This is a genomic window from Streptomyces sp. NBC_01454 (genome assembly GCF_036227565.1).
In the GTDB taxonomy this organism is placed as follows: Bacteria; Actinomycetota; Actinomycetes; order Streptomycetales; family Streptomycetaceae; genus Streptomyces.
This window is the reverse complement of sequence record NZ_CP109460.1, coordinates 3533155-3588605: the sequence shown is the minus strand read 5'-3', so window position 1 is coordinate 3588605 and position 55451 is coordinate 3533155. Positions and strand designations below refer to the sequence as shown.

Here is a 55451-nt window from a genome sequence, read left to right as displayed (position 1 = left end):
ACGACTCATTGATCTTGCGCCAGGTTCCGCTCTGAGGCCAGCCCGACTGGCATCATGATCAGGAAGTGCGACAACAGGAAGGGGGGGCAGATGGGCTCACATGAGGACATGTGCGGAAAGGCGGGTCCAGTTCGCCTCTGCGAGCAAGGGCTGACGCAATACCGTGAAGCCCTTGAAGCCGGGGTCATGTCGGGGGATGTGGCCGATTGCCTGCTCGCCTGCGGACTGCTGCGTCCGCTGCCCGGATCGGTCGGCGTCTACATTCCTATTCCACCGGAAATCGCCGAGTCCGATCTGGCGCGGCCCGTCGAGCAGAAGATCCAGAATTCTCAGCAGGTCCTGACCGAGTTATACACCTCCTTTCTCGCCGCAAAGGGGGTCTACCGCAAAGTGCAACAGCAGGTGGCGATCCCCATCGACACGCTGATGGGCGAGGACGTGATCAGCGAGGCGCTCCAGATGGCCATCGACAAGTGCCAGGGGGAACTGCTCACGGCACAGCCGGGCGGCGGCCGGTCCACCCACCTGCTGGCCGAGGCACTGCCCCGCGACCTCGCGCTGCTCCGCCGGGGGGTCCAGCAGCGCACCCTCTACCAGCACACCGTGCGGTCCCACGCCCCGACGCTGGGCTACATCGAACGCATACTGGCCGAGGGCGGCCAGATCCAGACGCTGGACGAGATCTTCGAGCGCGTCATCATCTGCGACCGCTCGATCGCGTTCATCCCCGGCTCCCCGGACCGCAGGACCCACGCCGTGGCCATCCGGCACCCCGGCGTCGTGGGGTTCCTGTCCAAGGCGTTCGACCACATGTGGGAGCGGGCGACACCCATCACCGCCGTCATGGGCCAGTACCGCCCCGAACCCCTCACCGACGTCGTCCGGCGCAGCGTGCTGCGCATGGTGGTCAGCGGCTGCACGGACGAGGTCATCGCGGCCCGCCTCGGCATGAGTTCGCGCACCGTCTCCACCCACATCAGAAAGGTGTCGGAGATGCTCGGCAGCCGCAGCCGCGCCGAACTCGGCTATCTGGTCTCGGAGCAGGGCCTGCTCAAGGACGCACCCGCCGGCGCCACCTGAGGAGGACGGGCACCCGCGGGCCCCGCGGCGCGGCGGACGGCCCGCGGTCCCGCAATGCGGCGCGCCCGCCCCCTCCCCTCGACGCCCGTCCACAACTCGCCCGCGCCGTACGGGAATCTCCGGCGACATGGGTCTTGACCGTGCCCGCGGAGAGGAAGAGCTCGCGGGCGATATCGGCACGGGTCTTCCCCTCGGCGACCTGCCCGGCGATCTCGACCTCCCGCCCGGTCAGCAGCGGATCACGGCGGCGGGTGCGGGGCCCGGCCGCCGGCCCGGTGACATCCGTGGGGCCGGCCGGCAGGCGGGTCACTTTCAGGCCGTCCCTCCGCGGCATCCGGATGCCCATCAGCGCCACATCGGGTTCCCGGATGCGCCCGAGCTCCACGTCGTCCACGCCGTCGGCCGCCTCACCGGCCACTTCCATGTCGGGCCGGCTCTCCACGATGCGGCGCACTCCCCGGTCGGCCGTCTCCCGGTCGTCGGCGATCAATGGGCGAATCGCCACCGGCCGGAATGCCCCCGCACGGGGGGCGCGGCGGGCCTGGGATATCCCGGCCGGCGGCGGTGCGGGGCCGCGGCGCTCCGGCGGCGGTGCGCACGGACGGCGGCCTGTACCGGCGAGGGCCCGTACGGACGACGGCCCGTACGGATGAGGGCTCGTACGACGGCGGGCCGCCCGGATGGCGGGCCCGTACGAGACCTCGTCACCCGTCTGCCCGGCTCCCTCCCAACCCCACATTGACCTGGGGAAATGTTCCCCGAAGGGCGGACGGACCCCGGCGGCCGGGGGACGTGTTCGCGTGGCGGGTGCGGGGGGACACCGGCATGTTGAGGTGACAGCCGTGTCCTGGACCGGAGGAAGGGCGGGGTGTACCTGGCGCAGACGGGGCCGTCTGCGGATGAGTGGACCGGGAGGCTCCCGCATGCTTCGGAGATCGCTGCGGATACCCGCTGCCGGATTCGCCTTCCTGGTGACGGCCGCGGTCTCGTCGTCCGTGCTCTCCGCCGGACCGGGGGAGTACGCGGACGGCGCCGTGACCAGTGGCGCCCGGGCCGGTCCCGGCGCCGCGGCGGCCCGGGTCATCGCGCACCGCGGCGCCTCCCGTGACGCGCCGGAGAACACCCTCGCCGCCGTCGACGCCGCACACCGCCGCGGACTCATATGGGTGGAGAACGATGTGCAGCGCAGCAAGGACGGCCGGCTGGTGGTGCTGCACGACGCCACACTGGAGCGCACGACCGACGCCGCGAAGGTGTTCCCCGGGCGGGCGCCGTGGCGGGTGGGGGACTTCACCGCCGCCGAGATCGCGCGGCTGGACGCCGGGAGCTGGTTCGGCGGACGGTTCGCGGGGGAGCGGGTGCCGACGCTCGCCGCCTATCTGCGCCGTCTGGAGCGCAACGGGCAGCGGCTGCTGCTGGAGATCAAGGCCCCGGAGAAGTACCCCGGTATCGAGGCACAGGTCCTCCGCGAGCTACGGGTGGCGGGTTGGCTGGATCGTGCCCATGTCCGCAGCCGCCTGGTGGTCCAGAGCTTCTCCGTGCGGTGCGTCCGGACCGTGCACGAGCGGGCACCGCAGGTGCGTACCGGCATCCTGGGCGCGCCCGGGGTGGGCCTGCTGCCGCGCTACGCGCGGTTCGCCGACCAGATCAACCCCCCGGAATCCGCGCTCAGTTCACGCTGGCTGGCGGCCGTGCACCGGCTGCGCGGGCCGCACGGGCGCCCGTTGGAGGTCTACGCCTGGGACGTGGCGAAGAACACCACCGCGCGGTCCGTGCGCGCGCGGGGCGCCGACGGTGTTATTGAATAATGGGTAACGGACGGTGGTTCGAGGGGCATTGTCCAGATCACCCGCGGTGCCGGCCACGCCATGACGTCGCACCGCCCTCCGCGCTGCGTGAAGGAGCTGTGGAGGGCGGATGCTGCGTGTGTGGCAGCCGCAGCCGGGGATTTACGTGATTCCCGCCGCGAGGCTAAGGTGCCTGAGATGTTCGACGCCGCCACACTCCCCGTAAAAGAACTAAGACGCAGGATTTGGCTTTTGGGTTCCGATGTGCGGCCCGGTGCGGGCCAGCGTCCAGTTCCTCCCCTGGGATCCTTTCGGGAGGCTCCTTGACGAACGACTTTCCGGCGTACGGCGAACGGCGGGTTCCCCTGCCCCCGCCACGTCATATGCCACAGGAAACGCTGACGCGTACGGGTGCCGCGGCGTCGTCGCACGCCGCAGGTGCGACGGCGACCATGGCACCCGTCGCGACGAGTTCCGCCACGGCGACGGTGGACCGGCCGCTCGCCGATCCCCCTGCCGCGGGCGGCACTTCACCGGCCCGGCCCCAGCACCGTGCCGGGGGACGGGGCGGCAGCCGCGCCAAGAGCGCGGCCACGGGCGAGGCCAAGGCGAAGCCGCGGGACGCCTTTTTCGACAATGCGAAGTATCTGGCCATCGTGCTGGTGGCGATGGGGCACTCCTGGGAGCCGCTGCGTGACGGCAGCCGGTCCGCGGCGGCGCTCTACATCACCGTCTATGCCTTTCATATGCCGGCCTTCATCATCATCTCCGGCTATTTCTCGCGCAGTTTCGATATGCGCAAGGACCGCCTGCAGCGGCTGATTACCGGCGTCGCCGTTCCCTACATCCTCTTCGAAGTCGCCTACACGCTCTTCAAGAGGTGGGCGGATGACGACCCGGGTTATCCGATCAGTCTCACGGACCCCTGGTATTTGACCTGGTTCCTGCTCGCGCTGTTCATCTGGCGCCTGACCACCCCGCTGTGGAAGATCGTGCGCTGGCCGGTCCCGCTGGCGCTGGCCATCGCCGTGCTCGCGTCCGTCTCCCCGGACATCGGCGACGACCTGGACCTCCAGCGGGTGCTGCAGTTCCTGCCGTTCTTCGTGATCGGGCTGTCGCTGCGGCCGGAGCACTTCAAGCTGGTACGCCGCAAGAAGGCGCGAATTCTGGCCGTTCCGGTCTTCGCCACCGCGCTGGTCTTCGCCTACTGGGCGGCGCCGCGGATGAACGCCGCATGGTTCTACCACCGCGACGCCGCGCAGGAACTCGCCGCCCCGTGGTGGAGCGGCGCGGTGATGACGCTGGCGATGTTCGGCTGCTCGCTGGTGCTCGTGGCCTGCTTCTTCGCCTGGATCCCGGGCCGCACGATGTGGTGCACGGCGCTGGGCTCGGGCACCCTGTACGGCTACCTGCTGCACGGCTTCCTGGCCAAGGGGTCGCGCTTTTGGAACTGGTACGACACCCCGTGGGTGCACACGCCCTGGGGCGCCGTACTGCTGACGCTCATCGCGGGCAGCGTCATCACGGTGCTGTGCACACCACCCGTGCAGCGGATCTTCCGGTTCGCCATGGAGCCCAAGATGACCTGGGCGTTCACGAAGGACCCGGTGGGGATGGCCCGCAGCCGCAACTGAGCGGAGCGGACACGGCCCGCACACCTCAGGGCGCTCGTTCCACCGGAGGACCGGTGGGGCGGGCGCCTCTGGTGTGTGCGGGGCGGGGCGGGAGATGCGCCGCCGCTACCGGACGACGGCGATGCCCTCGATCTCGACCAGTGCCGCCTCGTCCCACAATCGGGTGGTCCCGATCACCGCCATCGCCGGATAGTCGCCGCCGACCAGCCGCTTCCACACCAGGCCGAGATCGCGGGCATGCCGGCGGTAGTCGGCGACATCGACGGCGAAGACGGTGAGTTTGGCGAGGTCGGACGGCCCGGCGCCGGCCGCCGCCGCGACGTCCAGGAGATTGGTCAGCGCCCGCTCGAACTGCTCGACGACGCCGTCTCCGACGATCCGGCCCGATCCGTCGAGCGCGGTCTGCCCGGCGAGGAAGACCATGGTGCCCGAGGCGGCGCGCACGCCATGGCTGAAGCCGGCCGGCGGCGCGAGATGCGGTGGATTGATGCGCTCCAGCCCGTCGCGCGGGGCGTCCGCGCCCCTGCCGTGTACGCCGTTCTCGCCTTGTGCGGCGTGCTCGCCGTTCTCGCCGTTCTCGCCGTTCTCGGTCGTCATCCCTGCTCCCGCGCTCGTCCCGGCCGTTCACGCATGCGGGGGGTTCGCTCCCCCCAGGGATTCAAGCGCCTCCAGCTCCTGGCCGTCCAGCGTTCCCCGCGCACCGTAGGGCCGGAAACGAAGGAACGCCGCCTCGTGGTGGAACGGATTCGCCCGGTGCTCCCCGACGACTTCCTTGTGCTCGGGCCGGGCGGCACCGTAGGCGTAGTGGCGCATCGCCGAGGCGCTCCGCCAGAGGGAGAAGGTGCCGACGAAGCGGGGCGGTCTGGCCACGGCGACCGAGGCGACCAGGGAGGGATCGGCCGCGGCCCGGCCGCCGGCCCGGGAGTTGGCGCGCAGGAACGGCAGCGCGCGACGCAGCCGCAACTGCCCCAGGGTGAGCACGGCGACCGGCCCGTCCTCCTCGCCCCGAGCGGCATCGGGGTCGATCTCCACCGGCAGCGGAGGCCAGGAACCGGAAATGCGGAGCGGCCGCAACCGCACCTGCCAGCCGCCGGCCAGCCGTCGCGCCGGCGGATCCTGGGCGAGGAAGCGGTCGAGCGCGGCGTCGTCCTCCCAGGAGGCGAGCAGGGTGGCCCGGCCGGGGCGCAGCCGGGGCGGGCCGGCGGCGATGAGGCCGGTGAGCGCGGTCTGGGCCCTGGCGACCCGAAACGCCAGCCGGAATGAGCCAGATCGCAGGGGCGGGAGCGTATGGGCGAGATCGACCGGAGCCGCGCCGCGCGCGCCGAGGCCAGGACGCGTATCGAGGACGCCGCGGCCCGGCTGTTCGCGGAGCGCGGCTTCGCGGGCACGACCATCGGGGAGATCGCGGCCGCGGCGGGCCTGAGCAAGCCGATGCTCTACCGCCACTTCGACTCCAAACAGGAGCTGCACCTCGCCCTGCTGGAGCGGCACCGCGACGAGCTGGCCGCCGCCCCGATCGGTGAACTCCTGCACGGCGAGGGCGAGCTGGACACCCGGCTGGTGGCGATGTACGACGCCTGGTTCGCGCATGTGCAGAGCCATCCGTACACCTGGCGCATGATGTTCCGGGACACCACCGGGGACGCCGAGGTGCAGGCCTTCCACCAGGAGCTGCAGCGCAGACAGCGGGAGACGGACATGGCGCTGCTGCGCGAGTTCGTACCCGGCATCCCCGAGGCCGAACTGGAGCCGCTCGGCGAGGCGATCCGCAGTTCGCTGTACGGCCTCGCCCTGTGGTGGCTGGAGCGCCCCGACCACCCGCGCGAGCCCCTGGTCGCCGCGATGGTGCGACTCACCCGTGGCCTGATCTCCACGGTCGGTCACCCGGGCGGCACGAGCCCGGGCGGCACGAGTCAGGGCGACCGGGCGCCTGACCAGGCGCCCTGACCGGACGCCCTGACCGGACGCCTGACCGGGCGTCTCAGTCCGCCGCCGGATACAACGCCGCCCGCAGATGCCCCGTCCAGTGGGCCGTCCTCTCCCGCGCGAGCCGCGTCCGTGGTGCGTACAGCTCGAAGCCGTGCCAGGCTCCGGGCACATTGCGGACCGTGACCTGCACCCCTGCGTCCATCAGGCGCCGGGCGTATGCCAGCCCCGCGTCCCGCAGCGGATCGAGATCGCAGACCAGGACATAGGCCGGCGGCAGCCCCGTGAGGTCCTCGGCGCGGGCCGCCGCTGCGTAGGAGTCCGCCGCCGTCCCCTCGGGCAGATAGTGCTGCCACGACAGACGGATCGTGCGGAGGCTGTTGACCCACGGGCTCGGCACGTTCTCGCCATCCGCCGGGAGTGGTTCCCCGGCGACGCGGTCATCGAGGTCCGGTACGCACATCGACTGGTAGGCGAGAGACGGTCCGCCGCCGTCGCGGGACATCAGGGCCACGGCGGCGCTCAGCCCGCCGCCCGCGGAGTTCCCGGTGAGGGCGATCCGCTCGGGGTCGATGCCGAGTCCGGCCGCCTGCCCCGCGGTCCACTCCAGCGCGCGATAGCAGTCCTCCACACCCGCCGGATAGCGGTGCTCGGGCGCGAGACGGTATTCGACGGAGACGACTACGGCGGGCAGCCCACGGCAGAGATCGATGGCCGTCTTGTCCTGTCCCGGCAAGGCACGGCCGATGGCGTACCCGCCGCCGTGGAAATGGAGCACGGCGGGCAGCGCGCCGCCGGCACCGGTGCCCTCGTTCTCCTCGGCACCCTCGGGACGGTAGACCTCGACGGTCAGGGTGCTGCCGTCCTCCCGCGGGATGTCGTACCGCCGGCTGCACACCCCGGTGCGGTCGGCCGGGGTCGCGGCCAGCAGCTCCCGGAACCGCGCACGGGTCGCCTTGATGTCCTGGTAGGGATCGGAGTACGGCGGCAAGCCCTCCAGATACGGGGCGAGTTCAGGATGGACGGCTCTTCCCGGCGGGAAGGGCACAGGGGCCTCCGGTGATCGCGTAGGGGCCCTGCATTCTGCTCGCACAGCACCCTTCTCACCACCACCGACACCCTCCCCGCCCTCACCGACTCCCTCCCCGCCGGCGCCCCCGGTCACTTCGCGTCGGCATAGCACTCCACCACCGCCGTGGTGAACGGAAAGCGGACGGGGGTGTCCCCGAAGGCGATCCGCCCCGCCGCCGCGGCCGCCGCGGCGATCGCCTCGGACACGGTCGCCGCCTCCTCGGCGGGGCAGTGCACGATCACCTCGTCGTGCTGGAAGAAGACCAGCTCGGCGCGGAGTCCGCCCTCCGCCAGCGCCCGGCGCAGCGCCGCCAGCATCAGCAACGCCCAGTCGGCGGCGCTGCCCTGGACGACGAAGTTACGGGTGAACCGGCCGCGGGCCCGCGCGGCGGCCGAGCCGCCGGCGTACCCCACCGCCTGGTCGTCCTCCTGGGGCAGCCCCGCCTCGTCCGGCGGCGTCACGGACACCGGCGGGCAGGTGCGTCCCATCCAGGTGCGCACCAGCCGGCCCTCCTCGCCCGCGCGTGCCGCCTCGTCCACATACGCCACCGCGGCCGGATAGCGGCGGCGCAGATCGGCCATGTGCTTGAGGGCATCGCCGGAGGTCTGGCCGTAAATGGCACCCAGCAGGGCGAGTTTGGCCCGGTCGCGGTCGCCGCCGAACGCCCGGGCCGCCAGATCCGCGTACAGATCCTCGCCGCTGCCGGCCACCTCCATCAGGCCCCGGTCGCGGGAGACGGCCGCCAGTACCCGGGGCTCCATCTGGTCGGCGTCGGCGACCACCAGACGCCACCCCGGATCGGCACGCACGGCCTGCCGGATCACCTTGGGGATCTGGAGCGCGCCGCCGCCATTGGTGGTCCACCGGCCGGAGACCGTGCCGCCGGGCAGATATTCGGGGCGGAAGCGGCCGTCGTGCACCCACTGCTGGAGCCACGCCCAGCCATGGGCGGTATGCAGACGGTAGAGCGTCTTGTACGCCAACAGCGGTGCCACCGCGGGGTGGTCGATCCGCTGGAGTTCCCATTTGCGGGTCGAGGTGAGGGCAATCCCGGCGCGGGCGAAGGCCCTGATGATCTCCTGGGGCAGATCCGGGCGCACCCGCGCGCCCGTGCCGAACGCTTGGGACACCTCTTCCGCCAGCTCCGCCATCCGCCGTGGCTCCAGCCCGCCCGGATAGCGCTCGCCCAGCAGCCGGGCGAGCAGGTCACGGTGCACATCCGCCCGCCAGGGCACCCCGAACCGCCCCATTTCCGAGGCCACCAGCATGCCCGCGGACTCGGAGGCGAGCAGCAGCCGCATCCGATCGGGATGCTTCGCCTTCTCCGTACGCGCCACCTGGCCGGCATAGACCTCCAGCAGCGCGGCGAGCTCGTCCGTGCCGGGCGGCAGCGGCACCGGACCCGGCTCGAACAGGGACGGCTGGGTCTGCGCCGTACGGGCGGGCCCGTCCTGCGGAACGGGCAGGCCGTGCAGCCGCGCCCAGGCAGCGGCCAGGGAACGCGGCTGCCCGTACTGCCCCTCCTCATGGCCGATCAGCAGCGCCTCCGCGGCCTCCACGTCGTAGCAGCGCTCGACCCGCACTCCCGCCGCCAGCAGCGGCCGGTAGATCTCCGCGGTGGACCGCCACACCCACCGCTCGACCTCGGGACGGCTGCGCACGGCCTCGGCGAGCGAGGGCTCCTCCAGCACCGGCCCCGCGGCCCGTCCGTCCTGGGCGAGCGGGCAGAGACGAGCACCCCCGTCGCCCGTCTCCACCACCGCCCATCTCATGCCCCTGAGTCTCGCACCGGGGTCTGACAACGGCCCTGGTGTCGGCCCTGACCAGCGCGGACGACAGGCGCCGGGAACGGGCCGGGGGCAGCCCCTGGCACAGCCGCCCGCGGCGGGCCCAGCACCTGCTCAGCAGCCACCGTCATGCGGCCGTGCGGCGATGCGGCCGTGCGGCGATGCGGCCGTGCGGCGATGCGGCCGTGCGGCGATACGGCCGTGCGGCGATACGGGCTTGCGACGATGAGGCCGCGACGCCACGAGGCCACGACGCCACGAGGGGCACGAATGCCCCCACAACTGCCGCATGGTGAACGGTGATTGGCGCAAGCTGCCATGACGAGGAAATCGATGGCACCGAATTCCTGCGGCTCAGGCTCACGTATTCACCCGAATGAAGCGCTACTTTCCCCCTGTTGATGCGTTGAGCAGCTTGTCGCTCAAAGCGGCGCATCATCGATATCTGCTTGCTGCTCAGTGAAGAGGTTCACCGTGAAGTTTGTCTCCAAGGCCGCTGTCCTGTCCGCCGCCGCGGGCATTGCCGTTGTGAGCGGGGCCGGTGTGGCCAGCGCCTACGGCGGCGCCGGCGCTGCGGGCGTCACCCAGAACTCGCCCGGCGTTATCTCCGGAAACCTCATTCAGGTCCCGGTCGACCTGCCGCTCAACGTCTGTGGCAACACCATCAACGTCGTCGCGCTGCTGAACCCGGCTTTCGGCAACACCTGCGTCAACCTCTGACCACCATACGGTGCTTGAGGCCCGGCCCTTGCCCGGGCGGGGCCTCTCGGCGGCAAAGGCCGGTACGCATTCCGTACCGGCCTTTCGTATGCCCAAAGGCCCCGGCAGCGCAACGTGGCTCAGCGTCAATGATATGTGTCTATTGGTTTCGTGGCATTCGGGTGAAACGGCGAAACCGCTCCCTCGGAAGCGAGTTGACCAGGGCGCTCCGGATACGGGCACTCCGCTTCGAGAAGGGTAAATCGTGATCAAGAAGGTCCTGGCCACGACGGCTGTAGCCGCGTCCGTCGTCGGAATCTCGGCGACGGCCGCCCCGCAGGCCATGGCGATCGGGAACCAAAACGGCACGTCCACGGTCAACGGGAACGGCGCCAAGAGCGCGTTCGGCAACTCCACCACCGTGGGCCGGATGAGCCCGCAGCTGGAGCTCATCCAGGGCTCGCTGAACAAGCCCTGCCTTGCTCTGGGCAAGGTGGACGCCCAGGTCTTGGCAGGTGCGGCCCCGATTGCGCTGCAGGACATCAATGTGCTGTCCAGCTCGCAGAACCAGCAGTGCACCGAGAACTCGACTCAGGCAAAGGGCGACGACCCGCTGTCGCACATCCTCAGCGACATCCCGATCCTGTCGGGCAACGGCGTCGGCAACCGCTGAGCCGGCCATCGGTCGCAGGCCTGGACCGCCGGCTCTCATTTCCAGAGCGGCCCGGGGCCTGCGATACCCCGTTACGAACCGTAAGGACGGAATTTCTCGATCCTCCTTTCGGTAGGAATTCGTATTCGGCGGATGCCTCGTCTGTTCGAACTCCGGTGTTTTTTCCGCGTCGTATGCGCGGTGGCAATCTCTCGAAACGGTTGTGCACCCTTCGGGCGATTCCTCCGAAAACCTCCGGGCAAGAGTTTCGTCCACGAGGGGAAATCGTTACCAATATCGGCAGCGGCGTTACGGGCGAGCAACACAGCGCCCGAGCGACACGACGGTCGTGTGCGCTACGGACCCGCTGCAAGGAAGGGCAGAAAGTGAAGTACGCAAAGGTCGCAGCAATCACTGCCGGCACGATCATGGCGGTGGGCTCGGCAGCGCCGGCGTTCGCCGACGCGGGGGCCGCAGGGGGCGCCAAGAACTCCCCCGGAGTCATCTCCGGCAACGCCATCCAGGTTCCGGTTCACATCCCGATCAACCTGTGCGGCAACACCGTCAACATCGTCGCTCTGCTGAACCCGGCGTTCGGCAACACTTGCCTGAACCACTGACTCGAAGGAATTCGAGCCGTTTCGATGTGACCCGGCCCCGGTGCACGGTCCCCTGTGCACCGGGGCCGGTTGCCCTTCATCTCCAAATGGGCACCTGCACAACCCTCCAACTTTCGGGCGGATTGGCCGAGAAGGGCGGAACTTCAGGGTTTCCCCGGACGAAGGCACTCGTTAATCATGCTGAAAGCGGTGATCCGAGCAGCGAAGTGATTGCTCACGTGGCGCTGATGTCGCGGCACCGTCAAGCACCGCCCGAGAAGGGACAGTTGAAGTGAAGTACGCAAAGTCTGCTGCGGTTGTCGCCGGTTCCGTTATGGCACTGGGCGTCGCCGCGCCCGCTTTCGCCGCCCAGCCCGGCGCTCCGACCATGAGCCTCAATGGCGGGCTGTCCGACGCCCTGAGCAACAAGCAGCTGGACGGCCACCAGCTCACTCCGCTGATCAATACGGTCAAGGCCGCGGAGGGCAAGGTCAGGTCGACCAACGCGAAGAAGCTGCTCCGTGGCGTTACCGGGACGGCAAAGAAGACTCCGCTGCTCGGTGGGCTGCCGCTCAAGTAATTCCGGGACGGGTGGCGTTGACCGTCGGAGGGCGGCCCTCGGAGCTGCCCGGCCCAGAGCGGCGACGGGTGTGGACTTCCCGGCTCCGCCGCCGCGGCAGGTGAGTTCGATGACATCGAGATTTCGCGGTACGTGGCTGCGGATTGAGGTGCCCGGCGCCGCGCCACGGCTCGGCCGTTTCTCATTCCGAGCGCAGGTGCCCGGTCGCGAAGCCGAGCGGCGAAAACGGCTCGGGGCGCAGCTGTTTGAGTGAATGAGAACAACCAAAATCATCCTTGTGAGTTGGGCATATTGCCCGGCCCAAGGGCATCCCGAAACACGAAGGACCAAAATGATCAAGAAGGTTCTGGCGACCGCGGCCGCGGCTGCTTCCATTGTCGGTGTGGCCGCCGCTGCCGCCCCCGATGCGATGGCGATCGGTAACCAGCACGGGCCGTCTACCGTCAACGGCAACGGCGCTACGCAGTTCTACGGGAATTCGACCACGTATGGTTACATGAGCCCGCAGATCGGCCTGATCCAGGGCTCGCTGAACAAGCCCTGCATCGCCGTGGGCAAGGTGCCCGTCCAGGCCCTCGCAGGTGCGGCCGCGATTGGGCTGCAGGACATCAATGTGCTGTCCAGCGCGCAGAACCAGCAGTGCACCGAGAACTCGACTCAGGCAAAGGGCGACGACCCGCTGTCGCACGTGCTGGACAACATTCCGATCCTCTCCGGCAACGGCGCCCACAACCACTGACCGGCCGCGTACGACCCGGGCCGCCCGGTCCTCCTTCTTCCGGGCGGCCCGGGTTTCCGCTGTCCGGCTCCCGAGTGGAAATGTTATTCGCTCGTGACTGAACTCCGGTGAGCCGGATCGTTAGGAATGGTGTGTGGAGGGAAGCTGCCAATGCCCTTGTGGGATTGATGGGGCTGCCAGGGCATTGGCATGCCGTCCGAAACTGAGCAGGGCCTGCGAATCCTTCCATCGGTATCGCAGGCCCTGTGGCATGCAAAGGGAATTGACGTACCGGCTCGACAAGTCGCATTGTCGGTACGCGAATTGGGGCATTTCCGGCCGCCGCAGCGACGATGATGTCTTTGCGGGAGATTCGTGCCAGCTATTCGGGTGATGGTGCAGAACTCAAGCCGGTATGGCGGGTTGTTCAAACAGGGCTCCCGTGTCGGGAGTTCCTTCTCCTGAAGGGTTTCGTGATGAACAAGATGATCGCGGGCGCGGCTGCGGCGGCGTCGTTGGTCGGCATTTCTGCCATGGCCGCTCCGCAGGCCATGGCGATCGGTGACCAGCATGGCACCAGGACGGTCAACGGAAACGGGGCGGCGTCGGTCTACGGCAACTCCACCACGCGCGGCGACCTGAGCACGCAGCTCGGGCTCGTCCAGGGCTCGCTGAACCAGCCGTGCCTCGGTCTGGGCAAGCTGGATCTCCAAATCCTCGCCGGCGCGGTGCCGATTGCGGCGCAGGACGTCAATGTGCTGTCCAGCGCGCAGAACCAGCAGTGCACCGAGAACTCGTCGCAGGTCAAGGGCGACGATCCGCTGTCGCACCTCGTCGACGACATTCCGATCCTCTCCGGGAACGGTGTCGGCAACGGCTGACGACCAACGGTCGGGACATTTCCACCGCTTGTGTCTCCGGGCGGTCGGCGCCGCGTATGCGCTGCCGGCCGCCCGGTCGTGCGAGCGGCACGGGGGAGCGGCGGGCGGCGGTCCGTGCGCCATGACTGCGGAGGAAGGACGAGAGATGCGACAGAGCCTTAAGGCGTGCATGTTCGTGGTGGCGGCGTCCGGTGTGCTCGGCGCGAGCTGCGGCACGGCGTACGCGGATGCCGGCGCCGGGGGGAGCACCACGAACTCTCCCGGGGTGCTGTCCGGGAACAGCATCCAGGTGACCGTGGACACCCCGGTCAATGCGTGTGGCAATTCGGTGGACGCGGGCGCGGCGCTCAACCCGGCGATGGGCAACTCGTGCGGGAACGGTGCGCCGGGCGTTCGGCAACCGCTCTCGGGGCGGCGGTCTCCGGGGGTCCAGAGGGCACCGCGGACGGCGGAAGCCCCGGGGGTGCACCGGACGGCCCCCGAGCCGGCGGAGCGCGCCGAGCCGGCGCGGCGCCCGGGTACGGAACGGGCCGAGCGCCCTGGCCCGGCGCCGGTGGAGCATGCCTCCCGGCCCGCCGGGCACCCTGCACGGGAGGCGCATGTGGACGCCGTATCGCGGGCCAGGGAGTCGGCGGACACCCCGCTGCTGGCGTCCACCGGCGTGGACGAGCTGGCGGCGGTCGCCGCGGCGGGCGGCGGCCTGCTGGCGGGCGGGGTGCTGCTGCTGCGCAGGAACCGACCGCGCCGCGGGTGAGCGCCGGCGGCCGGGCCGGGCGCATCCGGCCGCCCGGCCCGGGCCGCCGGGGCCGCGCACCCCGCCCACGCGGGCCGGACACGTCAGCGAGGCCGAGCCGTGCCGCGTCCGGCCGCCTCTGGCAAAATAGGGATGAAGGCCGCAAAAGCGATCGGTCGATGAGGTGGGGACATGCTCATTGCGCTGGCGCAGACGGACTGCGTGCTCGGTGACGTGGAGGCGAACCTCGACATCGCCCGTGCGCAGATCGAGCAGTCGGCGGCGCAGGGCGCGGATCTCGTGATCTTTCCCGAACTGAGCTTGCACGGCTACCACTTGGGCGTGCTGCCACGCGATGCATCCATCGAGGCGAACGATCCGAGGCTGCTGGAACTCAGCACCCTCGGCCCCGATGTGCTGGTCGGGTTCCACGAGCACACCAGCCTGCGGGCGTACAACACCGCGGGCCACTACGCGGACGGTGCGCTGCTGCACGCCCACCGCAAGCTGTATCTCCCCAACTACCTGGCCTGGGAGGAGCGCAAGCACGTCAGCCCGGGGCAGTCACTGCGCGCCTACGACCTGACGAAGTCCAGGAGCGGCGGCCGGGGCGCGACGCTGGTGTGCAATGACGCCTGGCAGCCCGCGCTGCCGTGGCTGGCGGTGCAGGACGGCGCCGAGGTGCTGTTCGTGCCGACCAACAGCGCGGCGAGCCTGGATCCGGAGGCGATGGACACCGGCCTGTACTGGGACACCCTGCTGTCCTATACGGCGAAGATGCTGCAGTGCTGGGTGGTCTTCGTCAACCGGGTGGGCAATGAGCACGGCGCGGCGTTCTGGGGCGGCTCGCGGGTGGTCGACCCGCGGGGCGCGGTGGTGGCGCAGGCGCCCAAGTGGGAGCCCGCGCTGGTCACCATCGAGGTCGATCTCTCCGAGGCGCGGCGCCAGCGCCGGGCGGTGCCGCTGGTCGCCGAGGCCCGGCTGGGTCTGATCGACCGCGAGGTGCGGCGGCTGATCGACGAGGGCGGCGACCACTGAGGCCGGCCGCCCGGTCCGTCGTCAGTGACCGCCCGCGGACCCCTGGCGGGGCGCCTCGGCGGGCCCGTCGTCCTTGAGGGCCTTTGCCTCGGACTTGAGGATGCGCATCGAGCGGCCGAGCCCGCGCGCCATGTCGGGGAGCTTCTGGGAACCGAAGAGCAGCACGAGCACCGCGAGGACCACGATCAGGTGCCAGGGCTCGAAGGCGTTGCGGAGCATGGGCGCGCTCGCTTTCATCAGGGCCGGGGGACGTTCTGTCCAGTATTACCCGAACGGTCGGGCCGCCCGGTGCAGGGGTCGCCCCCGGCGCCGGGCGGCCGGACCGCGGCTACCAGCTGGACTTGCGGACGCCCGGCAGGTGGCCCGCGTGCGCCTGCTCGCGCAGCCGTACGCGGGACAGGCCGAAGGTCCGGAAATAGCCGCGCGGGCGGCCGTCGACGGCGTCGCGGTTGCGTACCCGGGTGGCGCTGGCGTCCCGCGGCTGGCGGGACAGCTCGCGGCGGGCGGCGGTGCGCTCCTCCTCGGGGGTGTGCGGACTGCGCAGGACGGACTTGAGGACGGCGCGGCGGGCCGCGTAGCGGGCCACCGTCGCGCGGCGCTTCGCGTCCTTTGCGATCTTGCTCTGCTTGGCCATCAGACCTTCTCCCCCCGGGCGCGGATGCGGGCGACGGCCGCCTCGATCCCGATGACGTCGACGGTCTTGAGGCCCTTGGCGCTCAGGGTGAGCCGGATGTGCCGGCCCTCGCTCGGCAGCCAGTAGCGCTTGCGCTGGATGTTGGGGTCGAAGCGGCGCGGGGTGCGGCGGTGGGAGTGGGAGACGGCATTGCCGAAGCCCGGCGTGCGGCCGGTCAGCTGGCAGTGGGCGGACACGGTGCGGTCCTTCCGGTCGGAGCCCCCGGTGCGAGGCTATTGAAAATGGAAACCATTTCCGTATACTACCCACATGGCTCGCAACGAACTACGCCCGGTCGTCAAGCTCCGGTCCACCGCCGGCACGGGCTACACCTACGTCACCCGCAAGAACCGCCGTAACGACCCCGACCGCCTGGAACTGCGCAAGTACGACCCGGTGGCCGGCCGTCACGTCGCTTTCCGAGAGGAGCGCTGAGCACCGTGCAGACCGCACTCCACCCCGCCTACGGGCCCGTCGTCTTCCGCGACCGGGCCGCCGATGTCGCCTTCCTGACCAGGTCGACCGCCACCAGTGACAAGACCGTCGAGTGGGCGGACGGCCACACCTATCCCGTCATCGACGTCGAGATCTCCTCGGCGAGCCACCCCTTCTACACCGGCGCCGCCCGGGTGCTGGACACCGCGGGCCGCGTCGAGCGGTTCGAGCGTCGGTACGGCAAGCGGGCCCGCTGATGGAGCGGCTCGACGTCGTGCTGCTCGGCGGTCTGCACGCGGACGCGCGGCGGGCCGCCGTCGAGCGGCTGCTGCGCTCGGTGCCCGGCAGCGTCGCCCTCCACCACGACCTGGCCTCGGCCGCCGAGGGCACCGTGCGGCGCACCGTCCGCGATGCCGGCGGCACGCTCGACACCGCCGATGTACCGCTGGTCAACGACTGCGCCTGCTGTGCGCTGCGCGAGGACCTGGTGCCCGAGCTGGAGCGGCTGGCCGCCGGCCGGACCTGCCGGCTGGCGGTCGTCGAACTGTGGGACTCGGTCGAGCCCAAGGCCATGGCCGAGGTGATCACCTCCTGCGGCAGTGAGAACCTCGCGCTGACCGGCGTGATCACCGCCGTCGACCCGGCCCTGCTGCTGGCGTGCCTCGGCTGCGGCGACGACCTCACCGAGGCGGGCCTGGCGGCCGCGGCCTCCGACCAGCGCACGGTCGCCGACACCTGGGCGCGGCAGCTGGAGTACGCCCCGGTGCTGGCGATCGCGGCGGGGGAGGAGGAGGCGGAGCCGGCCGACCTCGCGCTGCTCGCCCAGCTGCACCCGATGGCCCTCCAGGTGCCCGTCGCGTCGGGGGAGTTGGCGGCCGCGGCGACGGCCGGCTTCGATGTGGCGGCGGCCGCGGCGCGGCAGCACCCGGCCTGTGCGCTGCTGCCCCAGGAGGCCGACGCGGACGGCGTCGGCACCCTCGTCTGGCGGCACACCCGCCCCTTCCACCCCGGCCGGCTCTACACCGCGCTGGAGGATCTGACCTGCGCCGCCGCCCGCAGCAGGGGCCGGTTCTGGCTGGCCGACCGCCCGGACACGCTGCTGTCCTGGGACGCGGCCGGCGGTGCGCTGTGCGTGGAGAACGCCGGGCCGTGGCTGGCCGCGCTGCCGGACGCGGCCTGGGAGTTGGTGCCGCCGATGCGGCGGGCCGCGGCCGCGCTGGACTGGCATCCCGAGCACGGCGACCGCACCCAGCACCTGGTCTTCACCTCGCCCGGCCTGGACCGCGAGGGCCTGCGCTCCCTGCTGGACTCGTGTCTGCTCACCGACGCCGAGTACGCGGGCGGCCCGCCGTCCTGGAAGAGCCTGCCGCCCGCCTTCGACGCACTGCTCGACCCCGTTTCGTAACGGCGGCCGCGTCCCCCTGTGACGGCCGCCCCGCACGCACAAGGAAGTTCTCATGCCCCGTCGGCACGACCCGCGCCGCACGCCCACCCCGCGCCGCAACCCGCTGGATGCGGCGGGCGTCACGTACATCGATTACAAGGACACCGATCTGCTGCGCAAGTTCCTCTCGGACCGCGGCAAAATCCTCCCCCAGCCTTCGGCCGGGAGGTGCCCCCATCGCCGGATCACCAGGGTCAGCGCCCAGCAGCAGCGGCAGCTGGCCCGGGCGATCAGGAACGCCCGGGAGATGGCGCTGCTGCCGTATCCGTCACGGTGAGGGTGGCCCCCGGGGGAAGGGTCCGGGCCCGCCGACGGCAGCGCCGGCCGGAGGATCGCCCGGGCCCTGGAACCCCGGGGCCGTGGCACACGTCTCTTCCCTGTCCGTGAGGGCTTCGGGCCCGGTGATCCGTATCAGGTACCGGCGCAGTACCGCGCAGTACCGGCGCACCGTGCCATGACCCGGCCGGTGGCGGGTGGCCTGCGGCCGGTGGCCTGCGGGCGGTCGTGGGGGAGCGGCTCGGGGTGGTGCTCGACGAGCTGTGACGGGCTCGGCACCGGCTGTCGTGCACGTGCATCTGCGCATGCATCCGCATGAGAACGCGGCTATGCTCCGGGGCAGTTGACACCATTTATCACTGGGAGACCCCTGTGCCCCACGCATACAACGGCATGGCCGCCACGGATCTCCATGAGGTGGCGTGGCAGAAGAGCAGGCACAGCAACTCCCAGGGTTCCTGTGTGGAGTTCGCCAAGCTGCCCGGGGGTGACATCGCCGTCCGCAACTCCCGCTTCCCGGACGGCCCCGCGCTCATCTACACGCCGGCCGAGGTCCAGGCGATGCTGCTGGGCATCAAGGACGGGGAGTTCGACCACCTCGTACGGGACTGAGTGCCCGCGCGGCGCAAGGGCCGCGGGCACACGACAACCGGGCGCCCGCCCATGACGTGCGCCCGGTGTGCGTAGCGGCTACGGCAGCCGGAAGAGCGCCCACACGATCTTGCCGTGGGAGGCCCCGGCCAGCGGGTGCCAGCCCCAGCTGTCGCTGAAGGAGTCCACCAGATACAGCCCGCGTCCCGACTCCGCGGCAAAGTCCGCCTCGCCGGCCACCGGGGAGTCGTCGCTCGGGTCCCGTACGGCGCAGACCAGCCGGGTGGACCAGCGCATCAGATGCAGCCGGGCCGGCGGGGTGGCGTCGTGGTGCTCCGGGGCGGCGAGGACCGCGTGCCGCAGGGCGTTGGTGACGAGTTCGGAGACCACCAGGGCGACCGAGTCGAAGAGGTCGTCGAGATCCCAGCCCCGCAGGGTCTCGCGGGTGAACGCCCGTGCGCTGCGCACCGATTCATAGCGCGGCGGGAGCGTGCGGGACGCGGATCCGGAGACGGCCAGGGGGTCGACGGGAGGGAAGCCCTGCCATAACGGCTCGAGCATGGTCAAAACCTTGGTCCCCATGCGAGGCACTCCTGGCGTTCGCGGACGTCATGACCCTGGCCGGTCAGCCGGATCTGGCGGATCTTTCACGAGCGTGCATGCGTGCGACGCCCATGGTTCCCAATGTGCGAGACAGATGCAAGGGCAGATGCACGTGCACGTGCCGTGATTGCGGGGGCACGCACCGGTTCGAGGGGAATTCTTCCCCGTGGTTTGTGTGGAGGGCTTGCGGGGGCCTCACACATCCGTAACCGGATGAGCACTCAACGAAGCCCGAACGTGGCAGACTTGCGGCCCTCTGTTGGACGGGGTGGGGTCACAGGAGGGTCTGAGAGGTGTCCGCAAGTGAGTCGAGCGGGTCGGTGGTGCGGCGGATCCTGCTCGGGTCGCAGCTCCGCCGGCTGCGTGAGTCGCGCGGGATAACCCGCGAGGCGGCCGGCTACTCGATCCGTGCGTCCGAATCGAAGATCAGCCGCATGGAGTTGGGCCGCGTGAGCTTCAAGGCACGTGATGTGGAGGATCTGCTCACCCTGTACGGGGTCGGCGACGTGCAGGAGCGGGAGGCGCTGCTGTCCCTGGCACGGGAAGCGAATGTGGCGGGCTGGTGGCACAGTTACACCGATGTGCTGCCCGGCTGGTTCCAGACGTATGTCGGTCTGGAAGGCGCCACCTCGCTGCTCCGGGTCTACGAAGTCCAGTTCGTGCACGGGCTGTTGCAGACGGAGAACTACGCCCAGGCGGTCGTCAGACGCGGCATGCCGGACGCCGGTCCGGCGGAGATCGAGCGCCGCGTCGCGCTGCGCATGGAGCGCCAGAAGCTGCTGGTGGCCGAGCGGTCGGCGCAGTTCCATTGTGTGCTGGACGAGGCGGCGCTGCGGCGCCCGTACGGCGAACGCGCGGTGATGCGTGAGCAGATGAGGCATCTGATCGAGGTGTCCGAGCGCCCCAATGTGCGGCTGCAGGTGATGCCGTTCAGTCTGGGCGGGCACGCGGGCGAGAGCGGCGCCTTCACCATGCTCGGCTTCCAGGAGTCGGGACTGCCGGACGTGGTGTATCTGGAGCAGCTGACGAGCGCCCTCTATGTGGACAAGCCCGAAGAGGTGGCGCAGTACGGGCGGGTGATGGACCGCCTCCAGGAAGAGGGGCCGAATCCGGCCGAGACCCGGGACCTGCTGCGTGGGCTGCTCCAACTGATGTGACGCGTCGGTAGGATGGCGTGCCATCAGGAGTCAGCACCCCCCAATGCGGCGCCCTGAGCGCCCTGTTCTCCAGATCGGGATAGCATGTCCTACTTCGACGAGTTGGCGTATCAGTTCATCGACGGTGAGTGGCGCTCGGGCAGCGGCTCGTGGGACATCGTCGACTTCAATCCTTATAACGGCGAGAAGCTGACCTCCATACCCGTGGCCACGGTCGAGGAGATCGACCAGGCCTACCGCGCGGCCGAGCGCGCCCAGCGGGCGTGGGGCGACACCAATCCGTACAGCCGCCGGCTGGTCTTCGAGCGTGCGCTGCGGATCATCGACGACCGTGAGGCGGAGCTGGCCGAGGCGATCGCCGCCGAGGTCGGCGGCACCCGCGCCAAGGTGGGCTTCGAGCTGCATCTGGCCAGGGAGTTCCTGCGCGAGGCGGTGCAGCTGGCGCTGCGCGCCGAGGGCCGCATCCTCCCCTCGCCGATCGACGGCAAGGAGAACCGCCTCTACCGGCTCCCGGTCGGGGTCGTCAGTGTCATCAGCCCGTTCAATTTCCCGTTCCTGCTGTCGATCAAGTCTGTCGCGCCGGCCCTCGCGCTCGGCAACGCCGTCGTCCTCAAGCCGCACCAGAACACCCCGGTCTGCGGTGGCGGGCTGGTCGCCAGGATCTTCGAGGAGGCCGGGCTGCCGGCGGGCGTGCTCAATGTCGTCGTCACCGACATCGCCGAGATCGGCGATGCGCTCCTCGAGCACCCGGTGCCCAAGACCATCTCCTTCACCGGCTCCGAGAAGGTCGGCCGGCATGTCGCGACGGTCGCCGCGGCGCACTTCAAGCACTCCGTGCTGGAGCTGGGCGGCAACAGCGCGCTGGTCGTCCTCGACGACGCCGATGTCGACTACGCGGTCGACGCCGCGGTCTTCAGCCGCTTCGTCCACCAGGGGCAGGTCTGCATGGCCGCCAACCGGGTGCTGGTGGACCGCGCCGTGGAGCGGGAGTTCACCGAGAAGTTCGTGGCCAAGGTCCGCACCCTGAAGGTGGGCGACCCCACCGACCCGCAGACCCATATCGGGCCGCTGATCAACGAGGGCCAGGCCGAGGCCGTCACCTCGCTGGTGGACCGCGCCGTCGCGGACGGTGCCTCGGCGCTGCTCCACGGCGAGACCCGGGGCACGCTGGTCGCGCCGAGCGTGCTGAGCGGGCTGCCGGCGGACTCCCCGCTGCTCCAGCAGGAGATCTTCGGCCCCGTGGTGCTGCTGGTGCCGTTCGAGGGTGACGAGGAGGCGGTGCGGCTCACCAACGCGACGCCGTACGGGCTCAGCGGCGCCGTGCACACCGGTGACATCGAGCGCGGGGTGCGGTTCGCCAAGCGGATCGAGACCGGGATGTTCCACGTCAACGACGCCACGGTGCACGACGAGCCGATCGTGCCGTTCGGCGGCGCGAAGAGCTCCGGTGTGGGGCGGCTGAACGGCGACGCGATGGTGGAGGCGTTCACCACCACCAAGTGGATCTCCATCCAGCACGGGCGGTCCCGGTTCCCGTTCTGAGCGGAGGGTCCGCGGTGATCGGCGGAGGGTCCGCGGCGATCGCTTGCGGGTTGAGGACAGAAGCTGACCGCAAGGGCTCCTACTGTGAGTGAGGTCGAAAGGCGGACGGCGAAACGGCCGGCCGCCGGGGGATCCCACGAAAGGCGAGTCCATGCCCACTCACGTTCCTGCCGAGGCACACGGTGACGAGGCCGGCGCGCTGCTGGCCTTCCTGGAGGCCCAGCGCGGCGGGCTGCGGCGGTCGGTCCTGGGGCTGACCGAGGAGCAGGCCCGGAGCCGTCCGGGCGTCAGCGCACTGACGCCGGCCGGGCTGATCAAGCACGTCGCGGAGACCGAGCAGGGCTGGGTCGAGACCGCGCAGCAGCGGCCGCACACCATCGAGCGGACCATGGAGACCTGGCATCTGAGCTTCGAGCCCGGGGACGGCGAGAGCGTGCCCGAGATGCTGGCGTTCTGGGACAAGGTCGCCCGGCGCACGGAGGAGTTCGTGCGCTCCCTGCCGAGCCTGGACGACACCTTCCCGCTGCCCGAGGCGCCGTGGTTCCCGCCCGAGGCCCGGCAGTCGATGCGCTGGCTGCTGCTGCATCTGATCGAGGAGACGGCCCGGCACGCCGGTCACGCCGACATCCTCCGCGAGTCCCTGGACGGCAAGACGGCCTTCGTGCTGGTGGACGAGGAGCGGGCGGCCCAGCAGGGGTAGCCGGGCGCCCTCAGTGGTGGAATGCCGTGGCGACGTTCTCCGGACGCTTCATCGGGCCCGGCTGCTCGCGGAGTTCGGTCAGCAGCTGCTCCAGGTCCGCGAGGAAGAGATCGGCGAGGTCCATGGAGAAGCCGTTGCGGCAGACCACCCGCAGGACGGACAGGTCCTCGCGGTGCGGGGGGAAGGTATAGGCGGGCACCAGCCAGCCGCGCTCCCGCATCCGCCGGGACACGTCGAAGACGTCGAACGCGGTGACGTGGTCGGCGGTGGTGAAGGCGAAGACCGGCAGCTGGTCGCCCTTCGTGAGCAGCCGGAAGTCGCCCAGCGCGCCGATACGTTCGGCCATCGAGCAGGCCACGTCGCGGGTGGCCTGCTGGACGGCACGGAATCCGGCCCGGCCGAGCCGCAGGAAGGTGTAGTACTGCGCGGCGACCTGGGCGCCGGGCCGCGAGAAGTTGAGGGCGAAGGTCGGCATGTCGCCGCCCAGGTAGTTGACCCGGAAGACCAGCTCCTCGGGCAGCGCCTCCGAGTCGCGCCACAGCGCCCAGCCGACGCCCGGGTAGACCAGTCCGTATTTGTGCCCCGAGGTGTTGATGGAGGCGACCCGCGGCAGCCGGAAGTCCCACATCAGCTCCGGGTCGAGGAAGGGCGCGATCATGGCGCCGGACGCGCCGTCCACATGGACCGGGATGTCCCAGCCCCGCTTCTCCTGGACCTCGTCGAGCGCCGCGCAGATCTCGGCCACCGGCTCGTACGACCCGTCGAAGGTCGAGCCGAGGATCGCCACGACGCCGATGGTGTTCTCGTCGCACAGCTCGGCGGCCGAGGCCGCGTCCAGGTGGAAGCGGTCGCCCTCCATCGGGACGGTGCGCGCCTCGACCTCCCAGAAGTTGCAGAACTTCTCCCAGCAGACCTGGACGTTGGCGCCCATGACCAGGTTGGGCCGGGCGCTGCCCGGATAGCGGTCCTTGTTGCGCTGCATCCAGCGCCGTTTGAAGGCCATCCCGGCGAGCATGCAGGCCTCGCTCGACCCCGTGGTGGAGCAGCCGACGGCGGCCGACGGGTCGGGGGCGTGCCACAGGTCGGAGAGCATCGCCACGCACCGCTTCTCGAGTTCGGCGGTGCGCGGGTACTCGTCCTTGTCGATCATGTTCTTGTCGCGGCACTCCGCCATCAGGACGCCGGCCTGCGGCTCCATCCAGGTCGTGACGAACGTCGCCAGGTTCAGCCGGGAGTTGCCGTCCAGCATCAGCTCGTCGTGCACGAACTGATAGGCGTTGTGCGGGGCGAGCGGGCCGTCGGGCAGGGTGTGCTGCGGGGGCGCGGTCTCCATGCCGGCGACCGGGTCGGCCTCGCCGTAGAAGGGGTTGACCGGGTGCCCGGTGTGCTTGCGGTCGGATTCCGATGCGCCTTTGTGCAGAGTCATGAGTCGCCACTACCCGTCAACTGGCCGGTGAAAGGCCGCGTTTGATGGCCTTCGTGAATTTCACGACGCGCTCCGCCTGGATCCGGGCGGCGGTGCGGGCGTCGTCGTCGAGCGGGATGTCCGGGCCGCCGACGTGGGAGGTGCCGTAGGGATTGCCGTCGGAGAACTTCGCCGGGTCGGTGTAGCCCGGCGTCACGAGGATGCCGCCGAAGTGGTGGATGGTCTGGTACAGCGCGAGCAGGGTGGACTCCTGGCCGCCGTGTTTGGTGGCACTCGCGGTGAAGCCGCTGTAGACCTTGTCGGCCAGCCGGCCCTGCTGCCAGAGGCCGCCCAGGGTGTCGAGGTACTGCTTGAGCTGCGAGGTCACATTGCCGAAGCGGGTGGGGGAGCCGAAGATCACCGCATCCGCCCAGAGCATGTCCTCGTGGGTGGCCTCCATGATGTCGGCGGTGGCGGCGGCGTTCGCCGCCCAGGCCGGGTTGGCGTCGATCGCGGTCTGCGGGGCGAGTTCCGCGGTCCGGCGCAGTCGTACGTCCGCCCCGGCGTGCTCGGCGGCATCGGCGATCCGCCGGGCGAGCTCGGCGACGGTGCCGGTCGAGGAGTAGTAGATGACGGCGACGTTGACGTCATGGACGGACATGGACGTACCTCCTGGAACCCGACAATAAGGGCATCAGGGGTAGGTGGCCTCCAGGATTCACCCAGTGGAAGCGGGAGTGGGCGGGCGGCCGCCCCGAAGGACCGCCGCCCGCCCGTTCCCCGCTCGTACGGGCTGTCCGTGCCCTAGCCCGCGCTCGCCAGCGACAGCTTCGCCGCGAAGCCGAGGAACGCCGCCCCGGCGCCCGCCGACAGCCCGGCCGTCAGCCGCCGGCGCCGGCGGAAGGTCGCCGCCAGATACGTCCCGCTGAAGATGAGGACCGACAGATACGTGAGGCTGAACAGCTGCGCCCAGGCGCCCAGCGTCAGGAACGACAGCACCGGATGGGCGTACGAGGGGTCCACGAACTGCACGAAGAAGGAGATGAAGAACAAGATCGCCTTCGGGTTGAGCAGACTGACCACCAGCGCCCTGCGGTACGGCCGCTCGACGGCCTCCTTCGGCGCCCGCGGCGCCTGGCCCGCCCGCTCGTCCCGGCGGGCCTGACGGCCGTGCCACAGCGCCCAGGCGCCGCGCAGCATCCCGACCGCCAGCCACGTCAGATAGCCCGCGCCGGCGAACTTGACGACGGTGAACAGCACCGGGCTGGTCTGCAGCAGCGAGGCCACCCCGCCCGCCGACAGCGTCATCAGCACGGTGTCGCCGCACAGCACACCGGCCGCCGCGCGGTAGGCCACCCGCGGGCCGCGCCGGGCGGCCACCGACACGACATAGAGCGAATTGGGGCCCGGCAGCAGAATGATCAGCGCCAGCCCCACCAGATAGGTCGACAGATCCGTTATCCCCAGCATGGGCGGCAGGATCTCACCCGCTTTGCGCCGGCTCCGCGGATTTCAGGATCCGGACTTGCTCCTCACGCGGCGTGAGGAGCCATCGTGGAGTGCGTACCGAGGAGGGAGCGGACGTGAGCTATTCGGTAGGGCAGGTGGCCGGCCTCGCAGGCGTCACCGTGCGCACCTTGCACCACTACGACGAGATCGGGCTGCTGCCGCCCAGCGACCGCAACCACGCAGGTCACCGCCGCTACGGCGAGGACGACCTGGACCGGCTGCAGCAGATCCTCTTCTACCGGGAGCTCGGCTTTCCGCTCGATGAGGTCGCGGTCCTCCTGGACGATCCGGACGCGGACCCGCAGGAACATCTGCGGCGCCAGCACGACCTGCTGACCACGCGGATCGGCACGCTCCAGAAGATGGCCGCGGCCGTCGCCCACACGATGGAGGCACGCAGGATGAACGTACGGCTCACCCCACAGGAGAGATTCGAGGTCTTCGGGGACTTCGACCCCGAGGAACACGTCGCGGAGGCCCGGGAACGCTGGGGCGACACCGCCGCCTACCAGGAGTCCCGGCGCCGGGCGGCCGCGTACACCAAGGACGACTGGAAGCGGCTGACCGCCGAGTTCGACGCAATCCACCACCGGATGGCGGAGCTGCTGGGCCGGGGCGTGCCGCCGGACGCCGCCGAGGCCATGGACGTCGCCGAGGAGCACCGGCGGTTCATCAGCGGTGCGTATTACGACTGCACCTACGAGATCCACGCCGGGCTCGGCGAGATGTACGTCACGGACGAACGGTTCACCGCCACCTACGAGGCCATCCGGCCCGGCCTCGCCGTGTACATGCGCGACGCGATGCTGGCCAACGCCGTCCGCCGACTGTGAGCCGTCCGGGCCGGGGAAGCGCGCCCCCGGCCCGGACGGTGCCGGGCCGGCGCGCTCAGCTCAGCGGGGAGAGCACCACGGCCGTCCCGTAGGCGCACACCTCGGTGCCCACGTCCGCGGCCTCCGTGACATCGAAGCGGAACATCAGCACCGCGTTCGCGCCCCGTGAGCGGGCCTGCTCCACCAGCCGCTCCATCGCCTGGTTACGGGTCTCGACCAGGGTCTTGGTCAGGCCCCGCAGCTCGCCGCCGATCATCGACTTCAGGCCCGCGCCGATCTGGCTGCCGAGGTGCCGTGAGCGCACCGTCAGGCCGAAGACCTCGCCGATCACCCGTTCCACGTGAAACCCCGGGACGTCGTTGGTCGTCACTACCAGGACGTCGGACTGGGCGCGCTGCCCGCCGCCGTACTCCTCGATGCCCATGCCGCACACCTCCTGGTGGCCAGCATCACCCGGTCCCGGGGCCGCGGCCAGTGGTCGGGGGCCGTCGGGTGGGGGCCCGGGCGCCCGCCTGGAACCACGACATGCCGTCCGGCGTTGATAGCTTTGGGCCGCACACGCGCCTGCACCCCGTCGCTTCGCTCGTCGCACCGCACGATCCGGCGCCCTCGACCCAGGAGCCTTCACCCCGTGAATACTCTCGCGCTCGGCCCCCAGTGGCTGGACCCGGACTATCTGATCGCGACCTTCGGCCTGATCGGCGTCCTGGTCATCGTCTTCGCGGAGTCCGGCCTGCTGATCGGCTTCTTCCTGCCGGGTGACGCGCTGCTGTTCACCACGGGCCTGCTGGTGACGACGAACAAGCTGGACCAGCCGCTGGCGCTGGTGTGCTTCCTGATCGTGCTCGCGGCCGTCATCGGCGACCAGGTGGGCTACCTCTTCGGACGCAAGGTCGGCCCCTCGCTCTTCAAGCGCCCCGACTCCCGCCTCTTCAAGCAGGAGAACGTCGAGAAGGCGCACGAGTTCTTCGAGAAGTACGGCCCCAAGTCGCTGATCCTGGCCCGCTTCGTGCCGATCGTGCGGACCTTCACGCCGATCATCGCCGGTGTGAGCCGGATGAACTACCGCTCCTTCCTCACCTTCAACGTCGTCGGCGGCGTCCTGTGGGGCGCCGGGGTCACGCTGCTCGGCGCCCTGCTCGGCAACGTCAAGTTCGTCCACCAGCACATCGAGCTGATCCTCCTCGCGATCGTGCTGGTCTCCGTGGTGCCGATCGCCATCGAGTTCCTCCGGGCGCGCGGCAAGGCCAAGAAGACCCGGGACGAAGCTCCCGCGCCGGGCGCGCCGGACACCGAGCGGGGCGGCGCCCCCGCCGAGCCCTCGCGCCGCGGCCGGCACGCCAAGCGCTGACCCGCGCCCGGACCCGCCGCCGGGCTCCCTCCCGCGCCACGCCACACCCCGCCGCCTCCGTCCGCCTCCCCCGTGAAGCCGCCCGCGGTGCTTGCTCCCCGGGGCCCGGGGCAGGCGAAACAGGTGAGTTCCACCGATCCGCACGGCGCCGCAGCCGAAAACGCCCGCCCCAAGGAAGCGCAGCGCACAGCCATCAGGCATCGTGTCCTTGACATCCGTCAGGAGGCTTACGAGGAGCGAAGATCCGTGGCGTCGGACCCACAACGCGGCCAGCGTGGTACCAGCGGCAGCAGCGGCGGCAGCGGTGCCCCGGACCGGAGCGGTGCCCCCGAGGAGCGCAAGCCCGCGTCGGACGAGGCACACAGTGCCTTCACCCCGCCGCTGGGCGTGCCGTACCCGCCGGCCCCTGAGGAGGAGCACCCCACCTCGGAGTTCGCGCTGCCCGCCGGCCTGCGTCCGGAGACCCCGGCCGAGGAGGAGGGGTCGGCGTTCACGCCGCCCAGCAGCACCACCGGCCAGCACCCGATGCCCGTCGGCGCCACCGCCATGGGCGCCGCCTTCACCCCGCCGCACGGCATACCGGTCGTCCGCCTCACCAAGGAGGCGCCCTGGCAGGACCGGATGCGCACGATGCTGCGGATGCCGGTGGGGGAGCGGCCGGTGCCCGAGCGTCCGGAGCGCGGCGACGAGGAGACCGGTCCGGCCGTTCCCCGCGTCCTCGACCTGACGCTGCGTATCGGCGAGATCCTGCTGGCCGGCGGCGAGGGCGCGGAGGACGTCGAGGCCGCGATGTTCGGTGTGGCGCACGCCTACGGGCTGGAGCGCGTCGAGCCGACCGTCACGTTCACCCTGCTGTCGATCTCCTACCAGCCCTCGCTGGTCGACGACCCGGTGACGGCCAGCCGGACGGTCCGGCGCCGCGGCGTCGACTACAACCGGCTGTCCGCGGTCTTCCGGCTCGTCGACGAGATCGCCTCCGAAGGCATCACCCTCGAAGAGGCCTACCGCGGCCTCGCCGAGATCCGCCGTAATCGCCACCCGTACCCCAGCTGGGCGCTGACCCTGGCCTCCGGGCTGCTGTCCGGCGCGGCCTCGATGCTGGTCGGCGGTGGGGAGCTGGTGTTCGTCGCGGCCGCGGTGGGTTCGATGCTCGGCGACCGGCTGGCCTGGCTCGCCTCCGGGCGCGGACTGCCGGAGTTCTACCAGTTCGTGGTCGCCGCGATGCCGCCCGCCGCGGTCGGTGTCGCCTTCGGTCTGGCGCACGCCAGCGTCTCGGCGTCCGCGGTGATCACCGGTGGGCTGTTCGCGCTGATCCCGGGGCGGGCGCTGGTCGCCGGTGTGCACGACGGACTGACGGGCTACTACATCACCGCCGCCGCACGTCTGCTGGAGGTCGGCTATCTCATCGTCGGCATCGTCGTCGGCGTGCTCAGCGTGCTCTATATCGGCCTGCACCTCAATCCCGACCTGCGCCGGCTCAACCCGGAGCAGGCGCTGAGGGGGTACAACGAGCCACTGGTCCAGATCATCGCGGCCATGCTGCTTGCGCTGGCCTTCTGTGTGCTGCTCCAACAGGAACGCAACACGGTGGCGTTCGCGACGCTGAACGGCGGGGTCGCCTGGGTCGTCTACGGCACCCTCGTCTACCGCGCCGATATCAACGTGGTGCCCGCCACCGCCATCGCCGCCGGACTGGTCGGTCTCTTCGGGCAGTTGCTCTCCCGCTACCGCTATGCGTCCGCGCTGCCGTACGTCACGGCGGCCATCGGCCCGCTGCTGCCCGGTAGTGCCACGTATTTCGGCCTGCTCAATTTCGCCCAGGGGCATCTGGCACAGGGGCTGCCGTCCCTGGTGCAGGCCGCCTCGCTGGCGCTCGCCATCGCCGTCGGAGTGAATCTCGGTGCCGAGGTCGCCCGGCTGTTCCTGCGCGGGCCCGGTGTCGAGGAGGCCGCCGCCGGCCGCCGCGCCGCCAAGCGCACCCGCGGTTTCTAGGGCGGTTCACCGCGCGATCCGGTGGGGCGAATCAGCCGGAAAAAGTAAATCATCAGGTGGATTGCGAATCTTTGGCGCAATTCACGCCCACCGCGATGTGCCGCCCACCGGGCGGCGCCACGGTGCGGCCGGCGCGTCCGGCCGCACCGGCCGGCGGTCCTTCAGGGCGCACAGCGGGCCGTACGCGACCGTGCCCCAAGTAAGAAACAAAGCAATTAACTGACGCCCGCCGCGCACGGCTGCCATTTGTTCAAGGGGGCTGTGCCGGCAAATCAACTAACGCATAACTTGATACCGGGCGGCGTGCTAGCTTCGAACACCTTGACGACGGATCCCCATCAGACCGGGCTGTCGCGCGCACAAAGCGACCGTCGTCAAAACGGGGGGAGCACTCATGGCGAGTCATGCGCACAAAGCGAGCCTGAGAGGCGGGACCAAAGACGGCGTCGAGTCGGTGGCGAGTGTCACCCGACAGCACACCACGCTGCTGGTCACGGGCGTGCTGCTGGGTCTGCTGGGGGTCGGCGCCTCGCTCACCCAGCCCTGGGCCATCGGCAAACTGATCGAGGCGGCGGGCCGGGACGAGTCGCTGGCACAACCCATCACACAGCTCGTCCTGCTCTTCTGTGCGGGCGCCCTCTTTTCCTCGTTGCAGGCCTACATTATCGGCCGGGCCGGGGAGAATATCGTCTTCGACGTCCGCGAGATCCTGACCGGCCGGCTGCTGCGCGCCGATCTCACCGCATTCGGAAAGCAGTCCCAGGGCGATATTTTCACCCGCACGGTCACCGATACCTCACTGGTGAAAATCGCCCTTTCGCAGAGCCTCGCCCAACTGATCATCAGCGGCGCCACGGTCATCGGCGGCGTCGTGCTGATGTTCCTCATCGACACATGGCTGATGCTCATCACCATGAGCTGCCTCGGCGCCGCCAGCGTCGTCTCCATCGCGCTCGCCCGCAAGCTGCGCAAGGTCGCACTGGAAAACCGGGACGACACCGGCGAATTCGCCAGCGACATTCAGCGGGTGCTCTCCGCGCTGCCCACGGTCAAGGCCTCCCGCGCCGAGCCCCGCGAAGCCGCCCGCATCGGCAAGCTGGCCGACAAGGCGCGGCGTTCGGGTATCCGGGTCAACGCCTTCAACGCCCTGCTGATGCCGTCCATGAACGTCGGCACGCAGGGCGCGCTGGCCGTCGTCGTGGGCGTCGGAATGTCCTGGGTGGCCCGCGGCGAGATGAACATGGCCACCCTGACCTCATTCATCATGTACCTGTTCCAACTGGTCTCGCCCCTGGTGACGTTCTTCATGGGAGTGGGCCAGTTCGTCCAGGGCCGGGCGGCCATCCAGCGGGTCGACGAGCTCGCCCGCCTGCCCCAGGAGGGCGGCGGGACGACGGCCGCGCAGCCCACCGTGGGCTTCGGGCCGCTGGCCCGGCAACGGCCGGCGGTCGAGTTCCACGACGTACGGTTCGCCTACCGGCGCGGGAAGCAGGAAGACTGGACGCCGGTGCTCAAGGGCGTCTCGTTCACCGTGCCGGCACGCGGGCTGACGGCGGTCGTCGGGCCGTCCGGCGCGGGCAAGACCACCATGTTCCAGCTGATCGAACGCTTCTACGCGGCGGACGGCGGCCGCGTCCAGCTCAGCGGGCAGAACATCGAGGCGCTGCCGCTCGACACGGTCCGCGGGCTGGTCGGCTACGTCCAGCAGGACAGCGCCGCCATGCGCGGAACGGTCCGGGACAACCTGACCTACGCCCAGCCGCACGCCACGGAGTACGACATCCAGGAGGCGGTGGAGATGGCCGGCCTCACCACCGTGATCGCCCAGCTGCCGCAGGGCCTCGACACCGAACTCGGCGACCAGGGCAGCGGATTGTCCGGCGGCCAGCGCCAGCGCCTGTGCATCGCCCGCACGCTGCTGCAGAAGCCCGCGGTCATGCTGCTGGACGAGGCCACCTCCAACCTCGACTCCGACTCGGAGCGGGACTTCCGCGACGTGCTGCGCCGGGTCTCCCGGCAGTGCGCGGTCATCGCCATCGCCCACCGGATCTCCACGGTGATCGACGCCGAGAAGATCGTGGTGCTGGAGGGCGGCCGGGTCCGGGCCACCGGCGTGCACCAGGACCTGATGGACCACGACGAGCTCTACCGGCGGCTGGCGGGCTCACAACTGCACGCCGGGCCCGGCCACATCGCCCCGGCGGCCGCCCCCGTGCCCCTGGAACCGTGGACACCGCCGCCCGCCTTCGCGATCGGCTGGCCCGCGTACGCCGGCCTCACCGAACAGACCGTGCGCCTGCGGGCCATCACGAATGAGGAGCGGTGGTGAGCACCATCGACGTGGCCATCGTGGGCACCGGGCCCAACGGCCTCGCGGCCGGGGTGGTCCTGGCCCGGGCCGGCCTGAAGGTGGAGCTTTACGAGGGCGCCGAGACCATCGGCGGCGGGTTGCGCACGGCCCCGCTCTTCGACACCGGCGTCGTGCACGACCTCTGCGCCGCCGTCCACCCCATGGCCGCCGCCTCGCCGTTCTTCCGGGAGTTCGACCTGGCGGCCCGCGGGGTCGAACTCCTGCACCCCGAGATCAGCTACGCCCACCCCCTGGACGGCGGCCGTGCGGCCCTGGCCTACCGCTCGCTGGCAAAGACCTGCGCGCACCTGGGCCCCGACGGCCCGCGCTGGCGGCAGCTGATGAGCCCGCTGCTGGAGCACAGCGAGGGCGTCGTCGACCTGCTCGTTTCCGGCCGGCGCGGGCTGCCGCGGGACCCGGCGGCCGCCCTGCTGCTGGCGCACCGGGTGGCCGTCCACGGCAGCGGGCTCGGCGCGGGACGCTTCCGCGGCGAGGAGGCGGCCGCCCTGCTCACCGGCGTCGCCGCGCACGCGGTCGGCAGACTGCCGAGCCTCGCCTCCGGCGCGGTGGCCATGCTGCTCGGCCACCTCGCCCACGGGACGGGATGGCCGCTGCCGCGTGGCGGCAGCGGCCGCATCGCCGAGGCCATGGCCCAGGACATCACCGCGCACGGCGGCGTCTTCCACACCGGGCACACCGTGGAGACCCTGGACGAACTACGCGGTGCGCGGGCGGTGTTGCTCGACACCAGCCCGAAGGGCTTCCTGGCCCTGGCGGGCGGCCGGCTGCCCCGCGCCTACGCACGCGGCCTGGAGCGCTTCCGTTACGGCCCGGGCGCCGCCAAGGTCGACTTCCTGGTCTCCGAGCCGATTCCCTGGTCCGACCCCGCGGTGGGGCGCGCCGGAACGGTGCATCTGGGCGGCACCCGCGCCGAGACGGTCCGGCAGGAGACCCTGACCGCGCGCGGCGTGCGGACCGGCGAGCCCTTCGTCCTCCTCGTGGACCCGGCGGTGGCCGACCCGGGCCGCGCGCTGCCCGGCAAGCGTCCCGTGTGGGCGTACGCGCATGTGCCGAACGGCGATCCCACCGACCCCTACGACCTGGTGCGCGCCCGCATCGAGCGCTACGCCCCGGGCTTCGGGGACACGATCATCGACCACCGCTCCATGGCGGCCGCCCACTACGAGGCCTACAACCCCAACTACGTGGGCGGGGACATCGGTTCCGGCGCCATGACGCTGTATCAGAGCATCGCTCGGCCCGTCCCCCGCATCGACCCCTATCGGACACCGCTGCCCGGGGTCTTCCTGTGCTCCTCGGCCACCCCGCCGGGGCCCAGTGTGCACGGCATGTCCGGCTATATGGCAGCTCTCTCCGCCCTTCGGCGGTGTTTCGGCATACGCAATGCACCCCATCTGGCGCCCACGCCCGCACCATTCGAATGCGGGCGTGCCGGCTAAAGCGGGAGTCAAGAATCTGATGCTGCGTCAACTTGCGCTCAGGGCCTGCTCAGTGACGTGTGCCGGGGTCGCCGAAAATTCATTGGACAGGCCATAGCGACCTGATATTGTCTCAAATGTAAGTACCCCCCCACACGCTCCGTTGAGGCGTCATCACTGGATCGACAGGAACTGCTGGTCTGACCAACCATGCAGACGGCTGCGGTGACCCCGTGCCGCCTTGTTGGCGAATCACGTCTTGCCTCGTTCCAGCTCCTCGGCTTCGCGACGTTCCCATCGGTATCGACAGTGGGGATAATGAGAGGAAGCTCGGGTGCAAAACGGGGTTGAAGACATTGGCTATGGGCGACAGTTCAAGGGCTGGTATGACCGGCTGATCCCGGATGACGGGATTACCGCCGAGGCGGTGGAAGGGCTGGTGGCCCTCCATCCCGCACCCGAGACGGGAACCCTCGAGTTCGGCGTCGGTACCGGGCGGATTGCCCTCCCGCTCTCCGCGCGTATCGGCCAGGTGACCGGCGTGGACTCCTCACCGGAGATGCTGGACACGCTGCGCGTCAAACTGAAGGACGGCGGAGACGTCGAGCCGGTGCACGGGGACATACGCACCTATACCTCGGAATCCCGTTACGGCCTCGTGTACTGCGTCTGCGCCACCCTGTCGATCCTGCACACCCCCGAGGACCAGCAGCGGGCCGTTCAGCGCGCGGCCGATCTCCTCACCCCCGGCGGCCGGCTGGTGATCGAGACCCACAACAAGCCGCCGATCCTGGAACTGCACGAGGGACGCACCCGCACCACCTACTTCGTCCCCTATCCGGAGCCCGGAACCGGCGTGCAGACCCACTCCACGCTGCTCGACGGCGGTCTGTGGCACTGCTCGCACATCCTCTACCAGTCCGACGGCACCACCCGGGTGGGTTCCGAGCTCACCCGGCTGACCACCCCGGACGACATCGACGGCTACGCTCGCGCGGCCGGGCTGGAGCCCGAGGCCCACATGGCGCGGTGGGACGGCACCCCGTACAGCGAACGGGCCCCCATGTTCATCTGTTGCTACGTCAAGCCCTGAATGCGGCAGCACACTCAGAAACGCAGATGACAGAAGAGGGTTGCCGTGGGACGTCCTCCGATATTGCCGACCGACAAGAAATTCGCCCTCGTACTCAGAGTGGTGACCGGCGAACTGACCGCAGCGGAAGCCGCGCGGGAAGCAGCGGTCTCCGAACAGTCCGTATCAAACTGGCGTCGACAGTTCATCGAGGGAGGCCGTAATGGCCTGGCCGGTGAGGGCGGCAGGGACTCCGAGAGTGCGGCGCGGATAGCGGAACTGATCAAAGAAAACGCCACGCTGAAGGCCACGATAGGCGAGCTGTACATAGAACTCCGGAAGTACAGCCGGAGTGCCATCGGCCGTGTTCCGGTGCCCCGGGGGAATACCCACCCCGGCCGGAGAGTCAACTAACTCATTATTTGAGTCCGGCATCGCGTGTTAGATTTCTGGGTAACAGCCACTTCGAATCACGGGGGAGGGAATGTGGCGTCTTTGGAGCGCCAGTTTGCCGTAGGAATTTCCGGACTGGCCGGCGCGAGCCTGCTGGCCGGCGCAGTAATGCGATTCACCGGCAGGCGTGAACGCGCGCGCCGCTTCATGCTGCACGAGCGGCCGGATGGCAGCCTTATCGAGGTGGCCGTCGATATTCCTCCTAAGGCCCGGCGCATTGTCCTGCTCGACAACGGTATGGGCATGCCGCACGAATACTGGGACTGGGTCTGCGGCGCACTTCCCGCGGACATGGGATATGTGCGGTTCAACGCTCCCGGCTACGGGCTCAGCACGCCGACCACGCAGTACGGTCTGGAGCGGCACTTCGCGCTGTTGCAGGAATTGCGCGAGACGTACGCCGCCGGCCTTCCGCTGGTGCTGGCCGGCCACTCCCTCGGCGGATACCTCGTCGCCGCCTATGCGTCGCTCCATCCCGGCGCGGCGGAGGGCGTGAGCGCGGTGGTCATGGTCGACGCCACCGACGTGGCCCATCTGCGCAGTTCCCGGCGCAGCGAGGTCGACCGCTGGTCCCAGCAGTCGATGATCATGGAGCAGGTGTACGCCCTGGCCGGCCTGTCGGCCTTCCGCCCCGCCCTGAACAAGAACAAGACCTACCGCCCGGACATCAACCGGAGCTCCACGGCATTCCTGGCGGAGCCCCGCACCTGGGCCTTGGCCTACCGGGACTACCGGGACGCGATGACCTATCCGGCCCTCACCGCCCTGGACGTCCCGCTGAGCGTGGTCACCGCGGAGAACAACCACGGGGACAACGCCGCGCACCACGCGGTCCAGGCCAAGATGGCCGCCCTGTCGAAGAGTTCCCGGCACCAGATCATCGACGGCGCCGATCACGAGTCGCTGCTCACCGTCCAGGCACACGCCGAGAAGGTGGCAGAGGTGATCGCCGGCGACCCACCGACCGAGCGGACCGGATCGGAACGGCGGCAGTCCGCCGGGGACCGTCCCGCCGCCAAGACCGCCGCGGGCGCGAAAAGGAGCTGACGTGAACCTGAGCGTGAACACGGAACGCGTGAAGACGGTCGCGGTCACGGCCTCGCTTGCCACCTGGCTCGTCGTGACGGCCGCGGCGCAGCTGCCCGATACGCGCTTCGACAGTCTCCTGTGGTGCGGGAAGCGGCGCATACCGACCCCCAACTGGCGCTTCTTCGGGCCGAATCCGGGAGTCAAGGACAGCCATCTTCTCTACCGGGACCTCACGGACGGCAAGCCCGGCGAGTGGAAGGAAATCCCGGTCACCCGCGACAGGCCCTGGTACGCACTCGCCTGGAACGCCCGCAACCGCTCCCCCAAGGCCCTGTTCGACGCCGTCCAGGGCATCCGCGCCCGCGCGGCAGCCGCCGGATCGGAGATGGGCCCCGTGGTCTGGTCGCCCGGGTACCTGCTGCTTTCCCGCTACATCCAGCACCACCTGCCCCACACCGAAGGTGCCTCGCACAGCCAGTTCCTGCTGATGCACTCCTACCTCGCCGCCCCGGAGAACCGGGAGATCGAGCCCTTCTTCGTCTCCGAGAACATTCCGCTGCCGACCGCCGGCACGCCCCGTCCGGAGACCCTTCCGATAGCCGCCTAGCAGTTTGTTCAGGCCCGCTCGGCCGGAAGCCGCGCACTCACTCGGCAGTTCCACCACCGCGTGAGTCCGTGCCCTCCCGCCGAATGGCTGGAGTGCTCACTGTGAGAACCGAGAGAAAGAGGACAGCAATGTCTATGCTGGCTGACTTTGCCAACGCCCAGCTGGTCGACGTGGAGCCGGGCCGTATCGGTGCCGACGCGACCCCGACCATGATGACCCCGCTGGCGACCATCGCCACCCCGGAGGCGACGCCGATCGGTTTCGCGGCGACCTCTGCCACCGCGGTCGCGGTCGACAAGATCACGCACAACATCGCCGGCTGAACCATCCGGCCGACTGATCAATGAGGGCGGGGGCACGGTACGCCCGATACACGTACCGCGCCCCCGCCCTTTGATACCCACATCTTCCTCTCAACTCACAGGGAGCACTCACCCATGTTTCTCAGCGCTCCACCCGAGGTCACGGCACGCCGAGTGGCTTCGCTGGGCACGCTGGTCTCCGCACTGGAAATGCTGAGCCAGCACCGCAAGTTCGAGGACGGTGAGCTGCTGAGCGGCCAGCTGGCGAGCATGCGCCCCCAGTTCGCCAAGCGCTTCCCGCGGCTGACCCGCGCCCTCAGCTCCAAGAAGGCAGCGGTCGCCCTGTACGGAGTGCAGGCGGGTGCTTCCGCCGCCACGCTGATCTGGGCGCACAAGCGCGGGGTACGCGCGGCGGGCAGCGCCGTGCTGGCGGTGACGGGCGCGGCCGGCCGGCTGCACACTCCCTTCGGCGGGGACGGTGCCGACCAGCTGCAGCAGGTGGTCAACGTGGTGCTCGCCTCGACCGGGACCTTCAAGGACGACGAGAAGGCCCGTGACGTGGCCATGCGCGCCCTGGCCCTGGAGACGACCATCTCGTACGTCGCCTCCGGCGTGGTCAAGCTGGTGTCCCCGGTGTGGCTGAGCGGAGAGGCGTTCAGCGGAGTCATCCGCACGCACAACTACGGGGACCCGCGCATCTTCCAGCTCGTGCACAAGTACCCGATGCTGGGAAAGCTGGTGACCTGGACGACGGTCGCCGCAGAGGTCGGCTTCCCGCTGGTCTTCGTGCTGCCCAAGCCCGCGGCGAAGGCCTATCTCGGCTCCATGACCCTGTTCCACCTGGGAATCGGGCAGTTCATGGGTCTCAACCGCTTCGTGCTGGCCTTCGGCGCCACCCACCCGGCACTTCTCTACGTCTTCCTGCAGAACGAAAAGCGCGCGGCACCGGTCGAAAAGGCCGCCGCGGCCCCTGCCCTCGCCTCTGCGTAACGGCTGAGCCCTCACGTAAGGCCCGTCAGCCGTCCACGGCCCGCGTCGCCGGAGGCCTTCCTGCGGGCCGTTGCACGGCCGCCGCGTCGCTCCGCCCGTGACCGGACGGGCGCGGGCGCGTCGCCGCCCCCGCGCGTCCTGAGAGCCTCAGCCCCCTCAAGAGCCGTGCCGGGCCGCCGCGGCAGTTCGCCCTGGGCAACCGCCGCCCCCGGCCACGCCCTGCCCCTGACACCGCACGTCCGCCGGCGACGCCGTGACACGGACGACGGGCGGCACCCGACTGGGTGCCGCCCATTCGCGTACGAAAATCAGAGTGCCTGTCCCGGCGTGCGGCGGCCGGGAAAACCGGGCCGGGCGCCGGGACGGTGACTCTGGATCAGTGCGCGCCGCCCTGCGCCTCGAGGCGCTTGTAGGAGGCCTCGATCTCGGCCTCGGCCTCGGCGCGGCCGACCCAGTCGGCGCCCTCGACGGACTTGCCGGGCTCCAGGTCCTTGTAGACCTCGAAGAAGTGCTGGATCTCCAGGCGGTCGAACTCCGACACGTGGTGGATGTCCCGCAGGTGCTCCACGCGCGGGTCGGACGCCGGCACGCACAGCAGCTTGTCGTCGCCGCCGGCCTCGTCGGTCATCCGGAACATGCCGATGGCGCGGCACTTGATGAGGCAACCGGGGAAGGTCGGCTCGTCCAGGATGACCAGGGCGTCCAGCGGGTCGCCGTCCTCGCCCAGGGTGTTCTCGACAAAGCCGTAGTCGGCCGGGTAGCTGGTCGAGGTGAAGAGTCGACGGTCCAGGCGGATCCGACCGGTCTCGTGGTCCACCTCGTACTTGTTCCGCGAACCCTTCGGGATCTCGATGGTGACGTCGAACTCCACGGGTGGCTCCTCCATGATCAACACATACGTCTGGTGATTAAGTGTCCCCCACGCAGGTGTGTGGTGGCGAAAGGGGCTGGTCCGAGGTGCCGGAGACCGGAACATGGCAGGTCAGATGGCAGTCGGCGCAGCGTTCCGCGCGGGCGGCGGTGCGATCGTCCGGGCAGGCCGTGCGCACGGCGGCGCATGCCGCGAGCCGGTCGGCGCGGGCAGCGGCCGATGCCGCACGGCAGGCCTGGCAGGCCACACCGCGCCACACACAGCAGACCTGGCGGCTCACGGCGGTCTCCGCGGGCACCGGCCTGGCGGTCGCGCTCGTCGCGGTGGCGGCGGCCGGACCGTGGGACTCGGGTCAGCGTACGGCCGAGCGCGCGGAGGCGGCGGTGATGGACGACGCCAGTGGCGAGCATCACGCCGAGAAGCCGGCACCCGCGCCCAGCGCACCGGCCGTGCTGCCCGCACTCGGTGCCCCCGCGCACGGTGCCGCCGGCCGCGGCGCGGCCCCCGTGCCCACCGACGCGGGGCTGGCCGACGCGCTCGCCCCGCTGCTGGCGGACCCGGCGCTCGGCCCGCTGCGCACGGCCTCCGTCGTGGACGTCGCCGGCGGCCGGGAGGTCTTCGGCGCCGGGCAGAACAAGGCCGCCACCCCCGCCTCCACCGTCAAACTCGCCACCGCCGTCGCCGCGCTCTCCGTGCTCGGCCCCGACCACCGCATCGACACCGGTGTCGTGCTGTCCGGCAAGAACCGCATCGTGCTGGTCGGCGGCGGCGACCCCACCCTCACCGCCCGGGCCCCGCGGCACGGTGCCGAGGAGCAGCCCGCGAGTCTGCGCGCCCTCGCCGACGCCACCGCCCGTGCCCTCAAGCAGCGCCACCTCACCGAGGTCGGCCTCGGCTACGACACCGGCGCCTACTCGGGCCCCGTCGAGCACCCCATCGGCCCGAACGAGAACCTCGCCCCCGTCACCCCGCTGATGACCGACGAGGCCCGCCTCGACGACAGCGAGCACGGCCCGGCCCCCCGCGAGACCGACCCGGCCCCCGCCGCGGCCCGCGCCTTCGCGGGCCTGCTCCACCAGCGCGGCATCACCGTCGACGGCGAACCGGCCGACGCCGAGGCTCCCGGGAAGGCCCGGCGGATCGCCGCCGTCCACTCCCTTCCGCTGTCCGGGCTCGTCGAGCGGATGCTCACCTACAGCGACAACGACATCGCCGAGGCCCTGGCCCGCCAGACCGCGCTCGGCTCCCGCCGTCCGGTCAGCTTCGCCGGCGCCGGGGACGCCGTCCGCACCGCCCTGGCCCGGCAGCACCTGCCCCTGTCCGGTGCCGTCTTCAAGGACGGCAGCGGCCTGAACCGCGACGACAAGGTCACCGCCGGCCTGCTCTCCCACCTCCTGCTGCAGGCCGCGGCGAGCGACCACCCCGCCCTGCGCCCGGTCGTCACCGGCCTCCCGGTGGCCGCCTTCACCGGCACCCTCAGCAGCCGCTACCGGGGCCAGAGCGCCGGCGCCGGCGCCGTGCGCGCCAAAACCGGCACCCTCACCGGCGTGAACACCCTGGCCGGCACCGTCGTCGACGCCGACGGCCGGCTCCTGGTGTTCTCGTTCATGACCACCGGCACCACCGACCCCCAGGGCGCCCAGGGCGCACTGGACAAACTCGCCTCAGCGGTGGCCAATTGCGGCTGCCGATAAGCCAAAAGCCACAAAGCCACCTACGTTCACCTCCCCACCCCCGCCCACCCCCGCCCACCCCCACCGGCCCCTCCGGCCCGTCACCGCACCCGACAACCCCGCGCAGCGGACCCGCCCGCCGCAGGCGCAACGGCGCGAAACCCCCACGGCGGGAAAGCCGACAACGTGGGAAGGCGACAGTCGGCTACCCCGACGCCAGGCGCCCACGTACGGTGAACTCATGACGAGCATCGGTGGAACCGAGATGGTCGACTGGAATCTTGCGGTCGCGACCGCGACCCGGTTCGTGCGGCCGGGTCCCGAGGTGAGCCGGGACGAGGCACGCGCGATCGTCGCCGAGCTGCGCAAGCACGCCAAGGCCTCCGAAGCGCATGTCCGCGCCTTCACGCGCATGGCACAGCCCGACGCGATGGGCGAGGAGCCGCATGACACACCGGTCCTCGTCGTGGACCGGCCCGGCTGGATCAGGGCGAACGTCGCCGGGTTCCGTGCCGTGCTCAAGCCGCTGCTGGCCAAGATGGAGGACCGTCGCTCGACGGTCCCCGGCGGCGCGGTGCTCGGCGCGGTCGGCGGCAAGGTCACCGGTGTGGAGCTGGGCATGCTGCTGTCGTTCCTGGCCTCCCGGGTCCTGGGCCAGTACGAGACGTTCGCCCCGGCCTCCCGGGACCTGCCGGCCGCGGCACAGGGCGGCCGGCTGCTGCTCGTCGCGCCGAACATCGTGCACGTCGAGCGCGAGCTGGAGGTGGCCCCGCACGACTTCCGGCTGTGGGTGTGCCTCCACGAGGAGACCCACCGCACCCAGTTCACCGCCGTCCCGTGGCTGCGCGACCACATCGAGGGCGAGATCCAGTCCTTCCTCAGTGAGACGGACATCGACCCCGGCGCCCTCCTGGAGCGGCTGCGCGAGGCCGCCCAGTCGCTGGCCGGCGCCAGGCCCGAGGGTGAGGAGGGCGAGGACGAGCGCTCGCTCGTCGATCTCGTCCAGACGCCCGCGCAGCGCGAGATCCTCGGCCGGCTGACCGCCGTGATGTCCCTGCTGGAGGGGCACGCAGACTTCGTGATGGACGGGGTGGGCCCCGATGTCGTGCCCACCGTCGCCGAGATCCGGGAGAAGTTCCAAAAGCGCCGGGCCAGCGGCGCGGGCCGGCTCGACCAGGCGCTGCGCAAGCTGCTCGGGCTGGACGCCAAACTCCGGCAGTACCGCGACGGCGAGCGGTTCGTCAGCGCCGTCGTCGAGGAGGTCGGCATGGACGGCTTCAACCGCGTCTGGACGTCGCCGAACACTCTCCCCACCAAACAAGAGATCGCCAAACCGGCGGACTGGATCGCGCGGGTGCACCGCAAGGCGGACGGGGCACCGTAAGCGAACGGCGTGAGCTGGGCACGCCGGGCGGCAGTAGCGCGCCCCTTCAATCACCCGTCTGAGGGACCGTTACGGATGGATAGGCGTGCAATGCTCGGGGAACCGCTCGCCTCTGTCACCATCTAGGCACTCTGTGTGACGAAGTTGCCCTCACCGGCTCGAGGCTCCCCAGCTGAACGATTGGAAACGGACATGGGTCCCCATCCAGCGGTCGCCGCGATACGCCTGGCGGTCCGCCGCGTACTCCACGACGTCCTCACCCACCACTGCACGCAGGACCGGCCCGAGCCCCCGCTCGTGCTCGTCGCCTGCTCCGGCGGCGCCGATTCCATGGCGCTCGCCTCCGCTCTCGCCTTCGAGGCCCCCAAGCTCGGGGTCCGCGCCGGGGGCGTCACCATCGACCATGGCCTGCAGGAGGGCTCGGACCTCCGTGCCGCCGAGGTCGCCCTGCGGCTGCGGGGCCTGCGGCTGGACCCCGTCGAGGCCGTCGCCGTCCGAGTGGGCGAATCACACAGGGTGGCGCACGGCGCCTCCTACCGGGGTGGCGGCGGGCGACGGGAGGGCGGGCCGGAAGCCGCCGCCCGCGACGCCCGCTACGCAGCCCTGGACGCCGTCGCCGAGCGCCACGGCGCCACCGCCGTCCTCCTCGGCCACACCCGCGACGACCAGGCGGAGACGGTCCTGCTGGGTCTCGCCCGCGGCTCCGGGACCCGCTCGCTGTCCGGCATGGCGGCGACCAGCGGCCGCGGCGGCCGCTACCGCCGCCCCTTCCTCGACGTGGACCGCCAGACCGCCCGCAAGGCCTGCCTGATCCAGTCGCTGCCCGTCTGGGACGACCCGCACAACACCGACCCCGCCTACACCCGCTCCCGGCTCCGCCACGAGGGACTGCCCGCGCTGGAGAAGGCGCTCGGCAAGGGCGTCGTCGAGGCCCTGGCCCGTACCGCCCAGCTCTCCCGCGACGACGCGGACGCCCTGGACGCCTGGGCCGCCGACGCCGAGGGCACGGTCCTCGACGAGGCCGGCACCCTCGACGTCACCGCACTGTTCGCCCTGCCCCCCGCGGTACGCCGCCGGGTGCTGCGCCGGGCCGCCATCGCCGCCGGCGCACCGGCCGGTTCGCTCTTCGCTCGCCACATCGAGGAAGTGGACCGCCTGATCACGGCCTGGAGGGGGCAGGGAGCCATCAACCTCCCCGGGCGAGTAGGTGTGCGACGGCAGGGTGGCAGACTGGTCATCCGGCAGGGCTGAGCCGCAGACGCTGCCCCGCATCCGAAGTCTCACGACTGACGCGAACACCGAACAGAGCGAGAGTGGCACGGGTGGACGACAAGGACATGGGCTCCGACCTTCAGTCGGTACTCATCAGCAAGGAAGAGATCGACGCGAAGCTGGCGGAGCTGGCGGCGAAGATCGACGCGGAGTACGCGGGCAAGGACCTGCTCATCGTCGGTGTCCTCAAGGGCGCCGTGATGGTCATGGCGGACCTGGCGCGCGCGCTGTCCACCCCCGTCACCATGGACTGGATGGCCGTGTCCTCCTACGGCGCGGGCACCCAGTCCTCCGGTGTGGTCCGCATCCTCAAGGACCTTGACACCGACATCAAGGGCAAGCACGTCCTGATCGTCGAGGACATCATCGACTCCGGCCTGACGCTGTCCTGGCTGCTGTCGAACCTCGGTTCCCGGGAGCCGGCCTCACTGGAGGTCTGCACCCTGCTGCGCAAGCCGGACGCGGCCAAGGTCGCGATCGATGTGAAGTGGATCGGCTTCGACATCCCGAACGAGTTCGTCGTCGGGTACGGCCTGGACTTCGCGGAGAAGTACCGCAATCTGCCGTTCGTCGGTACTCTCGCGCCGCACGTCTACGGCGGCTGAAGAGGCTCCCGCGGACCGGCGGGAACCCTTCGGGGCTTCCCGCCGTTGGAGCAGGGAGAGCAGAATCCTCGGCTTCATGTTCACTGTCGGCGCAGGCGCCGGGTGACGATGCTGGGGTACCGTCCGAAGGCAATTCTTTTTCGGGCCAGTAATACACCGTACGCACGACCAACCCTCCCAAGGGCGTTGTGCCTCACTGTGGCAGGAGGGACGGGGCCTCAACGGCTCCGTATGGATGGACGTGAAGCGATACTTCCGTGGGCCGGTCATGTGGATCGTGCTGGCCGTCCTCGCCGTGGTCGTGTTGATGCAAGTCGTCGGCTCGTCCGGCGGCTACAAGACGGTGGACACCGGTCAGGTCGTCAAGGCGATCGCTGACAACAAGGTGAAATCCGCCGAGCTGACCACCGGTGACGAAAACAAGATCAAGATCGAGTTGTCGGGCTCCAACAAGATTGAGGGCTCCAACAAGATCCAGGCCAGCTACATCGGCGACCAAGGCGTCGACGTGGCGAAGAACCTGCAGGCCAAGTACCAGACCGGCGAGATCAAGGACGGGTACACCGTCTCCCCGTCGAAGCAGAACCCGTTCGTCGGTGTGCTGATCACGCTGCTCCCCTTCATCCTCCTTCCCATCATCTTCCTGTTCCTGATGAACCAGGCGCAGGGCGGCGGCTCCCGGGTGATGAACTTCGGGAAGTCGAAGGCGAAGCTGATCACGAAGGACACCCCCAAGACGACGTTCTCGGACGTCGCCGGGTCGGACGAGGCCGTCGAGGAGCTCCACGAGATCAAGGAGTTCCTCCAGGAGCCGGCGAAGTTCCAGGCCGTGGGCGCCAAGATCCCCAAGGGCGTGCTGCTGTACGGCCCGCCCGGAACGGGCAAGACCCTGCTCGCGCGCGCCGTCGCCGGCGAGGCGGGCGTCCCGTTCTACTCGATCTCCGGTTCCGACTTCGTCGAGATGTTCGTCGGTGTCGGTGCCTCCCGTGTCCGTGACCTCTTCGAGCAGGCCAAGGCGAACGCCCCGGCGATCGTCTTCGTCGACGAGATCGACGCTGTCGGCCGGCACCGCGGTGCGGGCCTGGGCGGTGGCCACGACGAGCGTGAGCAGACCCTGAACCAGCTGCTGGTCGAGATGGACGGCTTCGACGTGAAGGGCGGCGTGATCCTGATCGCCGCCACGAACCGTCCGGACATCCTCGACCCGGCGCTGCTGCGCCCCGGCCGTTTCGACCGGCAGATCGCCGTCGACCGTCCGGACCTGCAGGGCCGTCTGGAGATCCTCAAGGTCCACCAGAAGGGCAAGCCGGTCGCCCCGGACGTCGACCTCTCGGCCGTCGCCAAGCGCACCCCCGGCTTCACCGGTGCCGATCTGTCGAACGTCCTCAACGAGGCCGCGCTGCTGACGGCCCGGGGTGACGCGAAGCTGATCAACAACCACTTCCTGGACGAGGCGATCGACCGCGTCGTGGCCGGCCCGCAGAAGCGGACCCGGATCATGTCCGAGAAGGAGAAGAAGATCACCGCGTACCACGAGGGCGGACACGCCCTGGTCGCGGCGGCCTCACCGAACTCCGACCCGGTCCACAAGATCACGATCCTGTCCCGCGGCCGGGCCCTGGGCTACACCATGGTCCTGCCCGACGAGGACAAGTACTCCACCACCCGCAACGAGATGCTCGACCAGCTGGCGTACATGCTGGGCGGCCGCGCTGCGGAGGAGCTGGTCTTCCACGACCCGACCACGGGCGCCGCGAACGACATCGAGAAGGCCACCGCCACGGCCCGCGCGATGGTCACGCAGTACGGCATGACCGAGCGGCTCGGCGCGATCAAGTTCGGCACCGACAACTCCGAGCCCTTCCTGGGCCGTGAGATGGGTCACCAGCGCGACTACTCGGAAGAGATCGCCGCGCTGGTCGATGAGGAAGTCAAGAAGCTCATCGAGACCGCGCACAACGAGGCGTGGGAGATCCTGGTCGAGAACCGCGATGTGCTGGACAACCTCGTGCTGACGCTCCTGGAGAAGGAGACGCTCAACAAGGACGAGATCGCCGAGCTCTTCAAGCACGTGGTCAAGCGTCCGGCCCGCCCGGCGTGGACCGGCTCCTCGCGCCGTACGCCCTCCAGCCGCCCGCCGGTGCTGTCGCCGAAGGAGCTGGCTCCGGCCAACGGCTCCGTCACGACGACCGCCACCGTCTCCACGGAGAAGAAGAAGGCGGAGGCTCCCGAGGAGCAGCAGCCCGAGAGCTGATCCCCAAGGCCCCTCGGGCCCCGGAATAAATGCCGCGCCCCCCAGGTTTAGCCTGGGGGGCGCGGCATTCCGCGATTTCGAGCGGGCGCAGAAGGAACGAGGCACCACATGACCGACCCTGTGACGCTGGACGTCGACGGCACGATCGGCACTTTCGACGAGAAGCGCGCCGCGAACGCCGTCCGTGAGCTGCTCATCGCGGTGGGCGAGGACCCGGACCGCGAGGGGCTGCTCGAGACGCCGGCACGGGTGGCACGGGCGTACAAGGAGATCTTCGCCGGCCTGTGGCAGAAGCCGGAGGACGTGCTGACGACCACGTTCGACCTGGGTCACGACGAGATGGTGCTGGTCAAGGACATCGAGCTGGTCTCCAGCTGCGAGCACCACCTGGTGCCGTTCGTCGGGGTGGCGCACGTCGGCTACATCCCGTCCGCGGACGGGAAGATCACCGGGCTGTCGAAGCTGGCGCGGCTGGTCGATGTGTTCGCCCGGCGCCCGCAGGTCCAGGAGCGGCTGACCACGCAGATCGCGGACTCCCTGATGGAGATCCTGGAGCCGCGCGGCGTGATCGTCGTCATCGAGTGCGAGCACATGTGCATGACGATGCGCGGGGTGCGCAAGCCGGGGGCCAAGACCACGACCTCGGCCGTGCGCGGCCAGCTGCGCGACGCCGCGACGCGCGCCGAGGCGATGAGCCTGATACTCGCCCGCTAGGCGCTCCGTCACCGGACGAGCGAGCCCGCGGCTCCGGATACTCCGACGGCCGGGCCCCTGCCGCACAGCAGGGGCCCGGCCGTCGTCGGTGGCAGCGGGGAGGGGCAGCGGCCCGTCAGGCCTTGAGGTGGTTGCCCAGCCACTCCAGGGCGGCGGGGATCTCGCGGCTCCAGGTGTTGAAGTTGTGGCCGCCGCTGTCGAGGATGATCGACGAGATCCGGCTCGGAGACTTCGTCTGCTGGATGAACCGCAGGGTCTGGTGGTAGTTCCCCTCACCCTGCTTGCTGCTGGTGACCAGCAGGTTCACCGGGGGAGCGGGCAGATGCCGCTGCCGCCACAACAGATTGTTCTCCCGCTGCAGCTGCGGATTGCCGCCGAAGAGATCACCGGTGGTGGCGTCCCGGGGGGCCTTGTAGGCGCCGGAGAGGGCGACGGCGGTGGAGTACGCGTCGGGGTGGCGCATCGTCATCTTCAGCGCGCAGTAGCCGCCGGTGGAGTCGCCGATGACTCCCCAGCTCTTGGCCTCGCGCCCTATTCGGTAGTGCCCCGCGATGTTCGCGCGCAGATCCTTGGTGAAGAACGTCTCGGTCTGCGGACCGTTCGGTATGTCCATGCACTCGGTGTCGCGCGGCGGGGCCACGGTCGGGCGCATCATCACCAGGACCGTGGGCCGCATCCGGTTCTTCTTGAGCAGGTCGTGCTGGGTCTGCGGGAAATGCAGCTTCTTGTAGAGCGCCTCGGCGGTACCGGGGTAACCGGTGAGCACCACGGCCGCCGGGAATTTCGTCTGCGCGTACTTCTTCTGGAAGTACTGCGGCGGCAGATAGACATACGCGGGGCTCGCGATGCCGGAGTGCTCGCCGCGGACCAGCACCTTGTCGATCCGGCCGGCGGAGGCCGGCCGGCCCCCGTTCTTGACGCTGATCCGTTCCGTGCCCAGCATCTGCAGCTTCGTGCCGTTCGGACCGGTCTGGTAATTGGTGACCACGCCCGGCTCCTGCTCCTGGCCGAACAGATCGGCCCAGGACGCGTAGAAACCGAAGGAATTGTTGGCGTAAAGGCCGATCGAGGCGAAGACGGCGAGCTGGGTCGCCAGCAGGAGCCCGACACGGCCGAGGACGGCCCGCCAGTTCCCCTTGGACAGCCGGGGCCAGAGCCAAATCGTGAGGACGAACAGTGCCACCGCGACGAGGACGGCAAGAAGCAGCACTTTCTTACTGGTGAGACCCATGTGGTGCTTTCTTCCGGGCGGACGGGCCTTCCGTACCGCTAGTGGAACCCCTAGCCCTGAAACGCCGTCATACAGGGCGCAAAAAGTCCAGATGCTGCGACAAGGCTCGCACGTTCTCTCGACCGGGGCGACGGGAAAGTGATGTCTGACAGGCTAGATGGCGAAAAGTCGGAGACGGTTGCGTGGCGAACGCCACGCTGGCTCCGCGGCCCGCGACCCGAGGCGGTGCCGCGTGTCGTCGGTACCGCCGGCGTGATCGTCGGTCTGTTGAACCTCGCGGCCGGGGTGTTCCCGCGGTTCCGGCACAGTCGCGTGCATGCCGTGGCCGAGGTGCTGCCGGGAGCGGTGAGCCCGCTGGCGGCCGCCGCCTCGATCGTCGTCGGCATCCTGCTGCTCCTTCTGGCCCATGGGCTCAAGCGGCGTAAACGGCGGGCCTGGGTGGCGGCCGTGGCGCTGCTCCCGGTGGGCATCGCGGCGCAGCTGGTGTACCGCCACTCGGTCTTCGGCGCGGTGCTCTCGCTGGCGCTCCTGGTGTTCCTGGTGCGTCACCGGCGGGAATTCGCGGCCCTGCCCGATCCGCGCAGCCGCTGGAAGGCCGTCGCCAACTTCATCGTCCTCGGCGGCGCGAGCTTCGGCATCGGCCTGGTCATCGTCAGCTCCCACCCCGGGAAGACCGTCGGCTCGCCCACGGTGTGGGAGCGCGCCCAGCACGTCCTGTGGGGCCTGTTCGGCTTCGAGGGCCCGATCGGTTACACCCATCACGTCGACTACACCATCGGCTACTCCCTGGGCGCCCTCGGCCTGCTGACCGTCGCCACCACCGCCTACCTCGCCTTCCGTCCCGAGCACCCGGCCGCCCGGCTGACCGACGACGACGAGCGGCAGCTGCGCGAACTGCTCGAGCGGCACGGCGCCCGGGACTCGCTGGGCTACTTCGCGCTGCGCCGGGACAAGGGCGCGGTCTTCTCCCCGACCGGCAAGGCCGCGGTCTGCTACCGGGTGATCTCCGGTGTGATGCTCGCCAGCGGCGACCCGATAGGCGACGTCGAGGCCTGGCCGGGCGCCATCGAGCGCTTCATGGAGGAGGCCAGGGCGCACTCCTGGACCCCGGCGGTCACCGGGTGCAGCGAGACCGGCGGCCAGGTGTGGACCCGGGAGACCGGGATGGACGCGCTGGAGCTGGGCGACGAGGCGATCGTGGACGTCGCCGACTTCACCCTCACCGGCCGCGCGATGCGCAACGTACGGCAGATGGTCAAGCGCATCGAGCGCAACGGCTACGAGACCCGGGTGCGCCGGGTGCGCGACCTGGAGCCGGCCGAGCTGGCACGGATTCAGAAGGCCGCGGACGCCTGGCGGGACACCGACACCGAGCGCGGCTTCTCCATGGCGCTGGGCCGGATCGACGCGGTGGCGGACGGCGACGCGGTGATCGCCACCGCGCATCTGCCGGCGGGCGAGGGCGAGGAGCCCGGCCCGTACGGGGATCTGAAGGCCATGCAGCACTTCGTGCCGTGGGGCGGCGACGGCATCTCCCTGGAGCTGATGCGGCGTGACCGCAGCGCCGACCCCGGGATGAACGAACTGCTGATCGTCGCCGCGCTGCAGGCGGCCCCCGGCCTCAAGATCAAGCAGGTGTCGCTGAACTTCGCGGTCTTCCGCTCCTCCCTGGAGCGCGGCGAGAAGCTCGGCGCGGGGCCGGTCATCCGGGTCTGGCGCGGCATGCTGATCTTCCTCTCCCGCTGGTACCAGATCGAGTCGCTGTACAAGTTCAACGACAAGTTCCGGCCACGCTGGGAGCCGCGCTTCGTGGTCTTCCGCAACAGCCGTGACATCCCGCGGATCGGCCTGGCGGCGCTCCAGGCCGAGGGGTATCTGGAGCTGAGCCTGCCGCGCGTCCTGCGGCGCCGGAAGACCATCGAGCCGCAGCCGTGTGCGCACATGCCGGAGCCGGTCGGCGCCTCGGCCGTCGAACGGGTGGCCTGACGGGCCCGGTCCCGGGGCGCCCGAGGGGCCGTTCCGCACGGCCTGCGGCGGCCCGGCGCCCACGTGGTCCGGGCCCGCGGCAGCGGCAATCCGGCCGGTCGGCACACGGCCTACGCTGGTGCCATGAGTACCTTGCGTGGCCGGGTGGCCGGACTGCCGGACTGGGACCGCTGCGCGGTGCTGGGCGTCGTCAATGTGACGCCCGATTCGTTCTCCGACGGCGGTGACTGGTTCGACACCGAACTCGCCGTCAAACACGGCCTCGATCTGGTGGCGCAGGGCGCCGACATGGTGGATGTGGGCGGTGAGTCGACCCGCCCGGGCGCGGCGCGGGTGGACGAGGCCGAGGAGCTGCGCCGGGTGGTTCCGGTCGTCCGGGAGCTGGCCGCCGCCGGCGTGGTGGTCTCCGTCGACACCATGCGCGCCTCGGTCGCCGAGCGGGCCGTCGAGGCCGGAGCGCGCCTGGTCAACGACGTGAGCGGGGGCGCCGCCGACCCGGCGATGGTGCCCGTGGTGGCGGCGAACCACGTCCCGTTCGTGGTGATGCACTGGCGCGGCCAGTCCATCGACATGAACAACCGGGCCGTCTACGGCGATGTGGTCGCCGAGGTCGTCGACGAGCTGACGCGGAGCATGGAGCGCGCGGTGTCCGGCGGGGTCGACCCGGACCGGATCGTCCTCGACCCCGGCCTGGGCTTCGCCAAGGAGGCCGGGCACGATCTCGCGCTGGTCGCGCGCCTGGCGCGGCTGCGCGCTCTGGGCCGTCCGCTGCTGGTGGCCGCATCGAGGAAACGGTTCCTGGGCAGGGTGCTGGCAGGCGGCGAGGGAGCCGCCCCACCGCCGGCCCGGGAACGGGACGCCGCGACGGCGGCGGTGTCGGCGATCGTGGCGCGAGAGGGGGCCTGGGCGGTGCGGGTGCACGAGGTCAGGGCGAGCGCGGACGCGGTGCGGGTGGCCCGTGCCGTGGAGGGCGCGGCGGCAGCGGCCGGCGCCGATGGGACGACGGCGAACACGACGGGAACGGTGTGAGCGGCTTGGGCCCACAGACGGACATCGAGCTGGTCGAGCAGGCGAACACGACCCTGTACGAGACCATCGAGCGCGGCGATCACGAAGCGTTGTCCGGGTTGTGGCTGGACGGCCAGGTGAGTGTGGTCCATCCCGGGTGGCCGGTGCTGCGGGGGCGCGGCGAGGTGCTCCGCTCGTACGCCCTGATCATGGCGAACACCGAGTACATCCAGTTCTTCCTCACGGACGTGGAGATCGACGTCCTCGGCGACACCGCGCTGGTGACCTGCACCGAGAACATCCTCAGCGGCGGCCCCGCCGAGGACGACGGCTCGGTGGGCCCGCTGATCGGCCAGCTGGTCGTGGCGACCAATGTCTTCCGGCGCACCGACGAGGGCTGGCGGGTGTGGTCGCACCACGGCTCGCCGGTGCTGGCGGACCGTGACGACGACGAGGACGACGATGAGGGGCCCGGGGGGCCCGGGGGCCCCGGGGGACCCGACGAGGGCGAGGGTGCCCCGGACGCCCTCTGAGGGCGCTCACGGGGGTTGCGGGCGCCGGGCGTGGGTGATCCGGCGCGTGGCGGTGGTGTGAGCCTTGCCATGCCGTGCGCGCCGGTGGTCTGGACGGGCCTGACAGCGTGCCTGGGGCTGCGGATCGCCCCGGGGCCACCGCCAGGCGTCAGCCATCCGGGCGAGGGCGCACCCGTTCGAGCCAAGTGCGGCATGGGGAGGGGTGGGGCGTGGGCACGGGGGTAAGAGGGCCGCGCGGACGATCTCCCGGTCTGCCGGTCGCCGCCCCACCGGGCGGTGCCTAGCAGGAGGAGGGGGTCTTGTCCATGGCCCCCGTGGGCGAGGACTGTCGGTGCTCGAAGGTAGATTCGATGGCGAGGCGGTGTTGCCGGATCGCTCCGGCGGCTGCCCGGAATCCGACGAACAGTGGCGCCCAAGGTGCCGTGGACCAGTGGGAGTGATTCGCGTGGATCGTGTCGCGCTGCGTGGGCTGAGGGCCCGGGGCCACCACGGGGTGTTTCCCCGTGAGCGCGAGGAAGGCCAGACGTTCATCGTCGACCTGGTCCTCGGCCTGGACACCCGCGAGGCGGCGGCCGGCGACGATCTCGCGAAGACCGTGCACTACGGCGTGGTGGCCGAGGAGGTGGTGGCCGTCGTGGAGGGCGAGCCCGTCGACCTCATCGAAACCCTGGCCGAGCGCATCGCCGACCAGTGCCTCAAGCACGGGGGCGTGCAGCAGGTGGAGGTGGTGGTGCACAAGCCGGAAGCGCCGATCACCGTCCCCTTCGACGACGTGACCATCACAATCACTCGGAGCCGAGTATGAAGCCGACCCGCCACCCGACCCTCACCGCCGACGGGACCGCGCAGGCGCGCCCGGATTTCGGTGACCCGACCGTGCAGCCGGTGCCCGCCTCCGTGGTGGAGCAGGTGGACGCCGCGGATGTGACGCTCTCCAACCCCAAACACGCCGTGATCTCCCTGGGCAGCAACCTCGGCAACCGCCTGGAGATCCTCCAGGGCGCCGTCGACGCGCTGGAGGACACCCCCGGTCTGCGGGTCAAGGCCGTCTCCCCGGTCTACGAGACCGAGCCGTGGGGCGTGGAGCCCGGCTCCCAGCCGACGTACTTCAACGCCGTGGTGCTGATCAAGACGACGCTGCCGCCGGATTCCCTCCTGGAGCGCGGGCAGGCGATCGAGGAAGCCTTCGAGCGGGTCCGCGAGGAGCGCTGGGCGCCGCGCACGATCGACGTCGACATCCTGTCCTACCAGGGCGTGGTCTCCGACGACCCGGGGCTGACGCTGCCGCACCCGCGGGCCCATCAGCGCGCGTTCGTGCTGGCGCCGTGGCTCGACATCGACCCGGAGGCGGAGGTTCCCGGGCACGGCGCGGTGGCCGCCCTGCTGTCGGCGGTCGGCCACGAGGGGGTCGCGCCGCGGGCGGACCTGGAACTGCGACTGCCCGAGTAGTCGTTAGGGTTGCGGGTCGGTTCCCTGCGGGATGCATCCGTAGGAAACCGGCAAGGCGGCCATATCGGCAGGGATGGTCGTGACGGCAGGGAGAGTCATGACGGTGCGAAGGGCGAGCGCTCGGTGAAGCAGCTACACATCAAGGTGCTGGTCGGGCTGTTTCTGGTGGCCGGGGTGCTGGCCTGGGGCGGCGCCCGGCTGTGGGACGCGTTCGGCACCCTCCCCAGCGTGCCGGTGGCCGCGCCGATCGTGCTGGCGATGATCGCCGCGGTGCTCGCCGCGACCGCCGTCTCCTTCCGGTCGCGGCTGCGGGCGCAGCGCGAGCGCCGGCCGGGCGCGAGGGGGGTCGAGCCGCTGGTGGCCGTCCGTGCGGTGGTCTTCGGGCAGGCGAGCGCGCTGGTGGCGTCGCTGGTGGCCGGGCTGTACGGCGGTGTCGGCGTCTTCTGGCTGACCTCGGGCCTCGATCTCGCACCCCGCCGGGACCAGGCGATCTACGCCGGTCTGTCGGTGCTCGCCGGGGCCGCCGTCGTCGCGGCGGCGATCTTCCTGGAGCGGGTGTGCAAGCTGCCCGAGGACGACGGCAAGGGCAACGGCGGGGTGGACGCGGCGCTGTGAGGCCGGGCGCGTCCGGTCCGGGCGTGCGGGCCGTGGCGCCGCGGCCCCGCTCGGCGGCCGGGCAGCGGCAGGCCGGGCCCGGGTAGAGCAGGCCGGGCCGTGCGGCAATCCCTTTCCAAGATCACTTCTGTTCCCCGTTCGCCGCCCGCGGGATGTCGCCCGTGTGAAGAGCCCGAGCAGGTACCCCGCAACGAATTCGCCGCGCTGCGCGCCGAATTCGTTCCGGGGCGCGGTGGTGAAGCGGCTGTCCGGGCCGCCGGGAACGGCGGACCTTCCCCTCCGCCCGGGTAAATCGCCGCAGCGTACGCCCACATCGGACGCCAAGTGCGAGACCGGCCGTTTCGCGGACCGGCGGAAGATGCGCGGGCATATGGGGAGGAGGCGGGGTTGGTCAAGAAGTAACCAGCGGGAAACGGATTGGTGTGCGCGGTCCCATAGATCCCGCACGCACGGTAAGTTTCTGGCCATGCCACGAGGACGCCACCGCCAATCACCACCCCTCCACCGGCTGCTTCCTCCCGCGACGGTCGCCGGTGCGTCGATCGCCTGCGCCGCGGGCGCGTGGTTCGTCGGCGACGACCTGGTGCAACGGGTGCTCGCCGTGGGCGCGGCAGCCGCCGCACTCACCGGCGCGGTCCTGCTGCGGACCTGGGACCGCAACGCCGGCCGACGGGTCGCCGAACTCACCCGCGCCAGGCTGCGCGACGAGTGGCGCACCGAGGAGCGGATCGCCGAACTCGAAACGGACGTCGAGGAGTCCCGCGAGCTGCGCACCGCCCTGGACGCCAAACTCCGCGCCAAGCGCGCCGAATTGGCCCGGCTGCGCAGCGAACACGCCGATCTGCTGCGCCGTTACGCCACCGCCGAGACCGAGCGGGCCAGTGCCCTGGAGGGCCGCCGGCTGCTCGCCATCGAGGCTGCTACGCCCTCCCGCGCCCTGCCGGCCGCCGCCCGCCTGCCCCGTGCGCTCCGCTTCGTCCGGGCGGGGGAGTCCTCGATCCGGGCCCGGCGCGAGCCCGGCACGGAGGGGGACCGTACAGCTCCGGCGACCTATGCGCAGGCCGACCAGGCGCTTCGCCGCCTCGCCCGCAACGCCGCCCGCCAGCGCACCGCCCAGAAGGCCGCGCGCACCCCGCGGGACGGCGTCCGGAGCGAAGCGGCCGCCCGGCCCGAGCCGTCCGGCGGTGAGGCTCAGGACGGTGAGAGCGGCCGGGGGAAGGCACCGGCGGCCGTCGCACCGCGCACGGACGGGGCTTCGCACGCCCGCCCGGCCGACGCCGCCGCACCCGCGCTCCGTACGGTCCCGGCCGCCGCCGCCGTCATCGCACCGTCCCGCCCCGCCGCGTCCCGCCGCGCCACGTCCCGCGCCCTGGGCGGCTTCGACTTCTTCGGCAACGCGACCGGCGATGGCCCCCGCGAGCTGACCGCACCGCTGGAGGACGATCTGGCGGACGTCGTCGGGGACGAGGCCGTCGCCGAGCACTCGGCCCGTAAGGAGACGCCCGCCAAGGGCGGCGCGGCCGGGGACGAGCGGGCCGAGGGCGACACGACCAACGGCACCGGCGAGGTCATCGATCTGACCGCTCACGACGAGACCGAGCAACTCGACCTCGGCGGACTGCGCAGCGCCATCTCCTGACCGCCGTCCGCCGCCGCGCGGCCCCGGAGCCTGCAAGGGCTCCGGGGCCGCGCTGTTGCGAGGGTCCGTTGAGCTTTCCCGGGTCCCGGCGTACGTCCCCCTTCGGTGAGGGGTGTGCGCCATGTGCGCCAGTCGTTGTCCACAAGGTGTGGACAGCCCGGGCGGGGCGGCGATGCCCCGCCCCGCGGCGCCTACTTGTCGCCTATTTGTCGATGTCTCCCACGACGAAGAACAGCGAACCGAGAATGGCGACCATGTCGGCGACCAGGGTGCCCGGC

60 protein-coding genes (1 of these 60 running past the window's edge) are annotated in these 55451 nt (G+C 70.6%); 44 read left to right on the top strand and 16 right to left on the bottom strand.

Going from position 1 to position 55451, the window contains the following annotated elements; genetic code table 11:
* Window positions 1-186: 186 nt before the first annotated feature.
* Window positions 187-1080, top strand: coding sequence for a LuxR C-terminal-related transcriptional regulator (locus tag OIU81_RS15730; RefSeq protein ID WP_329148193.1), 894 nt, complete (start codon window positions 187-189; stop codon window positions 1078-1080).
* Here the strand turns inward: OIU81_RS15730 and OIU81_RS15725 are convergent.
* On the bottom strand, window positions 1052-1585 hold the full coding sequence (locus OIU81_RS15725) for a response regulator transcription factor (protein ID WP_329148191.1): 534 nt from the start codon (window positions 1583-1585) through the stop codon (window positions 1052-1054). The genes OIU81_RS15730 and OIU81_RS15725 overlap by 29 nt on opposite strands.
* 418 nt (window positions 1586-2003) lie before the next feature.
* Here OIU81_RS15725 and OIU81_RS15720 point away from each other — a divergent pair, with 418 nt between their 5' ends.
* Both OIU81_RS15720 and OIU81_RS15715 read left to right on the top strand, forming a co-directional pair.
* Window positions 2004-2888, top strand: coding sequence for a glycerophosphodiester phosphodiesterase (locus OIU81_RS15720; protein ID WP_329148189.1), 885 nt, complete (start codon window positions 2004-2006; stop codon window positions 2886-2888).
* Window positions 2889-3319: 431 nt separating this feature from the next.
* A complete protein-coding gene (locus tag OIU81_RS15715; protein ID WP_329148187.1) occupies window positions 3320-4501 on the top strand; it encodes an acyltransferase family protein in 1182 nt (393 codons plus the stop codon).
* A gap of 105 nt (window positions 4502-4606) precedes the next feature.
* Here OIU81_RS15715 and OIU81_RS15710 read toward each other — a convergent pair whose 3' ends face one another.
* Window positions 4607-5098, bottom strand: a complete 492-nt coding sequence (locus OIU81_RS15710; protein ID WP_329148185.1) for a RidA family protein — start codon at window positions 5096-5098, stop codon at window positions 4607-4609.
* Between the two features lie 27 nt (window positions 5099-5125).
* A complete protein-coding gene (locus OIU81_RS15705) occupies window positions 5126-5533 on the bottom strand; it encodes a hypothetical protein (protein ID WP_329148183.1) in 408 nt (135 codons plus the stop codon).
* A 255-nt stretch (window positions 5534-5788) separates the two neighbouring features.
* Between OIU81_RS15705 and OIU81_RS15700 the strand changes: the two genes are divergently transcribed.
* Entirely contained in the window at window positions 5789-6448 is a 660-nt protein-coding gene (locus OIU81_RS15700; protein ID WP_329148181.1) for a TetR/AcrR family transcriptional regulator, read from the top strand.
* 34 nt (window positions 6449-6482) lie between these two features.
* Here OIU81_RS15700 and OIU81_RS15695 read toward each other — a convergent pair whose 3' ends face one another.
* Window positions 6483-7475: an alpha/beta hydrolase gene (locus tag OIU81_RS15695; protein ID WP_329148179.1), complete on the bottom strand. Its 993-nt coding sequence runs from the start codon at window positions 7473-7475 to the stop codon at window positions 6483-6485.
* Window positions 7476-7588: 113 nt separating this feature from the next.
* Window positions 7589-9271: a bifunctional 3'-5' exonuclease/DNA polymerase gene (locus OIU81_RS15690; RefSeq protein ID WP_329148178.1), complete on the bottom strand. Its 1683-nt coding sequence runs from the start codon at window positions 9269-9271 to the stop codon at window positions 7589-7591.
* 489 nt (window positions 9272-9760) lie between these two features.
* Here OIU81_RS15690 and OIU81_RS15685 point away from each other — a divergent pair, with 489 nt between their 5' ends.
* From OIU81_RS15685 to OIU81_RS15650, 8 genes are all read left to right on the top strand, one after another.
* Window positions 9761-10006, top strand: a complete 246-nt coding sequence (locus OIU81_RS15685; RefSeq protein ID WP_329148176.1) for a chaplin — start codon at window positions 9761-9763, stop codon at window positions 10004-10006.
* Between the two features lie 244 nt (window positions 10007-10250).
* On the top strand, window positions 10251-10658 hold the full coding sequence (locus OIU81_RS15680) for a rodlin (protein WP_329148174.1): 408 nt from the start codon (window positions 10251-10253) through the stop codon (window positions 10656-10658).
* Window positions 10659-11023: 365 nt separating this feature from the next.
* A complete protein-coding gene (locus OIU81_RS15675) occupies window positions 11024-11257 on the top strand; it encodes a chaplin (RefSeq protein ID WP_329148172.1) in 234 nt (77 codons plus the stop codon).
* A gap of 313 nt (window positions 11258-11570) precedes the next feature.
* Entirely contained in the window at window positions 11571-11816 is a 246-nt protein-coding gene (locus OIU81_RS15670) for a hypothetical protein (RefSeq protein WP_443074886.1), read from the top strand.
* Window positions 11817-12147: 331 nt separating this feature from the next.
* A complete protein-coding gene (locus tag OIU81_RS15665) occupies window positions 12148-12555 on the top strand; it encodes a rodlin (RefSeq protein WP_329148168.1) in 408 nt (135 codons plus the stop codon).
* 455 nt (window positions 12556-13010) lie between these two features.
* A complete protein-coding gene (locus tag OIU81_RS15660) occupies window positions 13011-13415 on the top strand; it encodes a rodlin (RefSeq protein WP_329148167.1) in 405 nt (134 codons plus the stop codon).
* A 145-nt stretch (window positions 13416-13560) separates the two neighbouring features.
* The gene (locus tag OIU81_RS15655) at window positions 13561-14169 is read left to right on the top strand and encodes a chaplin (RefSeq protein WP_329148165.1); all 609 of its coding nucleotides are present in this window, start codon (window positions 13561-13563) and stop codon (window positions 14167-14169) included.
* A gap of 171 nt (window positions 14170-14340) precedes the next feature.
* Window positions 14341-15186, top strand: coding sequence for a nitrilase-related carbon-nitrogen hydrolase (locus OIU81_RS15650; RefSeq protein ID WP_329148163.1), 846 nt, complete (start codon window positions 14341-14343; stop codon window positions 15184-15186).
* Window positions 15187-15207: 21 nt separating this feature from the next.
* Here OIU81_RS15650 and tatA read toward each other — a convergent pair whose 3' ends face one another.
* The 3 genes from tatA to rpmB all read right to left on the bottom strand — a co-directional run bounded on the left by tatA (window position 15208) and on the right by rpmB (window position 16056).
* Window positions 15208-15405: a Sec-independent protein translocase subunit TatA gene (tatA, locus tag OIU81_RS15645; protein WP_329148161.1), complete on the bottom strand. Its 198-nt coding sequence runs from the start codon at window positions 15403-15405 to the stop codon at window positions 15208-15210.
* A gap of 109 nt (window positions 15406-15514) precedes the next feature.
* Entirely contained in the window at window positions 15515-15820 is a 306-nt protein-coding gene (rpsN, locus tag OIU81_RS15640) for a 30S ribosomal protein S14 (protein ID WP_329148159.1), read from the bottom strand.
* Complete coding sequence (rpmB, locus tag OIU81_RS15635) at window positions 15820-16056, bottom strand: 50S ribosomal protein L28 (RefSeq protein WP_329148158.1); 237 nt, start codon at window positions 16054-16056, stop codon at window positions 15820-15822. The genes rpsN and rpmB overlap by 1 nt, the downstream gene beginning before the upstream one ends.
* Before the next feature lie 73 nt (window positions 16057-16129).
* Between rpmB and rpmG the strand changes: the two genes are divergently transcribed.
* The 5 genes from rpmG (at window position 16130) to OIU81_RS15610 (ending at window position 18626) form a co-directional block, all read left to right on the top strand.
* Entirely contained in the window at window positions 16130-16294 is a 165-nt protein-coding gene (rpmG, locus tag OIU81_RS15630) for a 50S ribosomal protein L33 (protein ID WP_006604069.1), read from the top strand.
* A 5-nt stretch (window positions 16295-16299) separates the two neighbouring features.
* Window positions 16300-16551, top strand: a complete 252-nt coding sequence (locus OIU81_RS15625; protein ID WP_329148155.1) for a type B 50S ribosomal protein L31 — start codon at window positions 16300-16302, stop codon at window positions 16549-16551.
* A complete protein-coding gene (locus OIU81_RS15620; protein ID WP_329148153.1) occupies window positions 16551-17699 on the top strand; it encodes a CobW family GTP-binding protein in 1149 nt (382 codons plus the stop codon). The genes OIU81_RS15625 and OIU81_RS15620 overlap by 1 nt, the downstream gene beginning before the upstream one ends.
* A gap of 52 nt (window positions 17700-17751) precedes the next feature.
* Window positions 17752-18015, top strand: a complete 264-nt coding sequence (rpsR, locus tag OIU81_RS15615) for a 30S ribosomal protein S18 (protein ID WP_329148152.1) — start codon at window positions 17752-17754, stop codon at window positions 18013-18015.
* Between the two features lie 371 nt (window positions 18016-18386).
* Window positions 18387-18626, top strand: coding sequence for a DUF397 domain-containing protein (locus tag OIU81_RS15610; protein WP_329148150.1), 240 nt, complete (start codon window positions 18387-18389; stop codon window positions 18624-18626).
* 78 nt (window positions 18627-18704) lie between these two features.
* Here the strand turns inward: OIU81_RS15610 and OIU81_RS15605 are convergent, their stop codons facing one another.
* Window positions 18705-19187 (bottom strand): ATP-binding protein, encoded by a 483-nt coding sequence (locus tag OIU81_RS15605; RefSeq protein WP_329148148.1) that lies wholly within the window; start codon window positions 19185-19187, stop codon window positions 18705-18707.
* Between the two features lie 314 nt (window positions 19188-19501).
* On the opposite strand from OIU81_RS15605, the gene OIU81_RS15600 reads away from it, so the two are divergent.
* From OIU81_RS15600 to OIU81_RS15590, 3 genes are all read left to right on the top strand, one after another.
* The gene (locus OIU81_RS15600) at window positions 19502-20365 is read left to right on the top strand and encodes a helix-turn-helix domain-containing protein (protein ID WP_329148146.1); all 864 of its coding nucleotides are present in this window, start codon (window positions 19502-19504) and stop codon (window positions 20363-20365) included.
* Between the two features lie 84 nt (window positions 20366-20449).
* Window positions 20450-21907, top strand: coding sequence for an aldehyde dehydrogenase family protein (locus OIU81_RS15595; RefSeq protein ID WP_329148144.1), 1458 nt, complete (start codon window positions 20450-20452; stop codon window positions 21905-21907).
* 151 nt (window positions 21908-22058) lie between these two features.
* The gene (locus OIU81_RS15590) at window positions 22059-22607 is read left to right on the top strand and encodes a DinB family protein (protein ID WP_329148142.1); all 549 of its coding nucleotides are present in this window, start codon (window positions 22059-22061) and stop codon (window positions 22605-22607) included.
* Between the two features lie 10 nt (window positions 22608-22617).
* Here the strand turns inward: OIU81_RS15590 and OIU81_RS15585 are convergent, their stop codons facing one another.
* The 3 genes from OIU81_RS15585 to leuE form a co-directional block, all read right to left on the bottom strand.
* The gene (locus tag OIU81_RS15585; protein WP_329148140.1) at window positions 22618-24033 is read right to left on the bottom strand and encodes a glutamate decarboxylase; all 1416 of its coding nucleotides are present in this window, start codon (window positions 24031-24033) and stop codon (window positions 22618-22620) included.
* Between the two features lie 16 nt (window positions 24034-24049).
* The gene (gene wrbA, locus OIU81_RS15580; RefSeq protein ID WP_329148138.1) at window positions 24050-24673 is read right to left on the bottom strand and encodes an NAD(P)H:quinone oxidoreductase; all 624 of its coding nucleotides are present in this window, start codon (window positions 24671-24673) and stop codon (window positions 24050-24052) included.
* A gap of 143 nt (window positions 24674-24816) precedes the next feature.
* Window positions 24817-25482 (bottom strand): leucine efflux protein LeuE, encoded by a 666-nt coding sequence (leuE, locus tag OIU81_RS15575; protein WP_329148136.1) that lies wholly within the window; start codon window positions 25480-25482, stop codon window positions 24817-24819.
* Between the two features lie 113 nt (window positions 25483-25595).
* Here leuE and OIU81_RS15570 point away from each other — a divergent pair, with 113 nt between their 5' ends.
* Window positions 25596-26354 carry a MerR family transcriptional regulator gene (locus tag OIU81_RS15570; protein WP_329148134.1) on the top strand — a complete coding sequence of 253 codons (759 nt, stop codon included), beginning with the start codon at window positions 25596-25598 and terminating at the stop codon, window positions 26352-26354.
* 55 nt (window positions 26355-26409) lie between these two features.
* Here the strand turns inward: OIU81_RS15570 and OIU81_RS15565 are convergent, their stop codons facing one another.
* Window positions 26410-26778, bottom strand: coding sequence for a YbjQ family protein (locus tag OIU81_RS15565; protein ID WP_329148132.1), 369 nt, complete (start codon window positions 26776-26778; stop codon window positions 26410-26412).
* A gap of 207 nt (window positions 26779-26985) precedes the next feature.
* On the opposite strand from OIU81_RS15565, the gene OIU81_RS15560 reads away from it, so the two are divergent.
* The 10 genes from OIU81_RS15560 (at window position 26986) to OIU81_RS15515 (ending at window position 37939) form a co-directional block, all read left to right on the top strand.
* Window positions 26986-27705 carry a DedA family protein gene (locus OIU81_RS15560; RefSeq protein WP_329148131.1) on the top strand — a complete coding sequence of 240 codons (720 nt, stop codon included), beginning with the start codon at window positions 26986-26988 and terminating at the stop codon, window positions 27703-27705.
* Window positions 27706-27951: 246 nt separating this feature from the next.
* Window positions 27952-29697, top strand: a complete 1746-nt coding sequence (locus OIU81_RS15555; protein ID WP_329148128.1) for a threonine/serine ThrE exporter family protein — start codon at window positions 27952-27954, stop codon at window positions 29695-29697.
* Window positions 29698-30091: 394 nt separating this feature from the next.
* Window positions 30092-32026 (top strand): ABC transporter ATP-binding protein, encoded by a 1935-nt coding sequence (locus OIU81_RS15550; protein ID WP_329148126.1) that lies wholly within the window; start codon window positions 30092-30094, stop codon window positions 32024-32026.
* Entirely contained in the window at window positions 32023-33507 is a 1485-nt protein-coding gene (locus OIU81_RS15545; RefSeq protein ID WP_329148124.1) for a phytoene desaturase family protein, read from the top strand. The genes OIU81_RS15550 and OIU81_RS15545 overlap by 4 nt, the downstream gene beginning before the upstream one ends.
* A gap of 313 nt (window positions 33508-33820) precedes the next feature.
* Window positions 33821-34579 carry a class I SAM-dependent methyltransferase gene (locus OIU81_RS15540; RefSeq protein ID WP_329148122.1) on the top strand — a complete coding sequence of 253 codons (759 nt, stop codon included), beginning with the start codon at window positions 33821-33823 and terminating at the stop codon, window positions 34577-34579.
* Window positions 34580-34642: 63 nt separating this feature from the next.
* Entirely contained in the window at window positions 34643-34972 is a 330-nt protein-coding gene (locus OIU81_RS15535; RefSeq protein WP_329148120.1) for a helix-turn-helix domain-containing protein, read from the top strand.
* A 147-nt stretch (window positions 34973-35119) separates the two neighbouring features.
* A complete protein-coding gene (locus OIU81_RS15530) occupies window positions 35120-36058 on the top strand; it encodes an alpha/beta fold hydrolase (protein WP_329331758.1) in 939 nt (312 codons plus the stop codon).
* 1 nt (window position 36059) lies between these two features.
* Entirely contained in the window at window positions 36060-36647 is a 588-nt protein-coding gene (locus tag OIU81_RS15525; RefSeq protein WP_329148116.1) for a hypothetical protein, read from the top strand.
* A 128-nt stretch (window positions 36648-36775) separates the two neighbouring features.
* Window positions 36776-36970 carry a linaridin family RiPP gene (locus tag OIU81_RS15520; RefSeq protein ID WP_329148114.1) on the top strand — a complete coding sequence of 65 codons (195 nt, stop codon included), beginning with the start codon at window positions 36776-36778 and terminating at the stop codon, window positions 36968-36970.
* A gap of 114 nt (window positions 36971-37084) precedes the next feature.
* Window positions 37085-37939: a hypothetical protein gene (locus OIU81_RS15515; protein ID WP_329148112.1), complete on the top strand. Its 855-nt coding sequence runs from the start codon at window positions 37085-37087 to the stop codon at window positions 37937-37939.
* Between the two features lie 376 nt (window positions 37940-38315).
* Here the strand turns inward: OIU81_RS15515 and OIU81_RS15510 are convergent, their stop codons facing one another.
* On the bottom strand, window positions 38316-38810 hold the full coding sequence (locus OIU81_RS15510) for an inorganic diphosphatase (protein WP_003968257.1): 495 nt from the start codon (window positions 38808-38810) through the stop codon (window positions 38316-38318).
* 86 nt (window positions 38811-38896) lie between these two features.
* On the opposite strand from OIU81_RS15510, the gene dacB reads away from it, so the two are divergent.
* The 6 genes from dacB (at window position 38897) to folE (ending at window position 46712) form a co-directional block, all read left to right on the top strand.
* Window positions 38897-40504: a D-alanyl-D-alanine carboxypeptidase/D-alanyl-D-alanine endopeptidase gene (gene dacB, locus OIU81_RS15505; protein ID WP_329148110.1), complete on the top strand. Its 1608-nt coding sequence runs from the start codon at window positions 38897-38899 to the stop codon at window positions 40502-40504.
* Window positions 40505-40724: 220 nt separating this feature from the next.
* Window positions 40725-41867: a zinc-dependent metalloprotease gene (locus OIU81_RS15500; protein ID WP_329148108.1), complete on the top strand. Its 1143-nt coding sequence runs from the start codon at window positions 40725-40727 to the stop codon at window positions 41865-41867.
* A gap of 192 nt (window positions 41868-42059) precedes the next feature.
* Window positions 42060-43118 carry a tRNA lysidine(34) synthetase TilS gene (gene tilS, locus OIU81_RS15495; RefSeq protein ID WP_329148105.1) on the top strand — a complete coding sequence of 353 codons (1059 nt, stop codon included), beginning with the start codon at window positions 42060-42062 and terminating at the stop codon, window positions 43116-43118.
* A gap of 86 nt (window positions 43119-43204) precedes the next feature.
* Window positions 43205-43744 (top strand): hypoxanthine phosphoribosyltransferase, encoded by a 540-nt coding sequence (gene hpt, locus OIU81_RS15490; protein WP_030077134.1) that lies wholly within the window; start codon window positions 43205-43207, stop codon window positions 43742-43744.
* 235 nt (window positions 43745-43979) lie between these two features.
* Window positions 43980-45998: an ATP-dependent zinc metalloprotease FtsH gene (ftsH, locus tag OIU81_RS15485; protein WP_329148102.1), complete on the top strand. Its 2019-nt coding sequence runs from the start codon at window positions 43980-43982 to the stop codon at window positions 45996-45998.
* Window positions 45999-46106: 108 nt separating this feature from the next.
* Window positions 46107-46712 (top strand): GTP cyclohydrolase I FolE, encoded by a 606-nt coding sequence (gene folE / locus OIU81_RS15480; RefSeq protein WP_329148100.1) that lies wholly within the window; start codon window positions 46107-46109, stop codon window positions 46710-46712.
* A 115-nt stretch (window positions 46713-46827) separates the two neighbouring features.
* Here the strand turns inward: folE and OIU81_RS15475 are convergent, their stop codons facing one another.
* Entirely contained in the window at window positions 46828-47943 is a 1116-nt protein-coding gene (locus OIU81_RS15475; RefSeq protein ID WP_329148097.1) for an alpha/beta hydrolase, read from the bottom strand.
* A 141-nt stretch (window positions 47944-48084) separates the two neighbouring features.
* On the opposite strand from OIU81_RS15475, the gene OIU81_RS15470 reads away from it, so the two are divergent.
* The 7 genes from OIU81_RS15470 (at window position 48085) to OIU81_RS15440 (ending at window position 55173) form a co-directional block, all read left to right on the top strand.
* Window positions 48085-49929, top strand: a complete 1845-nt coding sequence (locus OIU81_RS15470) for a phosphatidylglycerol lysyltransferase domain-containing protein (RefSeq protein ID WP_329148095.1) — start codon at window positions 48085-48087, stop codon at window positions 49927-49929.
* Between the two features lie 123 nt (window positions 49930-50052).
* Window positions 50053-50958 (top strand): dihydropteroate synthase, encoded by a 906-nt coding sequence (gene folP, locus OIU81_RS15465; RefSeq protein ID WP_329148093.1) that lies wholly within the window; start codon window positions 50053-50055, stop codon window positions 50956-50958.
* Between the two features lie 5 nt (window positions 50959-50963).
* Complete coding sequence (locus OIU81_RS15460) at window positions 50964-51470, top strand: nuclear transport factor 2 family protein (RefSeq protein ID WP_329148091.1); 507 nt, start codon at window positions 50964-50966, stop codon at window positions 51468-51470.
* Window positions 51471-51915: 445 nt separating this feature from the next.
* Window positions 51916-52275, top strand: coding sequence for a dihydroneopterin aldolase (folB, locus tag OIU81_RS15455; protein WP_329148089.1), 360 nt, complete (start codon window positions 51916-51918; stop codon window positions 52273-52275).
* Window positions 52272-52919, top strand: a complete 648-nt coding sequence (folK, locus tag OIU81_RS15450) for a 2-amino-4-hydroxy-6-hydroxymethyldihydropteridine diphosphokinase (RefSeq protein WP_443073996.1) — start codon at window positions 52272-52274, stop codon at window positions 52917-52919. Before folB ends, folK begins: the two co-directional genes overlap by 4 nt.
* A 123-nt stretch (window positions 52920-53042) precedes the next feature.
* The gene (locus OIU81_RS15445; protein ID WP_329148085.1) at window positions 53043-53534 is read left to right on the top strand and encodes a DUF3180 domain-containing protein; all 492 of its coding nucleotides are present in this window, start codon (window positions 53043-53045) and stop codon (window positions 53532-53534) included.
* 466 nt (window positions 53535-54000) lie between these two features.
* Window positions 54001-55173, top strand: a complete 1173-nt coding sequence (locus OIU81_RS15440) for a hypothetical protein (protein WP_329148084.1) — start codon at window positions 54001-54003, stop codon at window positions 55171-55173.
* Window positions 55174-55375: 202 nt separating this feature from the next.
* Here OIU81_RS15440 and OIU81_RS15435 read toward each other — a convergent pair whose 3' ends face one another.
* Window positions 55376-55451, bottom strand: the final stretch of a protein-coding gene (locus OIU81_RS15435) for an NADH-quinone oxidoreductase subunit D (protein WP_329148082.1). It continues 1067 nt past the right edge of the window; only the last 76 of its 1143 coding nucleotides appear in the window; its start codon lies off the right edge, out of view; it ends in the stop codon at window positions 55376-55378.

Excerpts from the sequence above, each read along its gene's own strand:
- OIU81_RS15730 (WP_329148193.1), top strand. The coding sequence starts at position 187 with ATGTCGGGGGATGTGGCCGATTGCCTGCTCGCCTGCGGACTGCTGCGT.
- OIU81_RS15720 (WP_329148189.1), top strand. The coding sequence starts at position 2,004 with ATGCTTCGGAGATCGCTGCGGATACCCGCTGCCGGATTCGCCTTCCTG.
- OIU81_RS15715 (WP_329148187.1), top strand. The coding sequence starts at position 3,320 with ATGGCACCCGTCGCGACGAGTTCCGCCACGGCGACGGTGGACCGGCCG.
- OIU81_RS15710 (WP_329148185.1), bottom strand. The coding sequence starts at position 5,098 with ATGACGACCGAGAACGGCGAGAACGGCGAGAACGGCGAGCACGCCGCA.
- OIU81_RS15700 (WP_329148181.1), top strand. The coding sequence starts at position 5,789 with ATGGGCGAGATCGACCGGAGCCGCGCCGCGCGCGCCGAGGCCAGGACG.
- OIU81_RS15690 (WP_329148178.1), bottom strand. The coding sequence starts at position 9,271 with ATGAGATGGGCGGTGGTGGAGACGGGCGACGGGGGTGCTCGTCTCTGC.
- OIU81_RS15670 (WP_443074886.1), top strand. The coding sequence starts at position 11,571 with ATGGCACTGGGCGTCGCCGCGCCCGCTTTCGCCGCCCAGCCCGGCGCT.
- OIU81_RS15665 (WP_329148168.1), top strand. The coding sequence starts at position 12,148 with ATGATCAAGAAGGTTCTGGCGACCGCGGCCGCGGCTGCTTCCATTGTC.
- OIU81_RS15660 (WP_329148167.1), top strand. The coding sequence starts at position 13,011 with ATGAACAAGATGATCGCGGGCGCGGCTGCGGCGGCGTCGTTGGTCGGC.
- OIU81_RS15655 (WP_329148165.1), top strand. The coding sequence starts at position 13,561 with ATGCGACAGAGCCTTAAGGCGTGCATGTTCGTGGTGGCGGCGTCCGGT.
- OIU81_RS15650 (WP_329148163.1), top strand. The coding sequence starts at position 14,341 with ATGCTCATTGCGCTGGCGCAGACGGACTGCGTGCTCGGTGACGTGGAG.
- tatA (WP_329148161.1), bottom strand. The coding sequence starts at position 15,405 with ATGCTCCGCAACGCCTTCGAGCCCTGGCACCTGATCGTGGTCCTCGCG.
- rpsN (WP_329148159.1), bottom strand. The coding sequence starts at position 15,820 with ATGGCCAAGCAGAGCAAGATCGCAAAGGACGCGAAGCGCCGCGCGACG.
- rpmG (WP_006604069.1), top strand. The coding sequence starts at position 16,130 with ATGGCTCGCAACGAACTACGCCCGGTCGTCAAGCTCCGGTCCACCGCC.
- OIU81_RS15620 (WP_329148153.1), top strand. The coding sequence starts at position 16,551 with ATGGAGCGGCTCGACGTCGTGCTGCTCGGCGGTCTGCACGCGGACGCG.
- rpsR (WP_329148152.1), top strand. The coding sequence starts at position 17,752 with ATGCCCCGTCGGCACGACCCGCGCCGCACGCCCACCCCGCGCCGCAAC.
- OIU81_RS15605 (WP_329148148.1), bottom strand. The coding sequence starts at position 19,187 with ATGGGGACCAAGGTTTTGACCATGCTCGAGCCGTTATGGCAGGGCTTC.
- OIU81_RS15595 (WP_329148144.1), top strand. The coding sequence starts at position 20,450 with ATGTCCTACTTCGACGAGTTGGCGTATCAGTTCATCGACGGTGAGTGG.
- OIU81_RS15590 (WP_329148142.1), top strand. The coding sequence starts at position 22,059 with ATGCCCACTCACGTTCCTGCCGAGGCACACGGTGACGAGGCCGGCGCG.
- OIU81_RS15585 (WP_329148140.1), bottom strand. The coding sequence starts at position 24,033 with ATGACTCTGCACAAAGGCGCATCGGAATCCGACCGCAAGCACACCGGG.
- wrbA (WP_329148138.1), bottom strand. The coding sequence starts at position 24,673 with ATGTCCGTCCATGACGTCAACGTCGCCGTCATCTACTACTCCTCGACC.
- leuE (WP_329148136.1), bottom strand. The coding sequence starts at position 25,482 with ATGCTGGGGATAACGGATCTGTCGACCTATCTGGTGGGGCTGGCGCTG.
- OIU81_RS15565 (WP_329148132.1), bottom strand. The coding sequence starts at position 26,778 with ATGGGCATCGAGGAGTACGGCGGCGGGCAGCGCGCCCAGTCCGACGTC.
- OIU81_RS15550 (WP_329148126.1), top strand. The coding sequence starts at position 30,092 with ATGGCGAGTCATGCGCACAAAGCGAGCCTGAGAGGCGGGACCAAAGAC.
- OIU81_RS15530 (WP_329331758.1), top strand. The coding sequence starts at position 35,120 with ATGCGATTCACCGGCAGGCGTGAACGCGCGCGCCGCTTCATGCTGCAC.
- OIU81_RS15520 (WP_329148114.1), top strand. The coding sequence starts at position 36,776 with ATGTCTATGCTGGCTGACTTTGCCAACGCCCAGCTGGTCGACGTGGAG.
- OIU81_RS15515 (WP_329148112.1), top strand. The coding sequence starts at position 37,085 with ATGTTTCTCAGCGCTCCACCCGAGGTCACGGCACGCCGAGTGGCTTCG.
- OIU81_RS15500 (WP_329148108.1), top strand. The coding sequence starts at position 40,725 with ATGACGAGCATCGGTGGAACCGAGATGGTCGACTGGAATCTTGCGGTC.
- tilS (WP_329148105.1), top strand. The coding sequence starts at position 42,060 with ATGGGTCCCCATCCAGCGGTCGCCGCGATACGCCTGGCGGTCCGCCGC.
- hpt (WP_030077134.1), top strand. The coding sequence starts at position 43,205 with ATGGGCTCCGACCTTCAGTCGGTACTCATCAGCAAGGAAGAGATCGAC.
- ftsH (WP_329148102.1), top strand. The coding sequence starts at position 43,980 with ATGGACGTGAAGCGATACTTCCGTGGGCCGGTCATGTGGATCGTGCTG.
- folE (WP_329148100.1), top strand. The coding sequence starts at position 46,107 with ATGACCGACCCTGTGACGCTGGACGTCGACGGCACGATCGGCACTTTC.
- OIU81_RS15475 (WP_329148097.1), bottom strand. The coding sequence starts at position 47,943 with ATGGGTCTCACCAGTAAGAAAGTGCTGCTTCTTGCCGTCCTCGTCGCG.
- OIU81_RS15470 (WP_329148095.1), top strand. The coding sequence starts at position 48,085 with ATGTCTGACAGGCTAGATGGCGAAAAGTCGGAGACGGTTGCGTGGCGA.
- folP (WP_329148093.1), top strand. The coding sequence starts at position 50,053 with ATGAGTACCTTGCGTGGCCGGGTGGCCGGACTGCCGGACTGGGACCGC.
- folK (WP_443073996.1), top strand. The coding sequence starts at position 52,272 with ATGAAGCCGACCCGCCACCCGACCCTCACCGCCGACGGGACCGCGCAG.
- OIU81_RS15440 (WP_329148084.1), top strand. The coding sequence starts at position 54,001 with ATGCCACGAGGACGCCACCGCCAATCACCACCCCTCCACCGGCTGCTT.